The following is a 57,671-nucleotide window of genomic DNA, read 5'->3' as shown; positions in this document are numbered from 1 at the left end:
AACTTAATTCAAATTTATGCACATAAGCTATGCCCAAAATACCTATCATACAAGCACTTAAAAGACAAACCGCCATCCAAGCAATACCTATAAAAGTGGCCATAGGAATATCTTTAGTAGAACGAATCGACATAAAACGCACTAAAATATGTGGTTGACCAAAATAACCCAAACCCCAAGCAAGTGCAGATATAATGCTTATAACTCCTACTCCTTCGCCCATAGATAAAGCTTGTGGCTTTATTTCTCTTACTATATTCACCGCTTCACCAAAGCCACCTAAATGATAAAGCATAACCAAAGGTACAATAATTAAAGCCATCATCATTAAAAGCCCTTGTATCATATCCGTCCAACAAACCGCCTTGTATCCGCCTAAAAAAGTATAAGCAACAATAATAATCGTTCCAGTAGTTAAAGCATAATCATATCTGATACCAAAAGTACTTTCAAAAAGTTTTGCTCCACTTACAAGCCCTGATGAAACATAAAAGGTAAAAAATATCAAAATTACCACCGCACATACGATGCGTAGTATATGTTTATCATCATCAAAACGAGTTTCAAAATAATCAGGAATAGTCAAAGAATTTGCAATCACACTGGTATAAATTCTAAGTCTTTTTGCCACAAAAATCCAATTTAAACTAGCTCCTATAGTAAGCCCAATTGCAATATAAGAATCTATAAAGCCACTTACATATAAAGCTCCTGGTAATCCCATTAAAAGCCAACCACTCATATCAGAAGCCCCTGCGCTAAGCGCAGATATCACAGGCCCCATAGTACGCCCACCTAGAAAATAATCCTCTGAATTTTTATTTTGTTTATAAAAATAAAAACCTATATAAAGCATTAACAAGGCATAAACTACAAACATCACTGCTATTGGGGTATTAATTTGAACTACTTCCATCAATCTCTCCTTGATCATTAAGATATTGCTCTAATGCCTAAATTTCCATAGCGATGAAAAGATATACTTAAAGCTTTTTCATTAAAATAATTTAAAAGTTCAAAACGACCATTTAACAATGGCTTTTCTCTTATGATGATTTTAGCAAGCTTTGCAGCCTCTTTATAAATCTCATCATTTACATCTGGTTTTGCTAAATAACGCACTCTTTCATATTCTTTAATACTCTTGATAAAATTTTCTTTATTTTCTTTTAAAAATAATACTTTTACTCCTATGCTTTGAACAATTCGTTCTATCATACTAATATCTTGCTCATCATAACTGATACTTAGATCAATATTTACAATATTTGCACCTAAAATCACCCCTAAAACATCTTTTAAGCTTTCATTTCCACAAAGTCTTAAAACCATATTCTTTATTTTAGTATAAGAAAAAAGATTATCTTCTCCACGTATATTGACATAATCTTTTGAAACACTAAACTCATTTTTATAATGATAAGCATAAGATTGAGACATTTTAATTAAATCGTTCATAAAATCTTGTGCTTCTTTTAAATCTATTTGTGCTAATTTTTTTGAAAATTTATCTTCAATTAAATGATCATCAAAATCTTCTTGCTTAATCTCTAAAAATTGAGTGATATAATTATAAATTCCCACTTTTCTACCCAAACCTATGGCTGATTTTTTAACCCCTCCAAAAGGTTGACGCAGTACTATAGCCCCTGTGGTTGGTTTGTTGATATAAATATTTCCTGCTTCTATGTGAGTGTGAAAATACTCCCATTCTCTTTCATCTAAGCTTTCAAAACCTGCAGTTAAACCATAACCTGTGGAATTTACTATATCAATAGCTTCTTTTAAGTCTTTAGCCTTCATCACGCTTAAAATCGGTACAAAAAGTTCATTCATATGAGTAAAATCACCCTTTTTAGTGCCATATTTTATACCTGGAGTCATCAAATAAGGATTATTCTCTAAAAACTTAGGTTTTAATGCCCATTCTTCATAAGGTTGTAATTCATCTAAGGCCTTTTGAACTTTAGAACTTGGCTTATCAGCTAAAGTACCCAATTTATTTTTAAATTCAAAAGGATTACCCACTGCCATAGAACTTGCAGCATCTACTAAAGTCTTTTTAAATTCTTCATCATGATAAACTTCTTCTTCTAAAACTAGCAAAGAAGTAGCTGAACATTTTTGACCGCTATTGCTAAAAGCAGAATGAATGATATTTTTAATCGCACTATCACGATCAGCAAATTTAGAAACTATAGTCGCATTCTTTCCGCCCGTTTCAGCACTTAAAAGCAAGGTTGGATTAGCTTTTAACATAGCATAAGCAGTATCCTCCCCTCCTGTAAGAATTGAAAATTTAATCGCTTCATCAACAAGTAAATATTTAGAAATATCACTTCCTTTTGAAGGTAAGAAAATCAAAGCGTCTTTTGGAATACCTGCATCCCAAAAACACTTACAAAGCATATAACCTGTTAGAGTTGAAAGTGAAGAAGGTTTGTAAATCACCACATTACCTGCAGCTAGTGGTGCAGCTATGGTGCCCACTGAAATCCCTATAGGAAAATTCCAAGGAGCTATGGTAACCCCTATGCCCTTAGGTGTGAATTTAACTTTTGGATTTTGTTTTTTAAGCTCTTCTAAAGAGTGCGGATAAAACTCTATAAAATCAATAGCCTCACTTACTTCAGGATCGATCTCTAAAAAGGTTTTGCCCACTTCTAAAGCTGCCAAACCTATCAAATCCCCTCTTCTTTCTCTCATAAGTTTTGCACTTTTAGCTAAAATTTGATAAATTTCATCATGACTTTTTTGTGTAAATTTGGAATTTTTAGCTACTTCTAAAGCTTGTTTGATTTCTTTTTCTCCGGCTAAATAAGCCTTTCCTATCACTCTATCTTCAATCTTATCTTTAACTTCTAAAACATTTAAATTTTCTGCTTTAAAATCAAGCTCACCTATAACAGGATAAACATCATAATCTTTTAAATTTTCATATTTAGCTTTAATTTCTTTAGCCCATGCTCTATTTTGCGCTAAAATAAAATCCGTATCACTTTCGTTGCTAAATTTTTTACTTTCATAAGAACTTATGATATTTGATTCTTTATTTCTATCTTGCTTACGATGTGTAGTATTATCAAGAGTTTTTATGCCTTCTAAAGATTTTAAAAAAAGTTCTTTTTGGATATTCCAGTTTTTATCTCCTACTTTAAGATTGAAAAAATAACGCATAAAATTATCTTCACTTGTATTTTCATCAAGGCGTCTTACAAGATAAGCAATGGCATTGTTAAAATGTGCTTCATCGCAAACTGGGGCATAAAGGATTAAATCATGCATTTTAGATAATTCATAAGAACATTGCAAACTCATACCTTCAAGCATTTCAAAAGTAAAAGAATCTAAAGCACCCGCTTCACTTATGCGTGTATAAGCATAAGCAATCTCAAAGATATTATGACTTGCAATTCCTATGTTGATGTATTTATAATTATCTCCTTCAAGAATAAAATCAAGCATTTTATTATAATTGCTATCAGTATCTATTTTTTTGTAAAAAGTAGGAAGCTCCCAGCCTTTTTGAGATGCAATAGTTTCTTCACTTTCCATATTAGCACCCTTAACAAAACGGATCTTAATAGGCTTCATACCTTTTAAAACCCTCTCTTTTGAAAAAGCAAAAAGTTTTTTAAGATACTCATAAGAATCAGGAATATAAGCTTGCAAAACAATCCCCGCTTTAATATCAAATTTAGCCACACTTTCCATAAAAGCTGCAACAGTAAGTTCTAAATCTCTAAATTCTTCCATATCAAGATTGATAAATTTAGATACACCTTGTTTTTTCTCTTCTTCTAAGGCTAAAGCATAAAGATAATCTAGTCTTTTTACTACCTCTTCTTTGGAATAATCAAAATCTATAATATTAATTTGTGAAAAAATCGTAGTAATTTTTATGGAAATATAAGTGATATAACTTGATTTTAAAGCCTCTTCATATTTTTGCATACGATATTTACTCTCAGCTTCACCTAAAACCTCTTCGCCGATTAAATTCACATTTAAGGTAATTTTATCTTGCTCTTTTCTTTTGTTAATGTGCGGTTCTAAAACACTAGGATTTGCATCTAGAACCATAGCTTTAGTATCTTCTCTTAAATGTTTGACAAAAAAAGGTACACTTAAATTAGGAGCAAATTTGCCAAAATTTAAAAAGCTAAAAAGTAGGAATTTTTCAAAAGTGCTAAAAAAATCCGCTATGCCATATTTACTCAAAGTATATTCTATAAGCTCAAAACTTGCATTTTTATCTTTACATCTAAAAGAACGATCTAAAAGTTCTATAAGCATAACTTTATTTTTGGGATTATTAAGAAGTTTTTGCATTTTAGCATGAAATTCTTTTTCAGAATTTGAAATATTGACTTCTATTTGTCCTTGCAATTCTTCAGCTAAGGCTAAAGCTTTTTGTATCATTTTATATCTCCTAAGATAAAATAAATTTTAATAGATAATATATAAATAAGATAAAAATAATATTTTAAATCATAGAAAATGTATAAAAAATGATAAAAAAAATTTTAATGGGTATATAAGTAACAAAAATTAAGAAATGATAATATCATTTTCTTGCTTATTTACAACCTTGGCAATAATTTTAGCTTGAATATTTTCATCTTCTAGTTTTTTTAAACATTCTAAGGATTCTTTTTCACTTATAGAAATCAAAAGTCCTCCTGAAGTTTGCGGATCACAAAGTAATAATTTTTCTTCATTTAAATCAGGGATAAGTTCTTTTATAAATTCTAAATTTTTATAAGCTCCAGCAGGAATTAAACCCATATTAAAATACTCTTTTACTCCATCTAAAAAAGGAAGTTCACTTTCAAAAATTTCAAAAGAAATATTTTTATTTAGCATTTCTTTTAAATGTCCTAAAAGTCCAAAACCTGTGACATCACTCATGGCACTTGGATGAAATTTAAGAACAATTTGACTGGCTTTATAATTTAACTCCATCATACTTTTAAGCATTATATCTAAATGTTTTTGATTTAACATTTGCGCCTTTAAGGCTGTGCTTAAAATTCCCGTTCCTAAAGGCTTGGTTAAAATGATACAATCTCCAACTTTAGAAGTATTATTAGCAATAAATTGACTAGGATGTATTTTTCCTGTAACACTAAGTCCAAAAAAAAGCTCAGTGCTTTCTATAGTATGACCACCCACAACTAAAGCATTGCATTCTTGAACCTTATCATTTGCGCCCTCTAAAAGCTCTTTTAAGATATTTAAATCATGATTACAAGTATCAAAACCTACTATATTTAAGGCATTAATCACCTCTGCACCCATAGCAAAAACATCGCTTAAAGCATTTGCTGCAGCAATAGCACCAAAATGATAAGCACTGTCTACTATAGGAGTGATAAAATCAAGCGTTTGCACCAAAGCTAAATCGGGACTGATTTGATATACGCTTGCATCTTCATTATTTCCGATATCACTAAGTAAAGCAGGGGTTTTTTGCATGAAATTTAAAATTGTTTTAAGACCACCCGGGCTTAATTTCGCTGCTCAGCCTGCTGCTTTAACAAAATGGGTTAAATTTTGATTTTTATATTGCAGTATTTTTCCTTTACAAAGTAATAATTTTTGCTTTACCAAAAAGCTCGTTTAAAATTTCATATGCGTTACCTATATTTCCTATTTTAAGCTCTTTGCTTTTATTAAAAAATTCTAGACAAGCTCCACAACTTATGATCTCGATACCTAAATTTTCAAGTTCTTTCATAGCTAAATGTGCTTTATGATTTTCATCAACATTGATTAAAACACTTTCATTTACGCAAAGAATTTTACTTGGGGCATGATCTAAATTTTTTAAGGTACTTAAAAATCCTACAAGTAAATTTTGTCCCAATTCACCCTCACCCACTTTGTCAGTTTTTAAAAATAAAACATTATAATCGTGAATATTTACTTCACTAGAATTAAAATTATTTTTTTGTACTTTGATGCAAAACTCTTGTGCATTTTCATCTACAACAGGGTTTAAATTTAAAGAGTTAAGAAATTTTACAACATTATTTTTTGAAATAATAGAATTTAAAACGATTTCTAAAATTTCATTTTCCTGAAGTTTTTCAAGAGCGTTTTTTGTTTCAACTATAGGCTGAGGACAAGAAAGATTGCGACAATCAATTTTCATTATTTTTCCTTAATATTAGCTTTGGAAAATAATATTATTTTATTACTTGTTTTGTGTTTAAAAATTTTAAATAATATAGAAAAAATTTAAAAGCTCAAAAATGAGCTTTTTTTAAAATCTTTTTTTATTCACATCTTCAAGAATTGCTGCAGCAATTTGATTGACTTCATTTGTTATATTATTGGTGACATTTGCAACTTCGACATTTTCCTTAGTTACAGTTTCAAGTTGCGCTATAGCATCGTTAATCTGTGTGATTCCTGCTGTTTGTTCTTTTACAGATTCTGCTACTTCATTTACGCTTTGAACAAGTATATTAATATTTGCCTCGATTTCAGATAAGGATTTTCCCGTTCTTTCCGCAAGCTGTCTTACCTCATCTGCAACAACTGCAAAACCACGCCCATGTTCTCCAGCACGTGCAGCTTCAATAGCTGCATTTAAAGCAAGAAGATTCGTTTGCTCAGCGATATCTTTAATCACATTGACAATATTTTTTATATCATCAGCTTGCGAAGCAACCTCAACTGTTTTTCCACTTACATTTTGCATAGAAGAATTAATCTCCTCTACAGCTGCAGCCGATTGTTCTAAAGAACTCGCTTGTGCATTAGAGCCATCAGCAAGTTTTTGCATAGAATTTTTTAACTCTTCTGACTGATTGGCTAAATCTTTAGCAAAATTGGAAGAAGCTACAAGCATCTTTTTAATTTCTTTACCTAAAATATTAGTTGTAATCTCAACTTCGCCTTTAGCATCAAATACTTCTGTGCTAAAATCAAGCGCTTTATAACTATCAAAAACTCTATTAATTTCATTCATATTAGAACCAATTTTACTTTGCAAAACATCAAGCATTCTATTAAGAACATTTTTAAGTTCTACTAATTGAGGATTTATAGGATTTTTAGTAATTCTTGCAGTTAAATTACCTTTTTCGATTTCTCTAGCAGTTTGCACTGATTCATCTACAGCATTTTGATCTTGTTCTAAAGATATTTGAATCTTTTCAATATTTTCATTTATGATTCTACCCATTGCCCCTAATTCATCATTAGCTCGAATTTTAATTAATTTGAGCTCAATTTTTTCATGATTTAAGAAACGGAAAAAAGATTCTAAAGAATTAAGAATAATTGGCAATCTTGTTGCAACAATTTTTCTTACACAATAATAAACCACTCCTAAAACAACAAAAATAAAAATCAAAGATGCACTGATAATAATTAATTGTAATTTTTTCAAAGGTTCAAAAACTGAATATTTAGGGGCTGTTACCAAAACTGTCCAAGAACTATCTTGCACTTTAAAACTATTAATCGCGGCATAAGAATCATCACCATCAAAAGCTATATAGTTAAAAACTCCATTTTTTCCTTCGCTCATAGCCTTATAAGTTTCTTGTGCACCTTTATTAGGATTGATATCTTTTAAATTTTTTAAAACCAAATTTTTATTAGGGTGAATCGCGACAAATCCATCGGAATTTAAAAGAACTCTTAATTCTCCATCATATTTTTGACTCTTAGGATCTAAAAGATAAGTAGCAATAGCCGAAAAATCCAAAGTCATACCGATAACACCTACAACTTGATTCTTTCGGTCAAATATAGGCATAGCAATATTTACAGCATCAAAATCTTGACCTTCTAAATTCATCCTAATAGGACGTCCTATATATACTTTATTTTCCCCATATTTTGCTTTTTTTAATATATCTTGCACAACTTGTAAATTAGCTATTTCATCACTAGCTTGTATTGCTTTTATCCCGCCTTTGCTATCTTTTTCTTCATCAACATAAAGCATAACAAATTTTCCACTTTGAGTATTGAAAAATTTACTCTCCTCTTTAAAATATTCTGGCGGATCGATAAGATACAAATAAGTAAAATTAGAATAAGCACTATTATCAAAAGTATTGGTTATAATATTTGTTATACTATCTATATCTAAATTTTCTTTTGAAGTTGATCTAAACATTTCTGTTAAAGTACCTGAAATACTTTTATTTAAAGCAATCATTTCCCCAAAAATTCCTTGAGTTTGGGTAGCATATTCTTTCGTGATAGAAGCTAGAATATCTTCTGTGTTTTTGGTAATATTTTGACTTACTTGTTTTGTGATTAATGAGATTAAAATAATAAGCCCAATAACAACAACAGTTGCTACAGAAAAAATAAGTTTTAAACCTATATTTAAAGATTTAAACATCTTAATAACTCCTAAAAAATAAAATTTTGGATTTTATATTTTAACATATTTTTTAAAAAAATACCATTAATTAATTATAAAAATATTATGTATTAGTATTTTTTGATAGAAGATTTATTTTTTTCCTTTTAAAAACAATTCTTTAAAGCGTTTATTAGCGTATTCTTCTATGTCCTTTTGCAAAATAGAGTAATTTTCCATTAATTCCAAAGCTCTAGGAGTAAGTTTTGTTCCTGATTCTTTAGAGCGTCCTTGTCGTGTGCTAACTAAAATTTCTTGAGAATTTTTTTGTAAGGCTTGTAAATGCATCCAAGCTTTTTTATAATTAATCCCCATAAGTTTAGAAGCATGCAATAAACTACCTGTTTGTCCGATAAGCTCTAAAAGTTCTGTTTTTCCTCGTCCAAAAAGCAAATCTCCATCCGCATTTTCAATCCAAGTTTTTGTTCTTACTATAAATTGCTTACCTTTTTTTTCTTTAAAACAACCAAGTTGACAATACTTTACATCAACCTTATAAGCTTTTAAAGCTGAACGCATACTTTTAAGTCCACAACCTTCTTTAGCAATATCTCTTGCATCTTTACAAAAAATTCTACGCTTTTCATCTAAACTAGGTTCTATTTTTTTAAGCACTTCAATCTTTGCTTTTTCAAAATCTAAATGTCCAAATTGCCCCAACTCGCAATTATCAATTCTCATGTGATTTTCATCGGCTAATTGTCCGATTTTTTCTATATTTACATTAAATTTCTTTGCAATTTTAAAAGCCGTACCACAATCTAATTTTTCATTACTATTTAACAATTCTCTCATGTATGAGATGATTTCTTTTTCTTGGTTTTTATCCATGAATTCTAAATTCTCCACTATAAATATTGATCTTATTTTCTCTAGCAAAACCACAAAGCGTTAAATCAAATTTTCTTGCTATCATAACTCCTAAACAAGTAGGAGCCGTGCGTGAAACAAGGACTGGAATTTTATGCATAACTGCTTTAGCTACCATTTCAGAACTTAGCCTTCCACTAACCATTAAAAAACATTGACTTAAATCAACCCCAGCTAAACATGCTTTTCCTAAAGCTTTATCTATGGTATTATGTTGAGCTATATCTTCACCTATAAAAAAAGTTTTCTCATTTACAAAAAGCTTAGCCGTATGCACACAGCCTGTTTTCTCATAAAGCTCACATTGAGTATAAAAAGTACTCATTTGTTTTAAAATTTCATCTTTGCTAAATTTTGCATCAGAACTAATTTTACTCGCTTCAATGGCTTCTAAATCGATATTTGCAGTATGTGCTCTACCACAACCACTTATAACTACGCCTTCAGCATTAAGCTTTGCTAAATTTTCTTTATCAATCTTTGCTTTGATATACACACTCATACCATCATCTTTTGTTTCTATGTTCTCAATATCGCTTACTTTTGCAATGATATTTTCGCTCATTAAATACCCTATTGCTAATGCCTGTTCATCTACAGGAGTTGCCATTAAAGCACCTACTTTTTCATCATTAATAAAAATTTCAAGCTTAATTTCACGCACTAAAGTATCATCGCATGTAAAAGATTCATCACCTTTATATTTTAAAATCTGAGTTGTAAATAATGGATCCATACCTTATCCTTTAAATATCTTTAAATAATATTATATCAAAAAAACATAAATAACAAATTTATATATGGAAAAATAGATTTTAGATTCAACTTGTAAAATAAAATTCGTTCTATTTATTTCAAAAAAGCTTAAAACTACCGCTATGCAATAACATAGCGGTTAAAGATTAAATTTTCACATTAGGATCATAAGAAAAATTAGGTTCAATTTGTTTTTTACTACTTAATTCTTTATACCAATAAGAATGTAAAATATAAACCTCTTCTTCCTCTTTATAACCACTAATCATAGAATGGATACTGCCTTTGATTGCAAATACTGCCATATAAATATGCACACCAAAAAATACTGCACACACTATACCCAAGAAATTATGCACTATAGCTGAAATTCTTAAAAGTTCAATTTGAGTTAAACCAAAAAGACCTTGAATTGCCGTGGAATTAAAATCAAGAAAATACATAAATCCACCTGTAATTATCATCAAAAATCCACCAAAAACAGCAATATAATACCAAGATTTTTGACCAAAATTAAACTTACCTGCAGGTACAGGACGTTTTACTTTGCTTAAATAACCACCTACTATCATCATCCATCTGATATCATAACTTGCAGGAAGCATTCTTTTAATCCAGCATAAAAACATAGGGATTATAGAGATGATAAATAAAACCGTTGCAAAAGCGTGTAAATTTTTACAAACTCTTACAAAAAGTCCACCTCCAAAAGTCGCCCCAAACATCATCACAAAACCAGTTGGCACTAAAATCACCCAAGAAATTGCCGCGATAAAATGAAAAAGTCTTTCAAATAATGTAAAAGCATAAATTTTCTTTCCATCGTGTGAAAATTGTTTAGGTCCTATAACCATATAATGCAAAGCAAATGCAGACAACACGGCAATAACAGCAATTAAAGCTATAGTAGCTATATATTCACCTTGCAAAGTTGTCCAAAGTTTGCCAAAAGTTTCATAATTTGAGATATTTGTAATACGATGAAAATCCCAAATTTGAGTATCTTGTCCCATTCTCTCACTACCATAAGCAAATAAACTTACTACGCTTAATAAAAGCGTTGCAAATACTTTTCTCATAAGCGTTCCTTTCCTGTGTAAGCAATCTTCCATTCCAAACTTTCCGAAGGATTTGGAATGCCATAATTTCTATTCATAAGTCTATTATGATAAATCTCTTCTATTTTAGAACTTTCGCCTACTAAAAGTGCTTTTGTTGAACACATCGCAGCACATACAGGAACTTTACCTTCTGCAATACGATTTTGACCATAAAGTTCTCTTTCTTTTTCTGAATTTGTTGCTTCAGGGCCACCTGCACACATAGTACATTTATCCATAATGCCTTTATTTCCAAAAACACTATCTTTTGGAAATTGTGGTGCGCCAAAAGGACAAGCATAAAGACAATATCCGCAACCTATGCAAATTTCTTTATCATGCAAAACAATACCATCAGCACGGATATAAAAACAATCCACAGGACAAACGATAGAACAAGGAGCATCATCACAATGCATACAAGAAATAGAAGTTGAAACTTCTTTTCCTTGAATTCCTTCATTTAAAGTAATCACACGGCGACGGCGAATGTGAATAGGAAGCTCATGTGCTTCATCACAAGCTACCGCACAACCATTACAATCAATACAACGCTCATTATCACAAAAGAATTTCAAGCGTTCTTTTTCCAAATTTGCAAAATTTACCTTACTCATTTTCCATCCTTACTGATTCTACAAAGCCCACCTTTAGTCTCTGGAATCTGACACATAATATCATAACCATAATTTGTTACCGTATTAGCACTTTCTCCGCTTGCATAAGGCTTAGTTCCTTCTGGGAAGTTATGTGTTAAATCCACACCTTGCATTACCCCTGTAAAATGGAAAGGTAAGAAAATCATATCTTTTGCTACACCTGGATTAACCTTCACTCTTACATGAATTTTAGTACCCTCTGGAGAATGCACCCAAATCATATCTCCTGCTTTAATGTCTTGCTCTTTTGCTAATTCAGGATTGATCTCACAAAACATTTCAGGTGTTAAACGCGTTAGATACATAGATGCTCTATTTTCCATACCCGCACCATTTAAATTCACAAGTCTTGCAGTAACAAGATTAAGCGGGAATTCTTTAGAATAATCCTTAGCTTGTTGCACAGAAACAAATTTAGTATCCACGCGATAAAGTGCTTTTTGATCTTCAAAACTTGGATATTTTTGTACCAAATCGTTTCTTGGAGAATGTAAAGGCTCACGGTGGAGTGGAATTTTATCTTTAAAAGTCCAAACTACAGCTCTAGCTTTAGCATTTCCATAAGGAACTATGCCTTTTTCTATACATTTAGTTGCTATGATATTGCTATCATCATAAGACCAAGTTGATCCCATTTTTTCTTTTTCTTGGGCACTTAAAGTAATGCCTAAAACTTTTTCTATATTATCCTTAGTAATTTGTGGATAACCTGTATCAATAGGCGAATTTAAAGGTGCATTTTTAGCAAGTAAACTCTCTCCTTCATACTCAAGTCCAAAATTGTTTCTAAAGCCCATACCACCTTTTGCTACTTCAATGTCGGTATTATAAAGTACAGGAGAACCTGGGTGTTTATCACTCCAACAAGGCCAAGGAAGCCCGTAATACTCGCCAGCAACTTCGTCTTTTCCTTCTAAAGTTACCTCATCAAATTTATCCCAGTATAAAGTATGCTTTTTAAGCCTTTCAGGACTCCAACCATTAAGCCCTATACTTCTAACTGCTTTTGCAATTTCTCTTGTTGCATTTTCAGGCCAAACGATCTCACCTTTTTCATCGCGTAAAGTCTTGGTAAAGTCTTCATAAAAGCCTAATTTTTTAGCAAGCTCAAATAAAATTTCTTGATCTTCCATGCTTTCATAAAGTGGATCTACAACTTTAAATCTCCATTGTCCGCTACGATTTGTTGCTGTTACACTTCCGCTTGTTTCAAACTGTGTTGCTGCAGGTAAAAGATAAATTCCATCTTTTCTTTCTGCGATAATCCCTGCTTCATTTACAAAAGGATCAGCCAAAACTAAAAGCTCTAAAGCTTCTAAACCTTCTTTAACCTTAGCTTGTTGTGCGGTTGAAGTGATACCATTTCCCATAACTACTAAAGCTTTTAAAGGCGTTCCTGCATTATCGATAGCATCATTGCCATCTTTTCCATTTAAAGCTGCTGCCCACCATCTAGCAAGTGAAAGTCCGGTTTTATGCATCCAATCTTTACTTACAAAATTTCCTAAAAGCCACTCATAATCTACGCCCCAAATTTTGGCATAGTATCTCCAAGTCGCTTCATTTAAAGGATAATAACCAGGTAAATTTTCGCTTAAACAAGCCATGTCCGAAGCACCTTGAACATTATCGTGTCCGCGTAAGATATTAACTCCGCCGCCAAATTTACCTATATTTCCAAGTACCATTTGTACAATAGGTGCTAAACGCGTATTTGAAGTTCCTACGGTATGTTGAGTTAAACCCATAGCCCAAATAAGCGTAGTTGGTTTATTTTTAGCTACTTCGTGAGTAATTTGCACTAAAAGTTCTTTAGAAATTCCTGTAACATTTTCTACTTCTTCAGCTGTCCATTTTGCTGCTTCTTCACGAATTTTATCGATTCCAAAAACTCTTTCATCGAGATATTTTGTATCTTCTAAACCTTCATCAAAGATAATTTTTAGCATTCCATACATGAAAGCAATGTCAGTTCCCGGACGAATTCTTGCATAAATATCTGCCTTAGCTGCACTTTTTGTAAATCTAGGATCTACAACAATAAGCTTTGCGCCTTTTTCTTTTGCTTTTAAGAAATGTCTAAAACCCACAGGGTGATTTACCGCTGGATTTGCCCCAATGATAATGATACATTTACTTCTTTGAATGTCTCCAAGATGGTTTGTCATAGCGCCATAACCAAATGTATTCGCCACACCGGCGACTGTTGCGCTGTGTCAAATTCTAGCTTGATGATCTACATTGTTCGTTCCAAAAAACGCTGCAAATTTACGCACATAATAAGCTTGTTCATTGCTCATTTTTGCAGAACCTAAAAACATAACACTTTCAGGATTTTCTTTACGATAAGCAGCTAGTTTTTCTCCAATCTCACTTAAAGCTTGCTCATAACTTATGCGTTTCCATTCTCCATTTTCTTTTTTCATAGGATATTTTAAACGCACATGTGAACGCACCATATCGATCATATCAGATCCCTTGCAGCAATGTCCACCTGAACTCACAGGATGATCTTGAGCAATTTCTTGACGCACCCAAACACCATTTTGCACTTCTGCAATAATCCCACAGCCTACAGAACAGGCTGTACAAACTGTTTTTACTTTTTTACTACCTTCGTACGCTTCTTTAAGCTCATCAGCACTCGCTTCTCTTAAAGTTTCACTTCTAGCAAGCAACGGTGTTGCTAGGCTTGAAAGTGCTGCCATTTTAAGAAAAGAACGACGCGTAAGCTTGATATTTTCACCTACACTTGACATTACTCAGCCTTTATATAATAATTTTCCCAATTAGCACTTCTTTGAAAAAGCACTTCTTTTTTCTTACTTTTACCTTTAACTAAATCTTTTCTTTCTTCATCTTTAGCTAGAGCTAAAGTCGTACTACCAAGCACTCCAGCAGCCCCTAAGGCAAAAGCGGATTTTTTAAGAAATTCCCTGCGATTTTTCACGAGTCCTCCTTTGTTTATTTGCTTCTCTTCTTAAAAATTCTGAACGCGATAGATCGTTTTGCACTTTTTTAGAATTTATTTTTACAGGTTTTTCTACTTCAAAGCAAAATCTTTCAAATTCCATAAAAGCCAATGCAATACTTGAAATTTCCTTGTATAAATTCGCATTTTTATTCATGAAAACATCACCTAAAAACTCATCGATGTTTTTATTGATCACTTTTTCAAAAAGTTCTTTGGCTAAATCATCTTCATTTTGCCTTAAAAATTCACTCATCAACAATAAACAAAATCCAACACTATCTTCACTTTCTTTAAAAAATTTTTCATTGCGTCTTATTTTACTTTTGACTAAAATTTGACGCACACAAAGTAAAGGATTTGAATTTTCAAAACCTTCTTCTATGTAAGAAAAAGTCGTTGGAATGCTATTTTTAAGACTTAAAAAAAGCAAATCATATTCTTTAAAAAATGCTTGTATAGAATTTTCATCATCTAAATGCTTGAGCAAGATATCAAAATTTGATTTTAAATTTTCATCAAATAAACATTCTTGCATTGTCTTTAAATACTCTTGTAATTTTGACAATCTTTCTTCAGAAAATGAAAAAACAAAAAGCTCTCCTAGACATTGATAATAAAGACTTCTAGCTAATCTTAATTTTTCCAAATCCATTAAAGCCTCCATGCATTCAAAATTTTCAAAAATAGCTTTAAATTTTGCTTGAATGAATATTATGCAAAATATACCTAATATTCATTTTAAAGCCGATTTTTAAATCGATTTATCTTAATACTATTTGATTTAAAAATCACTGAATTTCAATAAAATTCTATAAGGACTTAAAATCTTAAAAAATCATACCAAAGTATTAAAAATTAGATATTTAAGTTGATTTTATATTTGAAAAAATAAAATACTTTGTATAAAATTTATGTCTTTGATTTTTTCCAAGTAAAATTAACATTTTATGCAAATTATAAATAATACTAATTTCTTAAAGAATAATCCTTATAAGAAAATTCTCTTATCATTTGAAGTTCATTTTTATGGTCTAAAAGCATAAGATTTGGAAGTCTTATACCATTAAAAGTTGTGTTTTTCACAATGGTGTAATGAATTTGATCTAAAAAAACAATTTTATCGCCGATTTTAAGCTTTTTATCAAAGGCATATTCTCCCATTACATCACCTGCTAAACAAGTATTTCCAGTAAGCAAATAAGCAAATTCGTTTTCTTTTAAGTCTGAAATTTTTTCATTTTCTCTTGTGGCTAAAATTCTAGCATTTAAAACTTCACTTGTATAAGGCATGATGATAGTATCTGGCATATGCGCTTCGCTTGAAGTGTCTAAAATAGCAATTTGCTTTTCATTTTCTATGATATCTACTACACTAGCCACTAAATTTCCTGTTTGCCAACCTACCGCTTCACCTGGTTCAAGATAAACTTGCACGCTATATTTATCACTGAAATTTTTACACAAAGCAATAAGTTTTTCAACATCATAGCCTTTTTTAGTGATGTGATGTCCTCCTCCAAAATTCACCCATTTCATTTGCCCTATCCATTTGCCAAATTTCTCTTCAAAAACCTTTAAAACAGCTTCTAAAGCATCAGCACTTTCTTCGCAAAGTGCGTGAAAATGAAGTCCTTCTATAGCATTTAAATCCACATTTTCAAAATCTTTAGCACGAATTCCAAGTCTTGAGTATCTTCCACAAGGATTGTAAAGTTCTTTTGGAGCTAGAGAAAATTCAATATTACAACGAAGACCTAAGGAATTTTTTTGTGTTTTGCTTTGAAATTTATGAAATTGAGCTAAAGAATTAAACACTATATGATGAGATAAACTGGCTATTTCACCTATTTCATCTTCTTTAAAAGCAGGCGAATAAGTATGAATTTCTTTATCCATGTATTCTTTAGCAAATTTTGCTTCCCAAAGTCCGCTACAAGTACAACCTTTTAGGTATTCTCCAACAATTTTCATCGCTCCTGAAAAAGCAAAACCTTTTAAAGCTAAAAGCACTTTAGCACCACTTTTTTCGCCAACACTTGCTAAAAGCTCGCAATTTTTTCTTAATTTATCTTCTTCTAAAATATAAGCTGGGGTTTGAATTTTTTCATAAAACATTATTTTTCCTTGATTAAATTGCTAAAATCATAACAAAATTAAACCAAATTTTCAAAATAAATATTTACTAAAACTAAAAAAATAATGACTATAATACAAAAAATCAAGCAAAAGGAAAAACTAATGAATAGAAGAAATTTTTTAAAATTTAATGCACTTACTCTAGCAAGTATGGGTGTAGCCTATGCAAATCCTATGCACGATATGCACTCCATGCATAAAAATCATTCTATAAATCATGACTTAGATACTTCTTTTATAAACTTTGCTTCAAAAAATTTAAAGCTTTTAGATCCAAAACAATTCCCCCAAGGAGAAATTTTAAAAGCCTTACCTTTACTCAAAAATGAAAGTAAAGAAAAAAATATTTTTCGTGCTACCCTAGAAATCAAAGAAAATCATATAGAGCTTATCAAAGGTAAAAAAACCTTATTTTATACTTACAATGGTCTAGTACCTGCTCCAAAAATAGAAGTTTTTGAAGGAAATAAACTTGAAATTTTAGTCAAAAACAAACTCAAAGAAGCTACAACTATACATTGGCATGGCGTTCCTGTGCCACCTGATCAAGATGGAAGCCCACATGATCCTATCTTAGCAGGAGAAGAAAGAATATATCGTTTTGAAATTCCTCAAGATAGCGCAGGAACTTACTGGTATCATCCACACCCTCATTATACCACTTCTAAACAAGTTTTTATGGGTTTAGCAGGGGCTTTTGTGATCAAAGCAAAAAAAGATGCTTTAAGTCATTTAAAAGAAAAAGATTTGATGATTAGCGATTTGCGTCTTGATGAAAACGCTCAAATTCCAAACAACAACCTAAATGATTGGCTAAATGGTAGAGAAGGAGAATTTGTACTCATCAATGGACAATTTAAACCTAAAATCAAACTCGCCACAAACGAACGCATACGCATTTATAATGCTACTGCGGCAAGATATTTAAATTTACGCATACAAGGAGCTAAGTTTATACTTGTTGGTACTGATGGTGGACTTATAGAAAAAGCTATTTATAAAGAAGAACTTTTTTTAAGTCCTGCTTCTCGCGTAGAAGTTTTAATCGACGCTCCAAAAGATGGAGAATTTAAGCTAGAAAGTGCTTATTATGATAGGGATAAAATGATGGTAAAAGAAGAACCTAATACCCTATTTCTAGCCAATATTAACCTAAAAAAAGAAAATGTAGAACTTCCAAAAAATTTAAAAATTTTCAAACCTTCAGAAGAACCTAAGGAATTTAAAGAAATAATCATGAGTGAAGATCATATGCAAATGCATGGTATGATGGGAAAAAGTGAAAGCGAATTAAAAATCGCTCTTGCGTCTATGTTTTTAATCAATGGCAAAAGCTATGATTTAAAACGCATTGATTTAAGCTCCAAACTTGGAGTAGTTGAAGACTGGATAGTGATAAATAAATCTCACATGGATCATCCTTTCCACATACACGGCACGCAATTTGAACTCATCTCATCAAAACTCAATGGAAAAGTTCAAAAAGCTGAATTTAGAGCCTTAAGAGATACTATAAATGTGCGTCCTAATGAAGAGTTAAGACTTAGAATGAAACAAGATTTTAAAGGACTTAGAATGTATCATTGCCATATTTTAGAACATGAAGATTTAGGAATGATGGGAAATTTAGAAGTAAAGGAATAAAATGGTAAAAGTGGAATTTTTAGGCCCTATAAATAAAGAAAATTTAGAACTTGAAGTAAAAAATTTAAAAGAATTAAAAGAAATTTTGCAAAAAGATGAGAGTTTAAAAGAATGGCTAGAACTTTGTGCCGTATCTTTAAACGATGAAATCATTTTTGATGAAAACACTAAGTTAAAAGATGGTGATAAAATAGCACTTTTACCGCCAGTTTGTGGGGGTTAAATGAAACATTTTACACTCTATCAAGGTTCTTTAGATATTCCTAAAATTTATAGCCAATGGTATGAATTTGCCAAGAATAAAAACTGCGGTGCTTTGCTGACTTTTTGTGGTATTGTGCGTGAAGAAGGAGGCATTGAGGCACTTAGTTTTGATATTTATGAACCGCTTTTAAAAAAATGGTTTGATGAGTGGCAAAAAAGAGTAGATTTTGATGGTATTAGCTTGCTTTTTGCTCACTCTATAGGCGATGTGGCGGTTCATGAAAGCTCTTATTTTGCAGGAATTTTAAGCAAACAAAGAAAATTAGGACTTAAACTCCTTAATGAATTTGTTGAAGATTTTAAAGCAAGCGCACCCATTTGGAAGTATGATGTGATAAACAAAGAAAGAATTTATGCCAAAGAAAGATCAACCAAACTTTGCGGTGCAGGACTTTTAAAAGGATAAAAAATGTTAATGTCTTATGAAGAAAGTTTAAAAATTTTACACTCTCATATCAAAACTTATGAAAAGATTGAAAAAATAGCTCTTACAGAGTGTTTAGGACGCATTTTAGCTCAAGACATAAAAGCCCTTAAAAATCAGCCTGAATTTCCAACTTCGGCTATGGATGGTTATGCGATCAAATTTGAAGATCAAGATAAGCCTTTAAAAATTTTAGGCCTCACACCTGCAGGCACTATGCCACAATTTAGCGTGCAAAATGGTACTTGTGTAAAAACCTTTACAGGCTCACTCATGAGCGAAGGAAGCGATACTTTAGTCCCTGTTGAAAATGTACGCGTAGAAAATGATACTCTTTTTATAGAAAAAAAAGTTCCCCAAGCTTTTGCCGTGCGTGCGGTAGGAGAAAACTATAAAAAAGATGAAATTTTACTCAAAAAAGGCACAAGGTTAAATTATAGCGAAATAGCTCTTTTAGCTGAACTTGGATTTTTTCACATTGGTGTGTTTATAAAGCCTATTGTAGGGGTTTTAAGCAGTGGAAGTGAGATAAAAGATCTAGGAGAAGCCTTGGAAAATCCTGCTCAAATCCGCTCTTCAAATCATATCGCCATAGCTAATTTAGCTAAAAATTTAAATTGCGATACAAGGGTTTTTCCTCTTTTAAAAGATGATGAAAAAGCCACTTTTTCTACCCTTGAAAGTGCTTTGCAAAGTTGTGATATTTTAGTTACAACGGGCGGAGTTTCCATGGGGGATTTTGACTTTTTAAAAAAAGCTGTAAAAGAATATGAAATCATCATCGATAAAGCCGACATAAAACCAGGTAGACATATCAAAATAGCCAAGGCTAATGAAAAATTCATCATCGCCTTACCAGGTTTTCCTTACTCGGCTATGGTAATGTTTAATCTTTACGCAAGAGAGATTTTAAACTCTTGGTTACTTCAACCTAAAGACTATATTTGCAAGGCCTTTTTACAAGGAAGTTACAAGAAAAAAACACCTTATTTGGAATTTGTCGCTTGTAATGTGGAATTTAAAAATGGACGCATTTTAGCCAATCTTGAAGGTAAGAAAGAAGGCTCTAGTGCGATTATAAACAATCTTAACAATAAAGCTGCCCTTATGGTGGTACCAAAAGAATGTGAAATTTTAGAAAATGAAAGTTTAGTGGATATTATCTTTATGCCTTAAAATTATTTAAATAATTTTATTTCGATTTTAATCAACCCTAAATTTCAATAAGTTTCAAATTTACAACCTCCTTTTAGTGAAGTAATTAGCCCTAGCAGAGTTTCAATCCACTAGGGTTTTTTAGTCCCTTTTTAAATTTCTTTATGGTAAAATATTTTAAGTTATTTTTGCTTATAAACGATAGTTTTAGTCCCTTTTTAAATTTCTTTATGGTAAAATCTTAAGATAATTTTTTACCAACACCAAATTGTTTTAGTCCCTTTTTAAATTTCTTTATGGTAAAATAAAGTCTTGAAGTAACTTACTGCCTATCAAGTTTTAGTCCCTTTTTAAATTTCTTTATGGTAAAATACTAAAAATTTTATTAAAAACAACAGTGAAGTTTTAGTCCCTTTTTAAATTTCTTTATGGTAAAATCATAGTCCTTCACGATTTGAAAATACTTTAGTTTTAGTCCCTTTTTAAATTTCTTTATGGTAAAATAACTTCTGTTCCAACTAATTCTCGATATAGGTTTTAGTCCCTTTTTAAATTTCTTTATGGTAAAATTAAGAATACCTGCTGGAGTTTATAATTTAAGTTTTAGTCCCTTTTTAAATTTCTTTATGGTAAAATGCGGAATGGTAGGAGATATCGAGGTTAATAGTTTTAGTCCCTTTTTAAATTTCTTTATGGTAAAATTAGTTTTAAAGGCAGTGTTTATGAGTTAAAGTTTTAGTCCCTTTTTAAATTTCTTTATGGTAAAATTACAGGGACACTAATATAAAAGAATTAATTGTTTTAGTCCCTTTTTAAATTTCTTTATGGTAAAATATTGAAAAATATACAAAAGAAGCTTTATTAGTTTTAGTCCCTTTTTAAATTTCTTTATGGTAAAATAGATATTTACCAGATAATGAAAATTTCGGGGTTTTTTCATGAAAAATAGCAAAAATTATGCTATAATCTCATAAGAAATTTAAAAAGGGACTAAAATAAAGAGTTTGCGGGACTCTGCGGGGTTACAATCCCCTAAAACCGCTTTTAAAATTCAAATAAATTTTGCTGATGATATTTTTCTTGTTTTTTGTTTATTTGAATTTCTTCGTTATTTGAATTTTTATATTTAAATTCTCCATGACTATCTATATCAAAAAGCGTTAAATTGGTTTCGTTATTAACTTTTTCGTTAAAAACTATGCCACCAAGCAAAAGCTCCATTTTATCAAACTGCTTTTCAGTGATGATTAAAGCCCTTACATTTCCATAAGGTGGCAAAATCTTTTTTACATTTTCAATAGAACTTTTTGCAGAACTTAAACCCTTGCAAATACGCATATAAACGCTAAATTGCAACATAAAATAACCTAATTTTATAAGATTGTTTCTAAATTTACTTGCTAGTTTTTGCTCTTTTTTACTTTTAGTTGGCACATCAAACATCAAAAGCACACGCATAAATTTATCTTCAATCATCAAATTTTACTATCTTTAGCTCATCTTCATACAATAAAGCATTTTTAAAATTTGCCACATAATGATTTATCGCTCTGTTTAAAGGATAATTTTGCCCATCAAAATTGATTTTGCTTTGCAAATTGCCAATCAACGCTCTTTTGTCATCTTTGCTTAAAAACTCACTTTCACCCTTAAGCTTTAAAACACAATCATCAACACTAGCCCTAAACACTTCTATCAAATCATCGCAAAGCGCAAAAGAATTATAAATATTATCGTGCTTTATGCCAAGCCAAGGCAAAAGCCCACTTATACAAACTGCTCTAATAATACAAGCCCTAATGATTGCATAGCCATAATTTAAAGCAGAATTTTCAAAGCAAAGCTCATCTCTTGAAAAAGAAACACCAAACAAAGTTTTAAAATAAAGCGCCGCCGCAACAGCTTCGATATTTTTACTATCATTTAAGCTTACTTTTTTAGCCAAATTTATAAGCTCATTGCTTTGCTCTATTTTATTGTGTTTTTTCAAAACAAAGGCTTGATTTAGGATTTTGTTTTTAATGATTTTTTGCCATAAAATAGCCTTTTTTTGAGCACTTACATTTATTTGTTCTTTTGCGATTTTTGCACTTTGAAAATGCCCTAAAAAAGGAGTAAAAACACCATTTATACTATGAGTTTCATCGCAGGTTAGCAAGATGATTTTATGCTTTGCAAAAGCGTTAAAAAGTGCGGAACTAAGGCTTGCTTGTAAGCTTTCTAAAATGATGATATTTATATCTTTTAAAAACAATTTGGCTATATTTTCATCTTGCTTAATCACAAGATGATTTAGCTCTAAATTTAGCTTGGCATTAGAGCTAATAAGCAGTGTTTTAAAAGCTTCATCGTAACTCATTTTTTAAAATCTTCTCTTTGTCTAAACTCAGCCTTTGTCACTTCTCCAAGTGCTGAAACTATGTATTTTTCAAATACTTTTAGATTTTGAATTCCTATGCTTTTTGCGATTACTTCTTTTTCATTTGCATTTTTAAACAATATTTTTTGATTTTTGCTTAGCGTTTCAAATTTATTATCGTGTTTTGAAACAATCAAACTAACAGTAGAGCTTGTAAAAGCATTAAAATAAACAAGTTCTGGCTCTTGCATATCTTTAGTTTGAATTAAAATCAAACTATCTTTGTATAAAGAAAAGCAAAACTCATAATTTTCATCCATTAAAATCCAATCTTTTATAAGACCTGACTTTTTATCTTTACCTTGCACCACGGCTTTATTTGGTAATACTTTTAAAGCAAAATCCATAGTATAAATTGGCACAGCATAAAATTTATTTGTCTTTTTGTGTTTAAAAATATCCACTCTAAACATATCGCCATTTTTAACAATTTTACCATTTACTTTGCGGATTTTACCAAGCTCTAGGGCTTTTAAAACTCCTTCTTTTCCGCCGTATGATTGATAGAATTCTTCTTCTTTTCTAAATGTTTCTTCGTGTAAGGCTCCGCTTGGCTTTTTTCTCTCAGGTTTTGAGACAAAAATTTCATCAATTTTATCTAAAACCTTTTGCCTAAAACCACTAAAAGGCTCAAAAAACTTCCTTTTGTTTTTATAATCTAATTCACTAATTTTTTTTGCATAAAGTTCTGCACTGTTGCTTTCTTGCTCTTTTTTAAAATCTGAAAAAGCCTTTACGATAGAGTTGTTTGCATAAGCTATAATTACCGCATCGATGGCGTGATGAAGATGATTATTTCTATCTTTAGTGCTAAAGCCCCAAGTGTGTCTTAAAGCCGATGTTAGCATACCGCTTTTTGCTTCTACATGCACTTTTGAGCCTTTTTGTATGTCATTTAACTTTGTATTTTCATCATCGCTTAAAGGTAAAAAATCTAAATAATCTTTAGTATAGTTTAAAACAAGCCTTGCGATGTAGCGAGTATCGTTTAGATTTCTATCTTTAAAGTCTTTTTGCTCTTTGTCTTTATAGTTTTTATCTAAAATTCTTTTTTGCTTTTTAGTAGGCAAATTTTTTGCTAAAACTTCAATTTTCTGCCATTTTGTACTATCATTGCCAAAGGCTTCAAAGGGGGTTTTATTAAGCTTTTCTTGATTTTGCTTGGTAAAAACTAAAACCTTATTCATATAAGAATCATCAAAACTTCTAGAATAAGGGTAAATATGGTCAATTTCAAGCATTTTTTCATCTTGCAAATCGCTAAGTTTAATCTTTTCTCCACTATAAGCACAAAATTCTTTTTGTTCTTTAAATAATCTTAATTTTAAAATATTTTTATTATTTATTTTTAAGCCTAGTTTTTCACACTCAAGCTCGGCGTCTTTTTTGGCCTTGTAGTTTTCATTTTGCTCTTTTTCTATTTTAGCTCTTTGGCTGTGATTTTTACCTACTTCTCTTGCTAATTCAATGTTTATTTTATGCACTTTGCCGTATTTTTTAAGTAAAGCATTTAAGACCTTTCTGTATTCTTTAATCGCCCTTAAAACTACAGGATTAGTTACCTCATCTTTATAATAAGTTTCATTAAATGCGGGTAAAAAATCTTTTTTATCTTCATTGATTACTACTTTTAAATTAAGCTCATTACAAGCTTCATCGTATTTTTTACCTTCAAGCATTAAAGGAGTGATAAGTTTTAAGGCTTTAAAACTTATATTTAAATGGTCTTTAAATTCCAATTTGCTTAAACTATCAATTTGATTTTGATTTAAATCGTATTTTGCTAAAGCCTTTTTAAGCTTAATCTCATCTTTTATAAGGGTAATATCTTTTGCTATTTCATTTAAATCATCTTGGCTTAAACTATGATCACCTAGGGCTTTTATAAATTCTTTATATTTTTTAAACTCAATAAAATAAGTTCCTTTTTCTCCTTTAAATTCATAATCATCGCTTAAGCCCAAAAGCTTTTTTGTTTGTTTATAAGTTAGAGTGCCGTTTTTTAAAACTTCATTCAAAAGCGTGTTTAAATCATCTTTTGTATATAAAATTCCTTCAGTATTTTTAAGATTGTTTAAAAGATTGATAATTCTTGTAAGCGCTACAAACATAAAGGCTAAGGGCGAATTTTTTGGCGCTCTTTTTTCATCAGTAAAAAAACTACAATTTCCCACCAAATGAGAAAAATCTTTTAAAGCCCTTTTATAAAATGCTACACTAAGCACTTCTTCTTCAAATTTCTTTGAAAAAGAAAGGCCAAATTCTCTTTGTTTTTGAAAAATAAGCTTTAATTCATCTTTTAAAAAACTTTGCGCTATGCAGCGTTCATAACTTTCTTTTTTATTTCTAACATTTATAAATTCTTTGGAATTTTCTTTGAATTTTTGAAAATACTCTTTATAAAGATACTCTCCCACACTTTGATAATTTACTAGTTTTTCTTCATTTTGCTTGATAGCTTTTAAAATTTCACTCTTTTCTTCATTATCGCTATTTTTAATATCATCATAGCCACGCCTTTTTGCAATATGTAAAATCACTCTTGCAAAATCTTGCTTACTTAAAAGCTCGTTTAAAGCTCTAAATCTTAACTCATAAGGGCTAATTAAAGAGCCTTTATAAGCCTTAGCTAAACTTTCATCAAAGCTTTGATAATCTTCGTAATTTAACTTAAATTCATTTGCGATTAAATGTTTTAAGTGATTTAGCCTTGCTTTGCGTCTAACAAGGCGTTTTCTAGCACTTCTTGCAAGGCGTCTTGGCAAGGCTAAGGATTCTCCTGTTTTAGGATTTTCAGCCTTTGTAAAAATCCTAACTCCGCAATCTTTTAACTCATCATTTTCGCTAAATGCCCAGCCAATAGAGCTTATTCCTATATCAAATGCCAAAATTCTTGCCACACTAGATCCTTTTTAATATTTATGATTTGTTTATAATTATAATATAAAAATCATTTTTTATACAAACATAAACCTTTCAGTAACCAAACTATACATATTATTAATTTTATAATGCAAAAAATAAGTAAAATTTTAAATGAAAAATATTTATTAGTTAAATTTTAGCTAAAATAAAATAAAAGCTAATAATAACCTTAGGAGAAATCATGCCAATTTTTATGATATGTTCTACACTTTTAGCGGTAATTGTTGTTGCTTATTATATACTCAAAAAATACAATCCCATTTTTGTATTTTTTCTTTCAGGTATTATCTTGCTTATTTTTGCTTTTTACATCACAGGAACACCTATACAAAAAGCTCCGAGCAGAGAACATGCAAGCTTTTTGAATGTTTTACTTGATAGTTATGCTTTTATCACAGCGACTTTTAAAAGTCAGCTTTCTGGAGTAGGACTTATTATCATGAGTGTGGCAGGTTTTGCTGCTTATATGAAACATATCAATGCTTCGGCAAAACTTGCTTTTTTAGCAAATAAACCCTTAGGAAAAATCAAAAATAAATACTTGATTTTAAGTGGAACTTTTGTTGTTGGAATGGCTTTAAAAATCGTCATTTCTAGCTATGCTGGATTGCTTTTGCTTTTGTTAGCATGTATTTATCCTGTTTTAATCTCACTTAAAATCCGTCCTATTACAGCTGTATGTGTGCTTTCTTTAATTGCGCTTGATTATGGTCCAAAAGATGGAAATTCAATCAATATGGCAGATATGGTAGGACAAAGTGATAATGTCGTAGGGCTTTTTTTAAATTACCAAATTTATAGTGTGATTGCCTATGTTGTAGTTATTGCCATCTTGATTCCTTTTTATTTTGCTTGGATTGATAAAAGAGATAAAGAAAAAGGTGTTTTAAATGATGAAGTTGAAATTCCGCAAATCATTGATCCTAAATGCCCTACTTTTTACATACTCTTTCCTTGGTTACCTGTTGTATTTTTATTTACAGCGTATTTTTTTACTATCAAGCTTGATGTTGTAACAGCAAATTTTGTAAGCATTTCTTTAGTTTTTCTTGTTGAATTTGCAAGACACAGAAATGCTAGAAAATTAGGCGAAGATATAATGGTGATTTTAAAAGCTATGGCTGAAATTTTTATCTCAGTCGTAAGCATAATCATCGCTGCTGGAGTATTTGCTGAAGGCATTAAAGCACTTGGTGGAGTTAATATCCTTGCTAACGCGGTTTCAAATCTTGGAACAGGAAATTTTGCATGGTTTGGAATTCTTTTGAGTATAGCTATTTTAAGCTTTTTAGTTTATTTTGCCACAGTGATTATGGGAAGTGGAATTGCTGCTTTTAATGCTTTTGGCAAACTAGCTCCTGATATAGCTACAAAATTAGGCGTTGCACCTATTACTCTAGTTTTACCTATAGAAATTGCATCTTGTTTAGGTCGTGCAGCTTCACCAATAGCAGGCGGAATCATAGCTTTAGCTGGATTTGCAAAAGTAGCTCCAATGGATATTATAAAACGAACCACTCCTCTTTTACTTATCGCTATGCTTGTAAATGTACTCGTAGCCTTTTATCTAGCACAAACCAATCCTTTGCCAAAAGAACAAAACACTACAAAAATAGAACTTAAAATACAAAAAATAAAGCGTATTGACGCTTTATTTTCACTCTAAAACAATACCTTCATTAATGCAAATTTCGCCGATAATAAAGGCATCTGAATTTTCTAAAACCTTACTTACATTAGAAGGATCTACAACCATTACTAAACCCACTCCCATGTTAAAGCTTCTATACATTTCGCTTTCTTCTACAGCCTGTCCTATAGTATAAAAAATTTCAGGAGTTTTAAGATGATGTTTGCGTATAGTTGCACCCATACCACGAGGTAAAACGCGTGGTAAATTTTCTACTAAACCACCCCCTGTAATATGTGCTAGAGCACTGATATAAGGCTTTAGTGTAAGAAAATCACGTACATAAATCCTTGTAGGTTCTAACAAAATATCAATTAAATTTTTACCCTCTATCTTGTCATCAAATTTTAATTTTAAACTTTCAAAAAGTACTTTTCTAGCTAAAGAATAACCATTTGAATGAAGTCCTGAACTAGGAAGTGCCAATAAAATATCACCATTTTTAACAAATTTACTTCTATCAATCTCATCTTCTTCAGCCATACCCACTGCAAAACCCGCAAGATCAAAATCATCTTTTGCATACATTCCAGGCATTTCAGCAGTTTCTCCGCCAATTAATGCACAATTTGCCATCTTACATCCCTTGGCAATACCTGATACAACAGCCTTTGCTACTTCTACTTCGAGCTTGGCTGTAGCATAATAATCTAGGAAAAACAAAGGCGTAGCAAAATTACAAATCAAATCATTCACACACATTGCTACTAAATCTTGCCCTATAGCATCATATTTTTTAGCATCAATTGCCAAGCGAAGCTTAGTACCAACCCCATCTGTTGCACCTAAAATCACAGGCTTTTTAAAACCACTTGGCATTCTAAAAGCACCAGCAAAAGAACCAATTCCACCTACAACATTATCATTAAAAGTTTCTTTAACCAAAGGTTTTATAGCCTCTACAAAGGCATTTCCATTATCTATACTTACGCCTGCATCTTCATATGAAATTTTCATTTATTTTCCTTTAAGAAGTAAAAAGGTATTTTAACGAAAAAAGTTTTAATAAGGCATAAGATGAAAAATGCTTTTTTTGTAACCGCTTCAATTGCTTGTGGTAAAAGCACTTTTATAGAAATAGCGAATTCTTTAGGCTTTAAAAGCATTAGCGCAGATAAAATCACTCATAAAATTTTAGATGAAAATGCTTTAGAACTTGAAAAGATTTTTTCTCCCTTTAGTTTAAAAAATTTACTCACAAAAGAAAAGAAAATCGATAGAAAAATCCTTGGAGAAATTGTTTTTAACAATAAAGAAGCTAAAAAAATCTTAGAAAATTTCACTCATCCTAAAATTCGAGCTAAAATTTTAGAACAAATGCAAATTCTAGATAAGGAAAATAAAGCTTTTTTTGTAGAAATTCCTCTTTTTTTTGAAAGCGGTGCTTATGAAAATTTAGGCAAAGTCATAGTAATTTACACACCTAAAGAATTAAGCCTTAAAAGAATCATGCAAAGAGATAAGCTCAGCTTAGAAGCTGCAAAAGCAAGACTTGATTCTCAAATAGATATTGAAGAAAAACTTAAAAAAGCAGATTTTATCATTAAAAATACTAATTCTTATGCCGATTTTAGGCAAGAATGTGTTAAAGTAATACAAGAAATTTCTAAAGGAAAAATGTGAAATTTTATAAATATTGTGCAAGTGGGAATGATTTTGTCATAACAAATGCTGATAGAAAAGAAGATAGAAGTGCTTTAGCTAAAGAACTTTGTAATCGTTATGAGGGTATAGGTGCGGATGGCTTTATCGTGATATTGCCTCATGAAAAATACGACTTTGAATGGGAATTTTATAATAACGATGGCTCAAGGGCTGCTATGTGTGGCAATGGCTCAAGGGCTGCGGCACATTTTGCACATCATATTAACAAAATAAATCCTAACATGAGTTTTTTAACCGGTGCAGGAGTAATAAAAGCAAAGGTAAATCAAGATAAAGTTGAAGTATCTTTAGGCAAAATAAAAAGCGTACAAAATACTTTTGAAGAATTAGGAAAAACTTGGCAACTTTGCGACACTGGAGTTCCACATCTAGTGCATTTTTGTCAAAATTTAGATGAATTTGATACAATGCTTTGTCAAAAAATGAGACAAAAATATAATGCCAATGTAAATTTTGTAAAAATTTTAGATGAAAATTATTTAAAAGTTCGCACCTATGAACGCGGAGTTGAAGATGAAACCTTAGCTTGTGGCACAGGAATGGGGGCTTGTTTTTATCTGGCATTTTTAAATAAAAAAGTACAAAATAAAGTTAAAATAACTCCTAAAAGTGGTGAAGAGGTGGGGTTTGCATATAAAAATGAAGAATTGTTTTTTGAAGGAAAGGTAAAGTATTGTTTTGAAGCCAATTATAATTTTTCTTAGTTTTTTTCTAATCCCACTTTTTGCTGATGATCTAAAGAGTGGATTTGGAGAGGAATATTATAAACTTGATATAGATCAAAAAAGACAAATTTTTTTTATAAAAATGAATGAAATGTTTAATCAAAGCTTTAAAAAAATTGAGCAAGAAAAAGCTTTTATCGAAGCGTTTTTTAAAGATGCTTACAAAACAGGCTTTAGGACTTCAAACCAAACAAATCTTGAAAAACTTATCATGATAAAAAACAAATATCGCATTGAAAATCTTTATGATTTTACAGAATACAAAAAACGTATTCAAAAAATTCCAAAATCCATGGGTATAGCCCAAGCTTTAGTTGAAAGTGCTACAGGTACAAGTCGCTTCGCAAGAGAAGCAAACAATCTTTTTGGAGAATGGACTTGGGGTAAGAAAGGTTTAATTCCTGATTTAAGACATCCAGATAAAAAACACAAAATTAAGATTTTTGATAGTCTGCAAGATAGTGTTGACTCTTATGTTTTAAATTTAAATCGTCATTTTGCTTATGAAAAGTTTCGCGATGCAAGATCTAAATTTAAAAGCGAAGGCAAAGAGATAACAGGGCTAGAGGCTATTAAAACTTTAGATTCTTATTCTGAACGCAAGGGATATTATATCAATCTTATTACAAAAATCATCAAACGATACAACCTTGAAAAATACGATACGAACTCAAACAACACCTAAAATCCAAGTGAAAATTTATCAAAAGATATGACTTCAAATTTAACCCCTTGTTCAAAAAAACTATCCTCGCTTGAAAGAGTGATAAAAATCACATGAAAAATTCCAAGTTCTAAAGCCTTTGGTAAAATTTTCTTAGCACGTAGTTTAATCAAATCAATATCTAAAGTTGGACTTGAAATATAAGCAATTTTAGATATTTGGCTATAAAAGTTAAAGTATTTGTTATAAAAAAATTCTTCTTTAAATTTAAACAGCTCGCTTAAAACTAAATTTTCAAATAAATGTGAAAAATCCTTTGAAATACAAAGATTATTTCTTAGGCCAAAATCTTTAAAATAAATCTTTTGAAGTTTTTTTTCATCATGTTTTAAAGTATAGATCACATAAGTATTTTCTAATTTTTTTATAGCTTGATAAACACTATCTTTTGAAGTTTTTAATCTTTTTTTGAGTTCTATAAATATCTTAGAAATACTGATTTGCTGACCCAAATTTAAAGCTAAATACTTTAAAATTTCTAATTCTAAAAGAGTGAAGCTTTGTCTTAGAAGTATGTTTTTTTCTCCAAATTTACTGCGTCCACTTTGCAAAAAAAGACCTACTAAATTATTTATAGGTAAATTTTTCTTACTTACACTAATAAATTCTTCAAAATCAAAATAATCGAGTTCAAGCTCTTCAAACCCATTTATATTTAAATCTTTTATATTTGTACTTAAGATGATGGGAATTTTAATTTTTTCTAAATTAGGGATAAAATCCAAATTATAAAGGCAAAGAATTTTAATTTGTAAATTTTCATTCAGAAAATCAGCAAGTCTTTCTAAACTTTGTTTTTCAAAGCGTGTATCATATAAATCTAAAAACAAAATTTCACTTGCTTTAAATTGAGATAAAAAATTAAAAATAAGTGTTTTTTTACCACAAAATCGTGGGCCTTTTATGATAATATTTGGTTTTGAAATTTGATTTTTTCTTTCATAACTTACTTCAAATTTAGGGTGGTTTTCATAAAAAAAATTAAGTACTTTCAATTTTATCCTTTAAAAAAGGATATTATAACCTAGTTTGTATAATTGGGGCATAAAGCCCCTTAAATTACATTTTGCAAGTATCTTGTAAAGTAGCGCCTATCATCCAAAGACTTTTTTCATATTTTGCGATATTTTCTTGCGCAAAAGCAGCTGTTGTGGTATCACTTTCTTTTTCTGCTGCTTCATTGAGTTTTTTAAATTCTGCTAAAAGATATTCATAATCTTGTTTGATCAGTTCTATGACTTCAAGCGGAGTAAAGCAATCTTTTGCAACTTTTGGACTTTTTGCATTTTCCATTAAAACTTTTTGGCAAGTGATAGCTTTTTCACCAAGTTGTAAAACTCTTTCAGCACAACTATCAAAAAGTTCTGCCATTTCTTCATAAGCTTTTTCTGTGTATTCGTGTATAGAAAAAAATTGCAAACCTTTTACATTCCAGTGATAATTATGAAATTTAACCCATAGATGATGAGCATCTGCTTGCATTTGTAATAATTGTTTTGTAACTGACATGATTGACTCCTTTTTTTTTGATTTTTAAAATTATAACATAAAATTCTTAAATAATAATTATTATTAATTAATAGTTTTTATTATAATTTTAACTTAAAATCATTATACTCTTTTTTAATGAATTTTTATCAAGAATTCAATATATTTTTTAAGATTAATTTTCCAACTTCTACACCAGGTTGATCATAAGTATTAATTCCTAGCATAATACCACAAGTTGAAGTAAAAAGTTCATAATAATACATCAAATATCCCGCATGCCAAGCGTCAAGTTTTTCAAGTTCTATCACATCGACACTTAAATTTTCAGCAATTAAAGCATGCATAGTTGCATCACATTGGGCGTTTAAAAGTTCGTGAAGATTGACTTTGTTACTTAAAGAATCTAAAAATTTAAAATGAATATCAGGGATAATAGGCGCTTTTTGAGCGTCTTTGATTTTTAAAAAAGTTACAGTTTTATTTTTAGGTCCATCCATAATGAGTTGTAAAAAACTATGCTGATCTCTTGCTCCAATGAGTGCAATAGGAGTTAAACCTATGCGTTTGTAGCCTTGCTTTTTACCTAAACTTTCAGCAATAAGCTGGATATACCATTCATTAAAGCCTTTAAAAGCATCGCTATATGAAAAAAGTACATTGATATTGGCATTTTTGTGTGTGCAATAATGATAGGCTTTTTGTAAAATTTCATCTTTTTTATGAGTAAAAAAATCTTCAAAACAAGCTTTAGCTCCTTCTAAAAGAGCTTTGGCATTATAGCCACAAAAACAAAGTGGAACTATACCTACAGCTGAAAGTATGCTAAAACGACCTCCTACATTTGCAGGGATAAAAAAGCATTTAATACCTAAATTTTCACCTTCTTGATGAAGTTTTGAATCCTTATCGGTAATAAAAACAAAGTATTTTTTTAATTCTTGCATATCAAGTTTAAAATGTTCAATAAGAAGTTTAAAAAGCGATACAACTTCTATAGTGCTACCTGTTTTACTGATGATTAAAAACAAACTTTCTTCAAGCTTGATTTTCTCTAAAGTCTTATTAAAAGAATGTGAACTTGTGTTATCGAGTATAAAAAGCTCTCTTTGGTTGCTTTTTTCATTAAAAAGCATATCACGCAAGGCTTTTACACCACAACTTGAACCTCCCATTCCCACTAAAACAATATTTTTTATGTGTTCTTTGTCTTTGATAAAAGCCAAACTCTCATCAATCAGGCTTAAGCTTGTGTCAATAAGATGATAATACCCTATATCTCCACTTTTTACCTCATCATTAATACGATTTGCATAAGAGCTTATAGTGTGAATTTCACTTTGTTTAAAAAAAAGTGTATTGTTTAACATTTACTTTTCTCGTAAAAATAATTTGTCGCCTCTACAAAGCCTTCTACACTTCCACAATCAAAGCGTTTCCCTTGAAATTTATAAGCTAAAACCATACCATTGGTTGCTTGAGTTAAAAGCGCGTCGGTAAGTTGAATTTCGCCATTTTTTCCTGCTTTAGTATTTTCTAAAATTCCAAAAATATCAGGAGTTAAAATATATCTTCCTATGATAGCAAGATTACTTGGAGCTTCATCAGGACTTGGTTTTTCTATCATAGAATTAACCATGATAAGATTTTCTTCTACAAAATTTCCAGAAATTACTCCATAGTTTGAAACTTGTTCTTTTGGTACTTCCATCACAGCTATGATGGTGCAGCGATATTTTTCATAAATTTTTACCATTTGAGCCATAACATTTAAGCCTTCTTCATTGACACACAAATCATCAGCCAAAATTACGCCAAAAGCTTCATCGCCAACCAAAGGTTTACCTTTTAAAACCGCATCACCTAAGCCTTTCATCTGATTTTGTCTTGTAAAAGTAAAGGTGCAACGATTGATCAAAGAGCGAATTTCATCAAGCAAGTATTCTTTTTTTGTACCTGAAATTTGATGCTCAAGTTCATAAGAAATATCAAAATAATCCTCCAAAGCTCTTTTTCCACGCCCTGTGACAAAGCCCATATTTTCCATTCCTGCTTCCAAAGCTTCATCAACCCCATAATGGATCAAAGGCTTAGTTAAGATAGGTAACATCTCTTTAGGTAAAGTTTTTGTTGCAGGTAAAAATCTCGTCCCATAACCTGCCGCAGGGAAAATACAAGTTTGAAGCATAAAAATTTCCTTTTATTTTTTTATCATTATAGCTTATTTTTATGAATTTTTATGCAACAAGGCAAAGTTCTTTTTGCCTTGTTATTCAAACTCTGCCTTAGCTAATTTAACAATGATTTCTACTACTCCAGAATCTTCGAGCGTTGAAATATCCTGTTTGATTTCTTCACCTCTTGCTATAGTTCTTAAAATTCTTCTCATTATTTTACCACTTCTAGTTTTTGGCAAACCTGGAGTATAAAGAATTTTTTCTATTTTAGCTATAGGTCCTATTTCTACTCTTAAAATGTCATTAAGTTCTTTTAAAGTTTCTATAGCTCCGCCAAGATCACAACTGGATGCAGGACTTAAAACCACAAAAGCAAACAATGACTCGCCTTTAATCGCATCCAAAATACTCACTACAGCTGATTCTGCTACACTTGGATGTTTAGCAATAGCGCTTTCAATTTCAGCCGTTCCTATACGATGTCCTGCAACATTAACCACATCATCTGTTCTTCCTGTGATAGTTATATAACCATTTTTATCATAAAAAGCACCATCGCCACTAAAATATACAGCTTTTCCATCTTTTCTAGCTTGAGAAAAATAACTTTCTATATAGCGTTCATCATTACCCCAAATTCCACGAATCATCGAAGGCCAAGGTTTGGTTATACAAAGCAATCCATCTTCACCTTCATCTTTTTTATTGCCTTCTTCATCAATAACTTCTGCAAAAATTCCTGGCAAAGGCAAGGTAGCACAACCTGGTTTTAAAGGAGTAGCACCTGGTAAAGGCGTGATCATATGCCCACCTGTTTCTGTTTGCCACCAAGTATCGACTATAGGACTTTTAGTTCTCCCTATTTCATCATAAAACCACTTCCAAGCACTAGGATTGATAGGCTCTCCAACCGTTCCAAGCACTTCAAGCGTACTTAAATCATATTTTCTTGGCTCATCAGGTGCATCAGCATGAAGCATTCTTATGGCAGTTGGCGAAGTGTAGAATTTGCTTATTTGATACTCTTCTATCATTCTCCACCAACGCCCAGAATTTGGATAAGTAGGAGTTCCTTCATGCATTATAGTCGTTGCTCCACATGCTAAAGGCCCATAAACTACATAAGTATGTCCTGTAATCCAACCCACATCAGCACTACACCAATAATTATCATAATCTTTAATATCAAAAACCCATTCCATAGTCATTTGTGCCCAAAGTATATATCCTGCACTTGCATGCATAACTCCTTTTGGCTTACCTGTTGATCCTGAAGTGTAAAGCAAAAACAACAAATCCTCGCTATCCATGATTTCGGGTTCACACTTATAAGACTCATTTTTCACAAGTTCGTTATAAACATAATCCCTTCCTTTAATATATTCTATAGGTTCATTATTGCGTATAACTATAAGTACTTTTTCTACACTTTCGCACCCTTCACTTAAAGCCTTATCTACTGCAGGTTTTAACATATAAGGTTTGCCACGACGAAAAGCACCATCAGCTGTTACTACAAGTTTAGCTCCTGCATCTATAATCCTATCTCGCAAAGCTTCTGGAGAAAATCCTCCAAATACCACACTATGAATAGCCCCAATCCTTGCACAAGCTAACATTACTATAGCTGTTTCTGGAATCATAGGCATATAAATTACAACCCTATCGCCTTTTTTTACTCCGAATTTTTTAAGCAAATTGGCCGCCTTGCAAGTTTCATGCAATAATCTTCTATAAGTATAAACTTCATAATCCCCCATTTCACCTTCAAAAATCAAAGCAGCTTTATTGCGTCTTGTTTTCATATGACGATCAAGACATTGATAACTTACATTTAAAGTTCCACCTTCAAACCATTTATAAAATGGAGCTTTATCCTCATTTAACACTCTTGAAAAAGGCGAAAACCACTCGATCTTCTCAAGTGCTTGTCTTTTCCAAAAACCTTCAAAATCTTCCTTGGCTTCATCGCATAAATCATAGTATTCACATAAATTTTTTATACGAGCATTACGAGAAAATTCTTTACTTGGCTTAAAAAGCTCTTGATTATTTTGATTAAGCATAAAAACTCCTTTATGGTTATTTTTAAACATTATATAAGAGTTTATTTGTATTAAATACAAATTTAAAAAATAATTAAGATAAATTTTATAAAAAATGGGAATATTTGTAATATTTTATTTAAATTTTATAATGTATGTTAATTTAAGAAACATATTGCATCTTCATAAAAATAAAGACTGAGTTCTTCGTATAATTTTAAATCGAATTTTAAAAATTCTTGTTTTTCTAAGGCAAATTCTAAAATTTTATCCATACAACTTACCCTTATAAAAACATCACTTTTCCTGCTTCTAAGTGCTATAATATAACATTTTTCTAAAATAAACTCATAATTATTTTTTGGGATATTTTTAGAATTAAAAAAAGAAATTTTATAAGGATCAATAGCAATTTTACTTGGAGGTTTTTTAAAATCTTTATATTTTTTACAATTACTAAAATCTATAAAATTACAAAATTTCACACCTTGATTTTCTAGTTCAAAAACATTAGTATTTTCAAATTCTAAAATTTCTCCACTGTGTAAATAAAGTTTTTTTTGCGCCAAAGAATCTAAAAAATGTTTATCATGACTTGCGATTAAAAAACCTGTATTGAAATTTTCATGCATTTTAAGAATAGCTTTTTTAAATAAAAGCGTAGTATTTTTATCCAAAAAAGCACTCGGTTCATCAAGTAAATAATACTTCGCTCTTACGCTTAAAGCTATAGCAAAAGCTATTTTTTGACTTTGTCCTGATGAAAGTTCATTAGGATATTTACTTAAAAGACTTTCATCTAAATTTAAAAACATCAAACTTTCTTTTATACGTTCTTCGATATCTTCTTTAATCCCATAAGTTTTTAAAGTAAATAAAAAATTTGCCCTTACGCTACGATTTAACAAAATGGGCTCTGGAAAAAGCAAATAAATTTCACGCTTTTGTTTATTATTAAGTTTAAAATTTCCAAAATAAGAAATATTTTTTGAAAAATCTCCTTCTAAAAATTTTAATATTCTTAAAAATGTAGATTTTCCACTTCCATTCGTTCCCATTAAGATGCTAATTTTACTAGTATCAAGTTTTAAATTTTTAATTTTTAAAACTTCTTTGTTTTGATAGTTGAAAAAAAGATTAGAAATTTCTATCATTTTATGTTCTTTTGAGTTTATGTGTGACGAAATTTAAACAAAAGGCAATGAGGATTAAAACCAAAGCCAAAGCTATACCGCTAGCAAATTCGCCTTTGTTGGTTTCAAGAGAAATAGCCGTGGTTATGGTTCTAGTGTCGTATTTGATATTTCCACCTACTATCATCGCTACTCCTACTTCTGCTACAATGCGTCCATAAGCTAGTGCAACGACGCTAATCAAAGCAAAGCGTAATTCATAAATCATCATTAAAACAAGTTTTAAAGGACTTAGGTGAAAAGATTTTATAAGTAAAAAATGTTTTTTATTCATGTTTTCTATCAAATTTGAAAAAAGTGCGATCACTATAGGAAGCGCTAAGACAAACTGCCCTAAAATTAAAGCCTTTATAGTAAAAAGTAGTCCAAATTCCCCCAAAGGTCCTCGACTTGAAATCAGTGCATAAAGTATAAGTCCTACTGCAACTGTTGGAAAAGAGAGGCTAGTATCTATGATAAGTTTTATAAAGCGTTTGAATTTAAAATCAAAAAAGCCTAAGATAAATCCCAAAGGAAAACCTATAAGCAAAGCCGAAACTATAGAAATACTTGAGCTTAAAAGTGTAGTTTTTATAGCCGAAATTACACTTTCATCAGCATTGAAAAGTAAAAATAAAGCTTGCTTAAAACCATCAAAAATATAATCCAAAAATATCCTTTTTAAAATAAGTAATTTTAGCATAATTATGCTAAAATATTTTTTTATGTAAATTTATAAGGAGAAAAAATGAAAAAAATCATTTCTTTAGCCCTTGCTTTAGCTTTAAGTGCAAGTGCAGCAGAACTTAAAATGGCAACCACAACAAGCACTGACAATACAGGACTTTTAGATGCTCTAAAACCCCTTTATGAAAAAGAAAGTGGCAATACCTTAAAATGGGTTGCGGTAGGAACAGGTGCAGCTTTAAAAATGGGTGAAGATTGCAACGCTGATGTGCTTTTTGTGCATTCTCCAAAGGCTGAAAAAGAATTTATGAAAAAAGGCTTTGGCGTAGATAGAACTCCTGTGATGTATAATGATTTTATCATCATCGCAGATAAATCTTTAGCTTCTAAATTTAAAGGTAAAAATTTAAAAGAAAGCTTAGAACTTATCAAAAATGAAAAGCTTACTTTCATCTCAAGAGGCGATAAATCAGGCACTGATAATAAAGAAAAAAGCCTTTGGAAAAATCTTGGCGGTGTTCCTGAAAAACAAAGCTGGTATCAACAAAGCGGACAAGGTATGCTAGCAAGCATTAAAATCGCTGAAGAAAAAAAAGGTGTGATTTTAACTGATCGTGGTACCTATATCAAATATGAAGCCAATGAAAAAGGCAAACCAAACTTAGTAATCGTAAATGAAGGCGATGATAGTCTTAAAAATTTCTATTCTGTTATAGCAACAAATCCTAAGCATTGTAAAAATGTAAATTATACAGAAGCTAGCAAATTTATCAAATGGGTAACAAGTGATAAGACTTTAAATTTCATTGCTGATTTTAAACTTCTTGATAAACCTTTATTTGTAATTGATGCAAAAACAAGAAAAGACTAAAAATTAAGCAGGTTTTAACCTGCTTAAAATATCATTTTTTACTTATTGTAACTTTTTTATTTATTTTTCAAAACTTTTAGCTTATTTAAAATTCTTCTTTAGATATAATAAAATCAATAATTAAATATACAAGGTCAAATAATGTTCAAAGTGGATTTAAATAGTGATTTAGGGGAAAGTTTTGGCACCTATAAAATGGGGATGGATGAAGAAATTTTAAAATTTGTAAGCTCAGTAAATGTCGCTTGTGGCTTTCATGCGGGTGATCCTTGTGTGATGGATAAAACCTTAAATTTAGCCAAGCAAAATGGTGTTTGCATAGGAGCACACCCATCTTATCCTGATCTTTTGGGTTTTGGAAGACGCAATATGCAAATAAGCTTTGAAGAGGCTAAAAACTATGCCTTGTATCAACTAGGAGCTTTATTTGGCTTTGCTAAGGCAAAAGGTATGAAAATACAGCATTTTAAAGCCCATGGTGCACTTTATAATATGGCTGCTCTTGATGAAAATTTAGCCTTAGCACTTTGTGAGGCAGTGGCGAGTTTTGATGAAAATATTATTTTTCTAGGGCTTAGTAATTCTGCTATGAATGAAGCGGCTAAGAAAAAAGGTTTAAGATATGCTAATGAAGTTTTTGCAGATCGTGCTTATAATGATGATGGCACTTTAGTTTCAAGAAAATTAGAAGGAGCGTTAATACACGATGAAAATTTAGCCATCAAACGCGTGATAAAAATGATAAAAGAAAGCAAAGTTACAAGCATAAATGGCAAAGAAATTGATTTAAAAGCGGATAGTATTTGTGTTCATGGGGATAATGCAAAAGCTTTAGAATTTGTTAAAAAAATCAAAGAAAATTTAGAAAAAGAGCAAATTCAAATTTGTGCTTTGGAAAATTTTATATAGGTTTTAGCAATGTTTAGTGTGCATTTTAGCGGAAGCAAGGCTTTGCTTTTACGTTTCGAGCAAGAAATTTCACCTCAAATCAATGCCTGTGTTTTAAGTACAGAACAAAGGATACAAAAAGCCCTAAAAGAAGGTGAAATTTATGGGATTGATGAGTTAGTAAGTGCTTATGCAAGCTTGCTTATATATTTTAATCCTTGTATACTTTCTTTAAATTCTTTGCTTGATTTTTTAGAAAAAATTAAAAAGGATATTAAACTTACGGAGCAAAACTCAAGTCTTTGTATAGAAGTTCCACTTTGTTATGATGAAGAATTTGGACTGGATTTAGAATTTGTGTGCAAACACAATCAAATTTCAAAAGAAGAGCTTATATCTCTTCACACTAAGCCTTATTATCTTGTTTTTATGCTAGGTTTTATGGCAGGTTTTCCTTATCTTGGAGGTTTGGACGAAAGACTTTTTACCCCACGCCTTTCAAGCCCTAGAGCAAAAATAGAAGCTGGAAGTGTAGGCATAGCTGATAAGCAAACAGGAGTTTATCCTATATCAAGCCCAGGGGGTTGGCAAATCATTGCTAGAACACCTTTGGAATTTTTTGATAAAGAAGATGAAAAAAATCCCACTCTTTTAAAAGCGGGTATGTTTTTAAAATTTAAAGCCATTTCAAAAGATGAATTTTTCGATATCCAAGAGCAAGTTGCTAAAAAAGTCTATCAAAAGGAAATTTATGAGTATAAAAATCATTGAAGCGTCTATAAATTCAAGTTTGCAAGACTTTGGTAGAAAAAAATTTGCTAAATTTGGCATAGCAAGAAGTGGAGCTATGGATGAAGATGCTTTAAGAATGGCAAATATCTTACTTGGAAACAAACAAGATGAAGCAGGAGTTGAGCTTTGTTTAAAAGGTGGAAAATATAAATTTTTAGATGAGAATTATTTTGTTTTAAGTGGGGCTGAATTTGAAGCAAAGCTTAATAATCAAAAAATCAAAACTTATAAAGTATATAAAGCAAATAAAGGCGATATTTTAGAACTTGGTTTAGCAAAAATAGGTTTTCGTGGGTATTTATGCGTAGCGGGTGGCTTTGAAGTAAAAAGTTTTTTAAACTCTAAATCCAGCGATGCTAAAATGGGGGTTGGAATTTTTGAAGGAAGAGCTTTGCAAAAAGATGATATTTTAAATACTCATAATACTTTTATACCTTTTAATTTAGAAGCTAGAGAATGTGAAAATCCTCTTTTTAAAAGTCCTAAAGAGCCTATTATACGCGTTATTTTAGGAACAAATGAAGATGCTTTTACTCAAAAAGGCATAGATACTTTTTTAAATACTACTTATAAAGTAGGTTCAAAAAGCGATAGAATGGCAATTTACGCAGAATCTAGTGAAAGTATAGAGCATAAAAACTCAGCAGATATCATCTCAGATCCTGCGGTTTTTGGAAGCATACAAGTGCCAAAAAGTGGTATTCCTATCATTTTAATGGCAGGAAGACAAAGCACAGGAGGTTATACAAAAATAGCCACGGTTATAGAAAATGATCTAAGCTTACTCGCACAAGCTAAGTTAGGTTCTAACTTTAAATTTCAAAGCATTAGTATGCAAGAAGCTTTAGAGCTTTATAAACAAAGAGAAATAAATTTTAAAGCCATGGATCAAAAAATCAATCTTGATTTTGAAAATTTGATTTAAGCTTTTTTACCATAAATATTGATAAAATATATAGCACCTATAGCCAAGGCACAACCTAACAAGGTAAGTGCATTTGGCACCTCATCTAGTATAAAATAACTACAAATTAAAGCACTAGCAGGAGTGATTAAAACAAAAGAATTTGCCTTAACACTCCCTAAAATGTGAATCCCATAATAATAAATACTAGTACCTATAATAGTTGATAAAAAAGCCACGACAAACATACTGATCCAAAATTTAAATTCAAAATGAAAAATTTCATAACTTTTTACATCAAACAATACCCAAGAAAACATTAAAACAGAAATGAGATTAATATAAAAGTTAATCGCCAAAGGGTGAGCTCCTTTGGCTTTATGATTAAACACTGCTATCAAAGCCCAAATAAAAGAACAAGTTAAAAATAAAATATTAAATTTGCCAAATAAATCTTCTAAACTCCCTAAATTTAACAAACAAAATCCAGATAATAAACCTAAAAATAAGCCTAGAATTTCACTCTTTGTGATCTTGTGAGTTGATTTTTTATCTTTTTGAAATAATATTGCTATCATAAATATCAAATAAGAAAAAATAGGAATCATAGTTGTAACCAAAACACCGCCTTTTCCAGCTAAACCATGCTTAATGGCAATAAAAAATACAAAAGTATAAAGCCCATTTAAAATTCCTGCTATCAGCACCCATTTTAAAATAGATTTTTCAAGCCTTAAAGGAATTCTTAAAAAGCCTAATACCATCAAAGAGCCTAGCAAAACAAAGAAAAAACGCCAAAAAGTAATCACAGAAGTATCAGCATAAGCTGATAAAATCTTAGAAGTAGGCCAAGATGAGCCCCATAAAAACATAGCTAAAACAAGCAAGATATACAAATACTTTGTTCGAGTCAATGTTACACCTTGAAATTTTTAAGTCAAATTTTTTTAAAAAATTTTTTTCAAGTGTAGTTCATACTCGTTTAGATATTTTTCCACTTGAGGATTTTTAATCACATCGTGGCAAATAAAAGTTGGTAAAGCACTCATTCCTAAAAACTGATTTGCTTTGTGTAAATGCAAATAAACACCATCAACCCCAACACCTTCAAAAAATTCATCTTTTTCACTAAAAGCTTCAGATGGAGCATTCCAAGTGAGAGAAAACATATATTTTTTTCCCTGTAAAAGCCCGCCTTTACCATAATTTTTAGTAGGATTTGTATGACTTCTTCCATCGCTTGCGTATAATCTTGTATGCCCTGCAGTAAATACTTCATCCATATATTTTTTAACTATCCAAGGCTCGCCCATCCACCAGCCAGGCATTTGATAAATCACTACATCAGAATTTAAAATCTTTTGAATTTCATTTTCTACATCATACCCACGATCAATATGAGTTTCATTTATATTATAATTTAATTCTTTAAGGGTTTCAACAGCAAGATTATGCAAAGTAAGATTAAGCTCACCCTTAGAATGACCGAAATTCTTTCCGCCATTAAGTAAAAGTATATTTTTCATTTTTATCCTTTTTTAAATTTTATGATACAATTATAACTTAGCATAATATCATTTTCAATACAGAAAATAAAGTAAGATACTATACTAAAGGAATGTTAAATGACTAAAGAGAATTCTCAGTGCAATTTCGAAGAATGCGGATTTAACTATACTCTAGCATTAATTAATGGAAAATATAAAATGAGTATTTTATACTGCTTATTTCGCTATGAAATCGTGCGTTATAATGAACTCAAACGCTTTTTAAGCTCCATATCTTTTAAAACTTTAACCAATACCTTAAGAGAACTAGAAAACGATGGTTTAATCATCAGAAAAGAATACGCTCAAATTCCACCCAAGGTAGAATATAGCTTATCCAAACGCGGACAAAGTTTAATTCCTATTTTACAAGCTATGTGCAAATGGGGCGAGAAAGACAAAAAGGAAAAAAATGCTTGAATTAATTGGCGAACTTTCTTTGCAAAATTATATGGGAGAATGGCTTGAAATGGCTAGAAAACCAGCCTTTTTTCAAAAATCTTGCCTAAATTCAAAGGCAAAATACGAGCTTAAATACAAAAATGGCGTTCCTTATGTAGAAATTGAGAATTTTTGCAGTAAAGAAAATGAAATTTCAAGTATAAAAGGCAAGGCAAAAATCGTTTCAAATAGGCAATTAGCAGTGAGATTTAACATCTTTATGAACCTGTTTAATAAGGTAAATTATGAAATCATTTTTGTTGATAGCGAGTATAAAGTTGCCATTGTGGGTAGTCCTGATAAAAAATATCTTTGGATCTTAGCAAGAAATATAATTGATGAAAAAAGTATAAAAGAGCTTTTAAACATCGCTAGGCAAAGGGGATTTGACATTAGCGATGTGGTTTTTAATAAGTATTAAATTATTCTTTTGTCATATCAATGACATAGCGAAATTTAGCCTTTCCTGAGGTTAGATTTTCATAAGCTTTATCGATTTCTTGCGGTGTGATAAGCTCGGTTTCTGGATAAATTTCGTGTTTTAAAGAAAAATCAAGCATTTCTTGAGTTTCAGCAATACCGCCAATTAGCGAGCCATAAACCTTTTTACCTGCCTTATGTACAAGCTCGTTTATGCCTATATTTACCTTATCTTCCACAGGTGGTAAGCCAACTATAGCCATTTCGCCACCAAATTTAAGTAAATCCAAATAAATTGCAGGATTATAAGGCGTTGGAATGGTTGAGATGATTAAATCAAAACGTTCTTTTACGGCGTTTTTATCAGCGCTTGTGTAAAATGAGCTTACACCCATAGCCAAAGCGTCGGCTTTTTTGTTTTCATTTCTAGCAAAAACGCTAACCTTTGCACCCATTTTAACAGCGTATTTTACAGCCATCATACCAAGTCCGCCAAAGCCTGCTATAGCAACGCTTGAGCCTTCTTTTATCTTAGAAAATTTTAAAGGAGAGTAAGTAGTAATGCCCGCACAAAGCAAAGGCGCAACCTTATGCATCGGTGCATTTTTTGGTACACAAATGGCAAATTTTTCACTTACAACTATGTTGTTTGAGTAGCCTCCATAAGTGTTTTCATTGCCGTGAAATACATCGCAACTATTGTAAGTAAAGATGGTTTTGCCATTTTCGCAAAACTGCTCTTGTGAGCGTTTGCAAGCATCGCACTCACCACATGAATTTACCATACAACCAACCCCTGCGTAATCTCCTACTTTAAATTTACTCACATTTTTACCCACAGCGATAACTTCTCCTGCTATCTCATGCCCAGGCACGCAAGGATAAGTAGCTTTTCCCCACTCGCTTCTTGCGGTGTGAATATCGCTATGACAAATGCCTGCATATAGGATTTTAATCAAAATATCATTATCGCCAATGGCGTGGCGGCTAAATTCAAAGGGTGTAAATTTCGCATCTTTACTAAGCATTGCATAGCCTTTACTTGCGATGCGATTGTTTTCTAAAATTTTGTATTGCATTTTTGCTCCTTTTTTGATTTTTTATAATTATAAAACATTAGAGTAGCTATAAGTCAAGAGTGAAAATAATTTTTTAAAAATTAGAATAAATACTTGATGTGTTAAAATTTTTTGATTTTTTAACGTATTTTTTTATAATGTTAAAAATCTTTAGAAATTTTAAAATATAAAAGAATTTATACCGCCAAAGCTACTTCTAAATATAGAGAAAATGTGTGATAAAGGAGCAATTTTAAATGAATGAAATATATAAAATAAAACAAATTTTTATAGCGAAGATTTCTTAGAGCTTTTATTTTATTATCCTTAAACAAGGATAGAATTTTAATAAAATATTAAAATATCTTAAAATTTATGAAAATTTAATATTTTTAAAGTATATCAAAATGGATAAAAATCATTATTATATAAATATAAAACTTTTAAGATTTTTTAAAAAGGAATTTTTAGATGCAAAGCGAAAAAAGAATTTTAGAAAAAATTAAAAATATTGCTTTTATTTATAAACAAATTCGTCTTATAACACTTGAAGGTTCAAGAGTAAATAAGAAAGCTAAAAAGGATAAATATCAAGATTATGATATTTCATTTTTTCTAAAATCTAAAAATTTGAGAAAATTATTAAACCTAAACAAAAGCAAAGATATCAAAAAAGCAAAATTACCTAAATTTATTAAAAATTTTGGAAAAATTTTATTTTATCAAGCGCCTGAAAGCTTTGAATTCTATAAAGCTGATTTGCCTAAAAATTGGGTGAGTTTTTTGGTAATTTTTAAAAATGGAGTGAGAATAGACTTTAAATTTATCCCCTTAAAATCATTGAAACATTATTATAAATTTGAACCTTTAAGCAAAGCGCTTATAGATAAAGATCAAAGATTTAAGAAAACTCAAAATGAGAATGTTTTTTGCATTAAGAAACCAACAGAAAAAGATTTTGATGAAATATGCAATGAGTTTTATTTTACTTTTACAAAATTAGAAAAAGCTCTTTTAAGAAAACAATTTATAATGTCAAATTATTTGTTAAATTCTATGCGTGAAACACTTTTTGATATGCTTAGTTTTAAAGTCGGACTTAAATTTGGTTTTGAAATTTGGCTAGGTAAACAAAATACTGATATTCTAAATTTTTTAAAGCAAAAAGAAATAAAAATTATCTTAAATTCTTTTAATACTACTTCACTTGAACAAATTGAAAAAACAAGAAAAAAGCTTGAAAATTTATTTCACAGAAACACCAAATTTGTAGCAAAAAAGAATGACTTTAAGCTTTTTTCTTATCGAAAAAATGTAAAAAAATATTGCAAAATTTTAAGAAAATTGTAAAGATATTTTATTCTTCTTTAATAAAAACTACTTTTATTTCGCATTTTTATAGTCTTTAAGTTTTTTTAAACTGATATATTTAAAAATAAGTGCAATTTATACTAAAGTAAAATATTTTAACTTATGCTTTGCACTTTAACTTTCCTTTTTTATCAAAAATCTTTATCTAAAACATATTTTTTATCTATTAGAAATGACTTTTTTAGTTTCTTATTTTCTTCTTTTTTGCTTTGTATATAATATACATCTTTTGCATCTGAAAGAATATATAAATCTTTTACTTTTAAACCTTCTTCATTTTCAATAAAGCTGATATTATTATCTAATAATTTATTTTTTACAATTTTATTTTTACTTAGTGTCATTTCTTCTACCTTAAAATTGCCTATTTTCAAATAAGAAGTGATATTTTCATTTAAAAACATAATAGATAAAAATAAGATAATAGTGTTAATCAAAACAAAAATTTAAAACTTTTAAAGTCTTTAAAACACAATTGAAGACTAAAAAATATAAAAATAATTAAATGACCAATACCCAGATAAATACAATTAACTTCTTGAGATTTGATGATGATAAAAATACTAACAATGATCATAGATACATACATAATAAATATTAATATGGTTTGTAGCATAAAAGTTTCTATTTTATTTAATGAAATTCTATATTCTCTCCCAAAAAAATATAATGCACCATTTGCAACTATAAATACAATAACAATAGATATTAATAATAATATATTAGGTTTCTGTAATGTGATAAAAGTGATAATGGATGAAGCAACATAAATTATAAAAGGGATTCTTTTTGGTATTTTAAAATATTGTTTATATAGTTCTCTTGAAAAAGAAAATATTCCCATGTAGAAAAAACTAAAAATTCCTCCAAATAAAACTCCTGTAATCGCCAAAGCAGTTGCCTTTTGGCTATCCAAAAAAAGGAATGGTTTTTGTTTGCAAAGAATGTAGAATGAGTATAAAAATAATTATGGAAAATCCAGCCAAAATTGCAACTTGAAATAAATCTTTTGAAGTTTGCAAAATTGATTTTGAAAGTTTAATAAAATCTTTTTTATCTTTTCTTATTTCATAACGTTCCTCATATTTTTTAAATTCAACTTTAGAATTAAACTCAAGCTCTTTTAACTCTGGTTTGGAAATATTTATCATATATAAATCAAAATAAAAATAAATTTCATCTTCTAAATCATCAAATTCTTGGGGATTATTTTTAAATTTTTCATATTCTAAATTTTCAAAAAATAAAATTTCTTTTTTTATCAATTTTTCTAATTTTATATTTATTTCTTTTATATTTTTACAATTTGTAATTTCATAATTGCTTCTTTCCTTTTCAAGTTTTTTTATCAATTCTTGACATTCTTGTAATCTTTTTTCTTTTATATTTAATAAAGTTTTAAATTCCATTTTTTAATCCTTTCATTCAATAAAAATGCAACATAAATTTTTAACATAAAAAATTATAAAGTCAAGCTATCTAACACAGCAATTGCATTTAAAGCCCTTGGATAACCGATATAAGGAATAAGAGCTGCAATGATATTTAGCAAATCTTTTCTACTTTGTCCCATGTTAAGATTACCTTGTATATGGGCTTTTACTTGATTATCTAGCCCACCAAGTGAGATAAGATATACAAGGGTTAAAAGCTCCCTAGTTTTTAGATCAAGTCCTGTGCGTGTATAGTAGTCTCCAAAACAATTCGCACTCAAAAAATCATTTATAAAAGCTTTATCTTCTAGGGTAGATTCTATCATTTTAGTGATATTGGCTTCACCAAAAATAGCATTTTGTATTTCCCTGCCTTTTATTTTGCGATTTTCTTGCGTAGTGGTGTCTTGTGAAGTCAAAGATAAGGCAATATTTAGTTTTTTAAATGCTTTATTACAAAGACTTAAAAAATCACATACTCTAGCAAAACCCACATAAGGCGTAGCTTGATAAATCACTTCTTTGATGACAATAGGACTTATATCGTTCTTGAGCACCTTTAAGTAAAGCTTTAAACTCTATTTTTCCACCTATTGCTAAAGTAGAAGCAAGGGTGATTAAAAAATATTTTTGTGTATCCAAATTTGCTTTTACAAAACTCTCGCCAAAAGTAAAATTTATGTGATTGATAAAATGCTCTTTATCACTTGCAAAAAGTTGATCCTTTTTTGCTCCTCCTAAGAGTTTTTCAAAAATTTCTCTTGCTTTTTGTCTTAATTGCATGGTTTTATCCTTGGTGGTTTTTAAAGTTTGTGAAAAAAGAGCATTTAAAATACTTCAAAAACATAAAAGTTTTTATAAAAATTTTGTGTTTTATTTACAAATTTCTTTTACTCTCTTGCTTCTTTTAAGGCATTTTCATATTCTTCATCGCTTACAAGCTCAAGCCATTCTACATTTTTACCCTCTTTCTCGCCTGTAAGTGCTATGTGTGCTCCACTACTTGTATTAGTCGCACCATGAAAATGTTTTACTCCTATAGGACAGCTTATCACATCGCCTTTTTTAGCAATAAATGCTTTTTGCCCTGGAACTTTTGTGATGATTTCGCCCTCTGTTACGATTAAGGTTTGTCCTTGAGGATGTGTATGCCATGCACTTCTAGCACTAGCTTCAAATTCAACCAAAGCTCCACTAAAATTTCTCCACTCATTTGATTTAAACATCATAGAAACTTTTACATTTTTGCTAAAAAATTTACTATCGCCTTTAAAACTTCCATGAATTCCTTTACTTTCAAGTTCTTGCATTTACACTCCTTTAACAAAACTACATAAAATCATTATAAGAAATAAACCAAACTTTCTATTTCCCAACTCTAAGAGCAGCTTCACCGGCATAGCGATCCCCTTTGATTTTTATTTTATCCAAGATACTCTTTAAATGATTTAATTCTTCTTGAGTAAAATCAATATTAACAGCGTTAATGTTTTCTTCTAACCTTTGCAAATTTGTTGTTCCAAAAATAGGCACAATAAATGTTTTTTGTGCTAAAACCCAAGCAAGAGCAATTTGTGCTAAAGTAGCATTTTTAGCTTTTGCTATATCTTCTAATGCATAAACTAAATCCAAATTAGCTTTTAAATTCTCGCTTTTAAAACGTGGAACTTGCGATCTAAAATCATTATTTTCAAAAGTAGAATTTGCATTAAATTTACCTGCTAAAAATCCTTTTCCTAAAGGAGAAAAAGGAACAAAACCTATATTTAATTCTTCCAAAACTTTTAAAAGTTCTTTTTCTGGTTCTCTCCACCATAAAGAATACTCACTTTGAACCGCACTAAGCGGAAATACTGCATGAGCTTTTTTAATGCTTTGCACTCCTGCTTCACTCATACCCCAAGCTTTAATTTTTCCTTCTTTATAAAACTCGCTCATTAAGTTAGCAACTTCTTCAACTGGAACATTTGTATCAACTCTGTGTTGATAATAAAGATCAATACAATCCGTTTGCAAACGCTTCAAACTACCTTCTAAACTTTGTCTGATTTTATTAAGCGTGCTATCAACAATTTGCTTAGCACCCTCAATTCTAACACCAAATTTTGTTGCTAATATTACTTCATTTCTAAAAGGTTTTATTGCTTTACCTACTAATTCTTCATTAACAAAAGGACCATAAACTTCGGCTGTATCAAAAAAATCAATACCAAGATCCTTTGCCCTATGAATGAGTGTTATCATCTCTTTTTCATCTTTAGCTTCTCCATAACCAAAGCTCATTCCCATACAACCAAGTCCTAAGACACTTACTTCCAAATTTCTTAATTTTCCTTTTTGCATTTGTTTTTCCTTTTTATAAAATTAAATTTACAAAATTATATAAGCTATCATCTAGTGTAAGTCAAGTATTTTTTAGATACATTTTCTTATAAATAATACTCACAACAAAAAGTACCAAAATCCAGATTAAAAACTCCATTTTTAGCCCAAAAACTTTTACCATAGGTGTTGTAACGATAGGACAGATAAATTGCCCAAAAAATATACAACTTGCCAAGCCACTATAAGCTCTAGCACGAGAATTTGACTTTGTAAGTTTAAAAAGATAGGCACTATTATTTGTAACAATTAGCCCACCAACCATTCCAAAAATAAATAAGCTAATAACACAAACAGTAAAATCTTCTATTAAAAATACAAGCAAAAATCCAAAAGCCTCCAAAATAAGCCCTAACACATAAATTTGTTTGATATTTAAAAATTTCACAATGTCCTTATAAAGATAACAAAAGATTCCATAACTTATAGTTGGCACAGCCATAGCAAAACCTATGTATTTAGCATTAAGTCCTAAACTTTCTATGTAATGTGGAAAATTAATACCAGCTAAATAATAAATTAACATAATAAAAAATCCCATAAAATAAATAGGTAAAAAAGGCTTGTAATTTATCTTTTCTAAGGGCTTTTCTTGTATATATTTTTTAGCACTTCGTGGCTCAAATAAATAAAAAAGACAAAAAATAAAAATAAAAATCCCACTACCATAAACCAAAAACACATAACGCCAAGAAAAACTCGCCAAATATCCACTAATAATAGTAAGCATTGCACCACCCATTGCTAAAATAAAGCCTTGTAAACTCAAAGCCTTATCACGTCTATCTCCTATGCTATAATAATCTCCAAGTAAGGTGCTTGCTGCTGTTGTAATGAAAGCTGTAGCTATACCAAAAAATGCCCTACTAATTAACAAAGCATAAATACTATCTAAAAAGCACCCGCTAACTCCAGATATAATCCATAAAATCATCGCAGGATAAAGAAATTTTAACTTACCAAATCTATCTATTAAATTTCCTGCTATAGGTGAAAAAATCATCACAAAAAGTGCAGGAATAGTAACCACAAGACCACTTAAAAGCTCTATATTTGAAACATTTTTAAAGTATTCATTCATAGCAGGTAATGCAGGAGCTATCACAATAGTGCCTAAAACAGTCATCATCGCTGCCGAAAAAAGTACGAGTTTAAACATAAGCCTTTCGCTTAAGTGAATAATTTTTTTATCAAGCTTTGAATGTTGCATAATTTTTTCTTTGTAAGAAATTTATAATTTTTTCTTTGTCTAGCTTTTCAAAAGCATTATTTTGGGATATTAAATTTTCATTATATTGTTTTAAGTTTCTTGTGGTTTTTTCTTTAAGTTTAAATTCATATTCTAAGCCTTGCAAAATAGTCGCTTTAGTTAGATTTTTTATCTCATTTATAGAATTTCCAAAACCCCATCTAGCATTAGTAATAATAGGAGTTAGGAATTTATTTTCAAAATCATGGTTTTTTAAAAAACTTTTTATAGGAGCACTTAGAGACAATCCCCAAAGAGGCGAGGCAATAAAAATATGAGTGTATGCACTTAAATTTAGCGAATAAGGTGCAAGTTTGACAAAGATTTTCTCTCGCTTTTGTTTTTGAGCTAAAGTCACCATTTCATCGTAATTTGTAGGGTAAATTTCTGCACTCTCAAGCCTTAAAATATCACATTTTAAAACGCTTTGTATAAATAAAACTAAAATGTGAGTATTTAGTGTCCTTGTATAATAAACAAGTAAAATTCTTTTATTCTGTGCCAAGCTAAAACTTGGTGCACTTGCTAAAATTCCTATCTTGAGAAGATATTTTAAAAACTCTCTTTTATTCATTATAAATATTTCTCATAAAATTTTTGCAATTTTGTTAGAGTTGCATTTACAGAATCTTTTTTGTAATAACTTTGTATATGTGTGGTATCTTTTAGCACGAAAAGTTCTTTATTTTGAGTTCCTATTGCCTTATCAAACGCTTCTTTACTCATATAAGCTGTATCTGCTTTATCACCTACAAGCATAAGCAAAGGCTGAGTAATAAGCTCAATTTGATCAGTTGCATCAAAACTCATAAGATCCATTAAAGAACTTGTTGTATAAATAAAACTAGAATTAGGATGTGCATGAGTATCTCCATAATAAATCATACCCTCACGATAAAGATCTGTAGGAATTTTATCAAGCTCTTCTTTATTTAATTTTTTAGGAGCAAAACCTGTATAGCTTATTTTACCACTTGTAGCTTCTAATTCTCTTGCTTTACTTGCGTTTAATAATTTTTCTTGAATCTTATCAAGCTCACTATTTAAAAAACCATTACGACGAACAAGTCCTGTATTAAAAACACTTAAAGTTGCTACTGCTTTTAATCTTTTATCTTTTTGCGCTGCTTTTAATGTGTAGCCACCTCCTCCGCAAATTCCTAAAATTCCTATTCTTTCCTTATCTACCCCTTTAAAAGTATCTAAAAAATCAATCGCTTTAGAGATATCTTCAACTCTGCTTGATGGAACATCTTTATTGCGTGGAAAACCTTGGCTTTCTCCTTGATAAAAAGCATCAAAAGCTAAAGTAATATAACCAAGCTCTGCTAATTTTTGTGCAAAAAGCCCTGCAACTTGCTCTTTTACCCCACCATTTGGATGGGCTACAACAATAGCTGGATATTTTAATTTTACACTAAAATTTGCAGGTAAATAAAGATTGGCTACACTTTTATTATTGTCTAATCCATAGCTTACCTTCTTAATATTTACTTGACCTTTTTGATTTGCAACTATGGCATTCTCATAAACCAAACCGAAAGGATTTTTACTGATATTCCTCAATGCTTCTTTACTAGGATTTAATTTTTTATCATCAAAGTCTTGAACTTTTTCATTTGCAGATAAATTAGATTTTAAACTAAGACTACTTAATGCTATTGCACCTGCTGTAACTTTAAAAAAATTTCTTCTTTTCATTTTTATTTCCTTTATCAAAAATATAATTTCAATCCAACTTTAAAAAATTTAACGTTTTAATTGATACATTTGTTTAACAATATTGGGATCTTGATGATTAAAAAACAAACTCTCTTTATTGTCAAGTTTAGATATTTCTAGCATATCTTGCTCATCTAAACTGAAATCAAAAATATTAAAATTTTCAAACATTCTTGCTTTTTGAGTGGTTTTTGGAATAACAATAATATTTCTTTGTATCAACCATCTTAAAATTACTTGTGCATTTGTTTTTTGATATTTTAAACCAATATTTGCAATTGTTTCATTGTTAAAAATATTATTCTTGCCTTCTCCAAATGGTGCCCAAGATTGCATTTGCACATTAAGCTCTTGCATAAGTTTTTGTGCTTGAAATTGCGCATGAAAAGGATTGCACTCTACTTGATTTATAGCTGGCTTTATCTCATTTCCAAAAACAAAATCTACAAGCCTATCTGGATAAAAATTGCTTACACCAATAGCTTTTATTCTACCTTCTTTATAAAGCTTGCTCATTGCCCTATACGCTCCATATATATCTGAATAGGGTTGATGAATAAGATATAAATCTATATAATCAAGTTTTAATTTTTTAAGAGAATAATCAAATGCTTTTAAAGCTTTTGTTTCATTTGCATCGCTAAGCCATAATTTAGTAGTTATAAAAATCTCCTCTCTCTTGATTCCATTCTTTAAAGCATTGATTATACCTTGTCCAACTGCTTCTTCATTACCATAGCTTTGTGCTGTATCAATCAATCTATATCCTATATTAATTGCATTTTCAACACACTCTTGACATTTTTTTAAGTTGTCAATTTGATATACACCATAGCCTATTACTGGTATTTTTATTCCATTATTTAAAGTAATCTTAAAATCATGCATTCTAACTCCTGTTCTTACAAAAATTAATACTCTAAAATATAAAAACACTTAAGCATCAAAAGCGAGTTTGTACTCACTCTTATAAATTTTATCTCTTAAACTAAAAATTTAACTTATTTTTGAGTTTGTTTTAATTTATAGTCAGTGCTTTTTTATAAATATTTAAATCAAGACCATCAACACTTACATTAAAAATAGCGTAAGGCTTAATACTTATACAACCTAAATACTCAAAACCATAATAAATAGGTCTTAAAAGATCTTCTAAAGTAGCACCGTGATGTCCATCATAACTTTACTCAGCACCACCCAAAGTTGTAATAACTTGAAAAAATTTACCTTTTAAAAGCCCTTTTTTACTATATAAAATTGCACTTAAAACTCTATCTTGCCACTCTTTAAGCAAACTTGGGGTGCTAAACCAAAAAAGTGGGAATTGAAAGATAATTTTATCTGCTTCCTTTAGCAAAGCAAGTTCTTTATCAACATCAATCTTGCCATCATTATAACTTGTACTAAGATTGTGAATTTTTAAACTATCTATATCTTTTATGCTTTCTAATAAAGTACGATTTACTTTTGAATCTTTCCAAAAAGTATGAGCAAAAACAATTAAAGTTTTCATTTTATCTCCTTTTAGTATAAAATATAAGGTTATTAAATTTTAAAATTAAAATCTTAATTTCATTTTTTCTACCCTCCTTCTTAATAAAATCATTACAATTCCTAAAATCAACAAAAAATAGTACTTACAACAATAAAGCGTGTATTACTCAAAGATATAACCACTCCACAAATAGCACTTCCACTACTCAACCCTATGTTAGCTACACTTATAAAAAGTCCATTGCTAAAATCAGGAGCTTTTGGAAAAGGATGGTTTATTATAAAGTGTGTACCATTATTCATTATTCCGCCTAAAATTCCCAATATAAAAGCAAAGTAAAATGTGCATTTTCACAAGAGTTTTTCCTGCTATATAATTACCTATAATGTTTGAAAAACCATAAATAGCCAATACAACACTAATGAAAGTAAAATTCATCTTTGCTGCACTATACAAAAAATCAGAAAAATAAGAATAAAATCCCAAAATTCCAGTATTTATACAGATAACACAAAGAATGCTAATCCACAAAAGTGGGTATCTTAAGATAAGCAGTTGCTTAGTTATTTTAACAGGATTTACCCTTTTAAAATCAGGCACAAATAACAAAGTTGCTAAAAAAGATAAACTATTTAAAATACAAAAAAATAACATCGCCACTTCAAAACTAAAATTTCCACCAAAATAACTAGTCATAGGCACATCCAAAACCATCCCTGCACTCACTGCTGTAAAAATCTTAGCCGTAGCTTTTGGGACTTCTTGTTTATCTTCAACTAAATTAGCAACCATACTAAAACAAGAGCTATATAAATAGGATGAAAAAAAGCAGGAATAATTCTAAAAATGAGCAATTGCCAAAATTCATTTACAAAAGCACTCGCAAAAGAAAAAAATGTAAAAACTAAAAGACAAATAAGCATTAATTTTTTAAGATTGAAATTTGCACAAAGCAAAGGGACTATAGGTGCACAAAAAGTTATCACGAGCGCAAAAACACCTACGCTCCAACCCGCATCAGAAATACTCACATGAAAATTTTCAGATACTACAGGAATAATCCCCATCATTCCAAGCTCTGTACTTAAAATTCCAAATACACCTAAGCAAAATACTAAAATAATTTGAGAATTAGGTATTTTATCCCTATTTAAAGTTAGCATTTTATCCTTTCAATTTTTAAATTTTTAAAAGTATAAAACCTAACATCTAGTGTAAGTCAAGAATAAAATTAAATATTTTTAAATTTTTACTCGTTTTTTTCGTTTAATATAATCTTTACTTAAAGGATTTAGCTCATCTTTATTTTCCATAACCATTTTTTCATAATAATCTATTTTAAAATCAAGTTTTTTTATAATATTCTCCAATTTTTTCATATCCTTTAGTGTTTTTTCTTTTAATTTTAAAATAATCTCTAATCTCTCTTTTGCCGTATCTTTACCCTTAGCACATAAAAAAATATATCTTTTAAGATCTTCAATACTCATACCAATTTGTCTATAACAATCCACCCAAATCACCCATTCTAAATCTTTTTCACTAAAATAACGCACTCCATTTTTATCTTTTTCCACAAAGGGAAATAAACCTTTATCTAGCCAAAACCTAAGTGTTCTACTAGAAACTCCTGTTTTTCTTTCTATCTCTATGATCGTATAAGCCATTCTAATCCTTTATAAATATAAATTTCATACAATTCAATTTTTAACTAAATATTTTATTATTTTATATTAATGCTACTTTTTAGAAAAATACATATAATTTTCAATTAATATAATTAAATTTTTAAATTTTCAAGATAAAAGTCAAACAATATTTTATATTTTTTGATAAAATAATACTACATTTAATTTTAAATTAAAAATAAATACAAAAAAAGGAAAAAAATGAATAGTATAAAAATCAAACTTTCTCTCATTGCAAATTTAATTGCAATTTTTGCTTTAATTGTTCTAAGTATTGTGAGTTTTTATTTTACAAAAACCTCATTACATGAAGCTACCCTTAAAAACCAAACCGACTTGCTTAAGGTCACACAATCTACCGTCGAAGATTTCCGTTCTACAAATCAATCTTTTACTAGAGCTTTAGAAAAAGATATCACAAATTTACCTTATCAATCCTTAATCACTGAAGAAAATATTATTAACAATGTTGGTCCGATATTAAAATATTATCGTCATAGCACAAATGCACTAAATGTTTATTTAGGTTTAACTAATGGAAAAGTTTTACTTAGTCAAAAATCTAATGATGCAAAAATGCCTGAGTTGCGTGATGATTTAGATATAAAGACAAAAAATTGGTACCAAGAAGCTTTAAAAACAAATGATATTTTTGTTACACCAGCATATTTAGATGCAAATTTAAAACAATATGTAATAACGTATTCTAAAGCTATCTATAAAGATGGTAAAATTATAGGGGTATTAGGTATCGATATACCATCAGAAAATTTACAAGAGTTAGTTGCAGCAACTCCTGGAAATACACTTTTATTTGATAGAGAAAATAAAATATTTGCAGCAACTAATAAAGAATTATTAAATCCATCCATTGATCATTCTCCTATTTTAAATGCGTATAAAACACATGGAAACTATAACTTTTTTTCTTATGAATTAGATGGCCAAGAAAGACTTGGAACTTGTACTAAAGTCTTTACCTATACAGCTTGTATTAGTGAAAGTGCTGATATTATAAATAAACCTATTCATAAAGCCGCATTTATTCAAGCCATTGTTGTCATTATTGTAGTAGTATTTAGCGTAATCCTCCTTTATTTCATCGTATCAAAATACCTCTCTCCACTTACAACTATTCAAACAGGTTTAAATTCATTCTTTGACTTCATCAACCATAAAACAAAAAATGTTTCTACTATAGAAGTAAAAAGCAATGATGAATTTGGACAAATCTCAAGTGCTATCAACGAAAACATCCTTGCTACTAAAAAAGGTTTAGAACAAGACAATCAAGCCGTTAAAGAATCAGTTCAAACCGT

The 57,671-nt window shown here is 30.1% G+C and carries 55 protein-coding genes, 2 pseudogenes and 1 CRISPR repeat array (1 of these 58 running past the window's edge); of the genes and pseudogenes, 16 read left to right on the top strand and 41 right to left on the bottom strand.

Annotated elements, in window-relative coordinates:
- The 13 genes from putP to nspC all read right to left on the bottom strand — a co-directional run.
- Positions 1-916: the 5' portion of a sodium/proline symporter PutP gene (gene putP / locus ELQ09_RS00280; RefSeq protein WP_208357092.1), read on the bottom strand. Its footprint begins 554 nt before the window's first position; only the first 916 of its 1,470 coding nucleotides appear in the window; the start codon lies at positions 914-916; its stop codon lies off the left edge, out of view.
- Positions 917-933: 17 nt separating this feature from the next.
- The gene (locus tag ELQ09_RS00275) at positions 934-4,422 is read right to left on the bottom strand and encodes a proline dehydrogenase family protein (protein ID WP_134224847.1); all 3,489 of its coding nucleotides are present in this window, start codon (positions 4,420-4,422) and stop codon (positions 934-936) included.
- A 129-nt stretch (positions 4,423-4,551) separates the two neighbouring features.
- A complete protein-coding gene (gene selD, locus ELQ09_RS00270) occupies positions 4,552-5,574 on the bottom strand; it encodes a selenide, water dikinase SelD (RefSeq protein ID WP_079461991.1) in 1,023 nt (340 codons plus the stop codon).
- Between the two features lie 10 nt (positions 5,575-5,584).
- Positions 5,585-6,157, bottom strand: coding sequence for a sulfurtransferase-like selenium metabolism protein YedF (gene yedF, locus ELQ09_RS00265; RefSeq protein WP_052785480.1), 573 nt, complete (start codon positions 6,155-6,157; stop codon positions 5,585-5,587).
- Between the two features lie 111 nt (positions 6,158-6,268).
- Positions 6,269-8,371 carry an aspartate chemotaxis receptor CcaA gene (ccaA, locus tag ELQ09_RS00260; RefSeq protein ID WP_070316795.1) on the bottom strand — a complete coding sequence of 701 codons (2,103 nt, stop codon included), beginning with the start codon at positions 8,369-8,371 and terminating at the stop codon, positions 6,269-6,271.
- Between the two features lie 114 nt (positions 8,372-8,485).
- Positions 8,486-9,223, bottom strand: a complete 738-nt coding sequence (locus ELQ09_RS00255; RefSeq protein WP_134263680.1) for a winged helix-turn-helix domain-containing protein — start codon at positions 9,221-9,223, stop codon at positions 8,486-8,488.
- Complete coding sequence (fdhD, locus tag ELQ09_RS00250) at positions 9,216-9,998, bottom strand: formate dehydrogenase accessory sulfurtransferase FdhD (protein ID WP_070241095.1); 783 nt, start codon at positions 9,996-9,998, stop codon at positions 9,216-9,218. The genes ELQ09_RS00255 and fdhD overlap by 8 nt, the downstream gene beginning before the upstream one ends.
- 166 nt (positions 9,999-10,164) lie before the next feature.
- On the bottom strand, positions 10,165-11,097 hold the full coding sequence (locus tag ELQ09_RS00245) for a formate dehydrogenase subunit gamma (protein ID WP_070241097.1): 933 nt from the start codon (positions 11,095-11,097) through the stop codon (positions 10,165-10,167).
- A complete protein-coding gene (fdh3B, locus tag ELQ09_RS00240) occupies positions 11,094-11,735 on the bottom strand; it encodes a formate dehydrogenase FDH3 subunit beta (RefSeq protein ID WP_002851264.1) in 642 nt (213 codons plus the stop codon). Before fdh3B ends, ELQ09_RS00245 begins: the two co-directional genes overlap by 4 nt.
- A complete protein-coding gene (locus ELQ09_RS00235; RefSeq protein WP_079742596.1) occupies positions 11,732-14,536 on the bottom strand; it encodes a formate dehydrogenase subunit alpha in 2,805 nt (934 codons plus the stop codon). Before ELQ09_RS00235 ends, fdh3B begins: the two co-directional genes overlap by 4 nt.
- Positions 14,536-14,727 carry a twin-arginine translocation signal domain-containing protein gene (locus ELQ09_RS00225; RefSeq protein WP_002851537.1) on the bottom strand — a complete coding sequence of 64 codons (192 nt, stop codon included), beginning with the start codon at positions 14,725-14,727 and terminating at the stop codon, positions 14,536-14,538. Before ELQ09_RS00225 ends, ELQ09_RS00235 begins: the two co-directional genes overlap by 1 nt.
- A complete protein-coding gene (locus ELQ09_RS00220) occupies positions 14,702-15,415 on the bottom strand; it encodes a molecular chaperone TorD family protein (protein WP_079860164.1) in 714 nt (237 codons plus the stop codon). The genes ELQ09_RS00225 and ELQ09_RS00220 overlap by 26 nt, the downstream gene beginning before the upstream one ends.
- Before the next feature lie 302 nt (positions 15,416-15,717).
- Positions 15,718-16,866: a carboxynorspermidine decarboxylase gene (gene nspC, locus ELQ09_RS00215; protein ID WP_134263679.1), complete on the bottom strand. Its 1,149-nt coding sequence runs from the start codon at positions 16,864-16,866 to the stop codon at positions 15,718-15,720.
- A 123-nt stretch (positions 16,867-16,989) separates the two neighbouring features.
- Here nspC and cueO point away from each other — a divergent pair, with 123 nt between their 5' ends.
- The 4 genes from cueO to ELQ09_RS00195 are packed head-to-tail and all read left to right on the top strand — an operon-like array spanning position 16,990 to position 20,395.
- Positions 16,990-18,531, top strand: a complete 1,542-nt coding sequence (gene cueO, locus ELQ09_RS00210) for a multicopper oxidase CueO (RefSeq protein ID WP_134225819.1) — start codon at positions 16,990-16,992, stop codon at positions 18,529-18,531.
- A 1-nt stretch (position 18,532) separates the two neighbouring features.
- Positions 18,533-18,754 (top strand): MoaD/ThiS family protein, encoded by a 222-nt coding sequence (locus tag ELQ09_RS00205; protein WP_002779488.1) that lies wholly within the window; start codon positions 18,533-18,535, stop codon positions 18,752-18,754.
- Positions 18,755-19,201, top strand: coding sequence for a molybdenum cofactor biosynthesis protein MoaE (locus ELQ09_RS00200; RefSeq protein WP_002932396.1), 447 nt, complete (start codon positions 18,755-18,757; stop codon positions 19,199-19,201).
- Between the two features lie 3 nt (positions 19,202-19,204).
- A complete protein-coding gene (locus ELQ09_RS00195; protein ID WP_087721427.1) occupies positions 19,205-20,395 on the top strand; it encodes a molybdopterin molybdotransferase MoeA in 1,191 nt (396 codons plus the stop codon).
- Positions 20,396-20,512: 117 nt separating this feature from the next.
- Positions 20,513-21,274: a CRISPR direct-repeat array (repeat unit 36 nt; unit sequence GTTTTAGTCCCTTTTTAAATTTCTTTATGGTAAAAT).
- Between the two features lie 144 nt (positions 21,275-21,418).
- Here the strand turns inward: ELQ09_RS00195 and cas2 are convergent.
- The 3 genes from cas2 to cas9 are packed head-to-tail and all read right to left on the bottom strand — an operon-like array spanning position 21,419 to position 25,693.
- The gene (cas2, locus tag ELQ09_RS00190; protein WP_002797817.1) at positions 21,419-21,850 is read right to left on the bottom strand and encodes a CRISPR-associated endonuclease Cas2; all 432 of its coding nucleotides are present in this window, start codon (positions 21,848-21,850) and stop codon (positions 21,419-21,421) included.
- The gene (gene cas1, locus ELQ09_RS00185) at positions 21,843-22,733 is read right to left on the bottom strand and encodes a type II CRISPR-associated endonuclease Cas1 (RefSeq protein ID WP_057042706.1); all 891 of its coding nucleotides are present in this window, start codon (positions 22,731-22,733) and stop codon (positions 21,843-21,845) included. The genes cas2 and cas1 overlap by 8 nt, the downstream gene beginning before the upstream one ends.
- A complete protein-coding gene (gene cas9 / locus ELQ09_RS00180) occupies positions 22,730-25,693 on the bottom strand; it encodes a type II CRISPR RNA-guided endonuclease Cas9 (protein WP_057042707.1) in 2,964 nt (987 codons plus the stop codon). Before cas9 ends, cas1 begins: the two co-directional genes overlap by 4 nt.
- A gap of 206 nt (positions 25,694-25,899) precedes the next feature.
- Here cas9 and dcuC point away from each other — a divergent pair, with 206 nt between their 5' ends.
- Positions 25,900-27,384 (top strand): C4-dicarboxylate transporter DcuC, encoded by a 1,485-nt coding sequence (gene dcuC / locus ELQ09_RS00175; RefSeq protein WP_134263678.1) that lies wholly within the window; start codon positions 25,900-25,902, stop codon positions 27,382-27,384.
- Here the strand turns inward: dcuC and purM are convergent.
- The gene (gene purM, locus ELQ09_RS00170) at positions 27,376-28,365 is read right to left on the bottom strand and encodes a phosphoribosylformylglycinamidine cyclo-ligase (RefSeq protein WP_057042709.1); all 990 of its coding nucleotides are present in this window, start codon (positions 28,363-28,365) and stop codon (positions 27,376-27,378) included. The genes dcuC and purM overlap by 9 nt on opposite strands.
- A gap of 60 nt (positions 28,366-28,425) precedes the next feature.
- Here purM and coaE point away from each other — a divergent pair, with 60 nt between their 5' ends.
- From coaE to ELQ09_RS00155, 3 genes are read left to right on the top strand one after another with little or no spacing between them, the layout of a single operon-like run.
- Positions 28,426-29,031: a dephospho-CoA kinase gene (gene coaE / locus ELQ09_RS00165; protein ID WP_057042710.1), complete on the top strand. Its 606-nt coding sequence runs from the start codon at positions 28,426-28,428 to the stop codon at positions 29,029-29,031.
- Positions 29,028-29,777 (top strand): diaminopimelate epimerase, encoded by a 750-nt coding sequence (gene dapF / locus ELQ09_RS00160; RefSeq protein ID WP_134263677.1) that lies wholly within the window; start codon positions 29,028-29,030, stop codon positions 29,775-29,777. The genes coaE and dapF overlap by 4 nt, the downstream gene beginning before the upstream one ends.
- Entirely contained in the window at positions 29,752-30,483 is a 732-nt protein-coding gene (locus tag ELQ09_RS00155) for a glucosaminidase domain-containing protein (RefSeq protein WP_057042712.1), read from the top strand. The genes dapF and ELQ09_RS00155 overlap by 26 nt, the downstream gene beginning before the upstream one ends.
- Here ELQ09_RS00155 and ELQ09_RS00150 read toward each other — a convergent pair.
- The 7 genes from ELQ09_RS00150 to tupB form a co-directional block, all read right to left on the bottom strand.
- Positions 30,480-31,517, bottom strand: a complete 1,038-nt coding sequence (locus ELQ09_RS00150; RefSeq protein WP_002892926.1) for an ATP-binding protein — start codon at positions 31,515-31,517, stop codon at positions 30,480-30,482. The two genes, ELQ09_RS00155 and ELQ09_RS00150, sit on opposite strands and share 4 nt — an antisense overlap.
- 64 nt (positions 31,518-31,581) lie before the next feature.
- Positions 31,582-32,031, bottom strand: coding sequence for a Dps family protein (locus tag ELQ09_RS00145; RefSeq protein WP_057042713.1), 450 nt, complete (start codon positions 32,029-32,031; stop codon positions 31,582-31,584).
- 128 nt (positions 32,032-32,159) lie between these two features.
- On the bottom strand, positions 32,160-33,380 hold the full coding sequence (locus ELQ09_RS00140) for a glucose-6-phosphate isomerase (RefSeq protein ID WP_052799596.1): 1,221 nt from the start codon (positions 33,378-33,380) through the stop codon (positions 32,160-32,162).
- Entirely contained in the window at positions 33,374-34,198 is an 825-nt protein-coding gene (gene galU / locus ELQ09_RS00135) for a UTP--glucose-1-phosphate uridylyltransferase GalU (RefSeq protein ID WP_002871129.1), read from the bottom strand. Before galU ends, ELQ09_RS00140 begins: the two co-directional genes overlap by 7 nt.
- Positions 34,199-34,279: 81 nt before the next feature.
- Positions 34,280-36,253: an acetate--CoA ligase gene (gene acs, locus ELQ09_RS00130; protein WP_002877298.1), complete on the bottom strand. Its 1,974-nt coding sequence runs from the start codon at positions 36,251-36,253 to the stop codon at positions 34,280-34,282.
- A 137-nt stretch (positions 36,254-36,390) separates the two neighbouring features.
- Positions 36,391-37,386, bottom strand: a complete 996-nt coding sequence (gene tupC, locus ELQ09_RS00125; protein ID WP_044780401.1) for a tungstate ABC transporter ATP-binding protein TupC — start codon at positions 37,384-37,386, stop codon at positions 36,391-36,393.
- Between the two features lies 1 nt (position 37,387).
- Positions 37,388-38,074, bottom strand: a complete 687-nt coding sequence (gene tupB, locus ELQ09_RS00120; RefSeq protein ID WP_208357084.1) for a tungstate ABC transporter permease TupB — start codon at positions 38,072-38,074, stop codon at positions 37,388-37,390.
- A 78-nt stretch (positions 38,075-38,152) separates the two neighbouring features.
- Between tupB and tupA the strand changes: the two genes are divergently transcribed.
- The 4 genes from tupA to ELQ09_RS00100 all read left to right on the top strand — a co-directional run bounded on the left by tupA (position 38,153) and on the right by ELQ09_RS00100 (position 41,567).
- The gene (gene tupA, locus ELQ09_RS00115; RefSeq protein WP_002882425.1) at positions 38,153-38,962 is read left to right on the top strand and encodes a tungstate ABC transporter substrate-binding protein TupA; all 810 of its coding nucleotides are present in this window, start codon (positions 38,153-38,155) and stop codon (positions 38,960-38,962) included.
- A 141-nt stretch (positions 38,963-39,103) separates the two neighbouring features.
- Entirely contained in the window at positions 39,104-39,871 is a 768-nt protein-coding gene (locus ELQ09_RS00110; RefSeq protein WP_096702785.1) for a LamB/YcsF family protein, read from the top strand.
- 9 nt (positions 39,872-39,880) lie between these two features.
- Positions 39,881-40,621 carry a 5-oxoprolinase subunit PxpB gene (pxpB, locus tag ELQ09_RS00105; protein WP_070316790.1) on the top strand — a complete coding sequence of 247 codons (741 nt, stop codon included), beginning with the start codon at positions 39,881-39,883 and terminating at the stop codon, positions 40,619-40,621.
- A complete protein-coding gene (locus ELQ09_RS00100) occupies positions 40,602-41,567 on the top strand; it encodes a biotin-dependent carboxyltransferase family protein (protein WP_134263675.1) in 966 nt (321 codons plus the stop codon). The genes pxpB and ELQ09_RS00100 overlap by 20 nt, the downstream gene beginning before the upstream one ends.
- Here ELQ09_RS00100 and ELQ09_RS00095 read toward each other — a convergent pair.
- A complete protein-coding gene (locus tag ELQ09_RS00095) occupies positions 41,564-42,460 on the bottom strand; it encodes a DMT family transporter (RefSeq protein ID WP_002921812.1) in 897 nt (298 codons plus the stop codon). The genes ELQ09_RS00100 and ELQ09_RS00095 overlap by 4 nt on opposite strands.
- Before the next feature lie 33 nt (positions 42,461-42,493).
- A complete protein-coding gene (locus ELQ09_RS00090) occupies positions 42,494-43,072 on the bottom strand; it encodes an NAD(P)H-dependent oxidoreductase (protein ID WP_070316788.1) in 579 nt (192 codons plus the stop codon).
- A 99-nt stretch (positions 43,073-43,171) separates the two neighbouring features.
- Between ELQ09_RS00090 and ELQ09_RS00085 the strand changes: the two genes are divergently transcribed.
- Positions 43,172-43,513: a helix-turn-helix domain-containing protein gene (locus ELQ09_RS00085; protein ID WP_002867086.1), complete on the top strand. Its 342-nt coding sequence runs from the start codon at positions 43,172-43,174 to the stop codon at positions 43,511-43,513.
- Complete coding sequence (locus ELQ09_RS00080; protein WP_070316787.1) at positions 43,506-43,955, top strand: lipocalin family protein; 450 nt, start codon at positions 43,506-43,508, stop codon at positions 43,953-43,955. Before ELQ09_RS00085 ends, ELQ09_RS00080 begins: the two co-directional genes overlap by 8 nt.
- A gap of 1 nt (position 43,956) precedes the next feature.
- Here the strand turns inward: ELQ09_RS00080 and ELQ09_RS00075 are convergent, their stop codons facing one another.
- Positions 43,957-45,033 (bottom strand): NAD(P)-dependent alcohol dehydrogenase, encoded by a 1,077-nt coding sequence (locus tag ELQ09_RS00075; protein ID WP_088303958.1) that lies wholly within the window; start codon positions 45,031-45,033, stop codon positions 43,957-43,959.
- Between the two features lie 450 nt (positions 45,034-45,483).
- Between ELQ09_RS00075 and ELQ09_RS00070 the strand changes: the two genes are divergently transcribed.
- Entirely contained in the window at positions 45,484-46,362 is an 879-nt protein-coding gene (locus ELQ09_RS00070) for an aminoglycoside 6-adenylyltransferase (RefSeq protein WP_134240014.1), read from the top strand.
- Positions 46,363-46,514: 152 nt separating this feature from the next.
- Here ELQ09_RS00070 and ELQ09_RS08350 read toward each other — a convergent pair whose 3' ends face one another.
- The 14 genes and pseudogenes from ELQ09_RS08350 to ELQ09_RS00010 form a co-directional block, all read right to left on the bottom strand.
- Positions 46,515-46,727: a hypothetical protein gene (locus tag ELQ09_RS08350; RefSeq protein WP_240692757.1), complete on the bottom strand. Its 213-nt coding sequence runs from the start codon at positions 46,725-46,727 to the stop codon at positions 46,515-46,517.
- Between the two features lie 89 nt (positions 46,728-46,816).
- The gene (locus ELQ09_RS08345) at positions 46,817-47,275 is read right to left on the bottom strand and encodes a hypothetical protein (protein WP_240692756.1); all 459 of its coding nucleotides are present in this window, start codon (positions 47,273-47,275) and stop codon (positions 46,817-46,819) included.
- A 16-nt stretch (positions 47,276-47,291) separates the two neighbouring features.
- Positions 47,292-47,792: a hypothetical protein gene (locus ELQ09_RS08340; RefSeq protein ID WP_240692755.1), complete on the bottom strand. Its 501-nt coding sequence runs from the start codon at positions 47,790-47,792 to the stop codon at positions 47,292-47,294.
- Between the two features lie 53 nt (positions 47,793-47,845).
- Positions 47,846-48,599 (bottom strand): annotated as a pseudogene (locus ELQ09_RS00060) (carboxymuconolactone decarboxylase family protein).
- Positions 48,600-48,706: 107 nt separating this feature from the next.
- Entirely contained in the window at positions 48,707-49,126 is a 420-nt protein-coding gene (locus ELQ09_RS00050) for a cupin domain-containing protein (RefSeq protein WP_070247970.1), read from the bottom strand.
- 55 nt (positions 49,127-49,181) lie between these two features.
- Positions 49,182-50,159, bottom strand: coding sequence for an aldo/keto reductase (locus ELQ09_RS00045; protein WP_134224853.1), 978 nt, complete (start codon positions 50,157-50,159; stop codon positions 49,182-49,184).
- A gap of 61 nt (positions 50,160-50,220) precedes the next feature.
- Positions 50,221-51,408 carry an MFS transporter gene (locus ELQ09_RS00040; protein WP_134224854.1) on the bottom strand — a complete coding sequence of 396 codons (1,188 nt, stop codon included), beginning with the start codon at positions 51,406-51,408 and terminating at the stop codon, positions 50,221-50,223.
- The gene (locus tag ELQ09_RS00035) at positions 51,389-52,021 is read right to left on the bottom strand and encodes a hypothetical protein (RefSeq protein WP_134224855.1); all 633 of its coding nucleotides are present in this window, start codon (positions 52,019-52,021) and stop codon (positions 51,389-51,391) included. Before ELQ09_RS00035 ends, ELQ09_RS00040 begins: the two co-directional genes overlap by 20 nt.
- The gene (locus ELQ09_RS00030; RefSeq protein ID WP_134224856.1) at positions 52,021-53,148 is read right to left on the bottom strand and encodes an alpha/beta hydrolase; all 1,128 of its coding nucleotides are present in this window, start codon (positions 53,146-53,148) and stop codon (positions 52,021-52,023) included. Before ELQ09_RS00030 ends, ELQ09_RS00035 begins: the two co-directional genes overlap by 1 nt.
- A gap of 48 nt (positions 53,149-53,196) precedes the next feature.
- Positions 53,197-54,057: an aldo/keto reductase gene (locus tag ELQ09_RS00025; RefSeq protein ID WP_126265552.1), complete on the bottom strand. Its 861-nt coding sequence runs from the start codon at positions 54,055-54,057 to the stop codon at positions 53,197-53,199.
- Positions 54,058-54,352: 295 nt separating this feature from the next.
- Positions 54,353-54,682 (bottom strand): NAD(P)H-dependent oxidoreductase, encoded by a 330-nt coding sequence (locus ELQ09_RS00020; protein ID WP_240692751.1) that lies wholly within the window; start codon positions 54,680-54,682, stop codon positions 54,353-54,355.
- A 107-nt stretch (positions 54,683-54,789) separates the two neighbouring features.
- A complete protein-coding gene (locus tag ELQ09_RS08330) occupies positions 54,790-54,966 on the bottom strand; it encodes a hypothetical protein (RefSeq protein WP_240692750.1) in 177 nt (58 codons plus the stop codon).
- Positions 54,959-55,731: pseudogene (locus ELQ09_RS00015) on the bottom strand (MFS transporter). The gene ELQ09_RS08330 and the pseudogene ELQ09_RS00015 overlap by 8 nt, the downstream one beginning before the upstream one ends.
- A gap of 174 nt (positions 55,732-55,905) precedes the next feature.
- Positions 55,906-56,331, bottom strand: a complete 426-nt coding sequence (locus ELQ09_RS00010) for a MerR family transcriptional regulator (protein WP_134224857.1) — start codon at positions 56,329-56,331, stop codon at positions 55,906-55,908.
- A 222-nt stretch (positions 56,332-56,553) separates the two neighbouring features.
- Here ELQ09_RS00010 and ELQ09_RS00005 point away from each other — a divergent pair.
- A partial coding sequence (locus ELQ09_RS00005) for a cache domain-containing protein (protein WP_208336087.1) occupies positions 56,554-57,671 on the top strand: 1,118 nt, incomplete at its 3' end.

The organism is Campylobacter sp. CH186 (assembly GCF_004378925.1).
Classification (GTDB): domain Bacteria; phylum Campylobacterota; class Campylobacteria; order Campylobacterales; family Campylobacteraceae; genus Campylobacter_D; species Campylobacter_D jejuni.
This window is presented reverse-complemented; position numbering and strand designations above follow the sequence as displayed.

Excerpts from the sequence above, each read along its gene's own strand:
- cas1 (WP_057042706.1), bottom strand. The coding sequence starts at position 22,733 with ATGAGTTACGATGAAGCTTTTAAAACACTGCTTATTAGCTCTAATGCC.
- coaE (WP_057042710.1), top strand. The coding sequence starts at position 28,426 with ATGAAAAATGCTTTTTTTGTAACCGCTTCAATTGCTTGTGGTAAAAGC.
- pxpB (WP_070316790.1), top strand. The coding sequence starts at position 39,881 with ATGTTTAGTGTGCATTTTAGCGGAAGCAAGGCTTTGCTTTTACGTTTC.
- fdh3B (WP_002851264.1), bottom strand. The coding sequence starts at position 11,735 with ATGAGTAAGGTAAATTTTGCAAATTTGGAAAAAGAACGCTTGAAATTC.
- ELQ09_RS00110 (WP_096702785.1), top strand. The coding sequence starts at position 39,104 with ATGTTCAAAGTGGATTTAAATAGTGATTTAGGGGAAAGTTTTGGCACC.
- ELQ09_RS08350 (WP_240692757.1), bottom strand. The coding sequence starts at position 46,727 with ATGACACTAAGTAAAAATAAAATTGTAAAAAATAAATTATTAGATAAT.
- ELQ09_RS00010 (WP_134224857.1), bottom strand. The coding sequence starts at position 56,331 with ATGGCTTATACGATCATAGAGATAGAAAGAAAAACAGGAGTTTCTAGT.
- ELQ09_RS00245 (WP_070241097.1), bottom strand. The coding sequence starts at position 11,097 with ATGAGAAAAGTATTTGCAACGCTTTTATTAAGCGTAGTAAGTTTATTT.
- tupC (WP_044780401.1), bottom strand. The coding sequence starts at position 37,386 with ATGATAGAAATTTCTAATCTTTTTTTCAACTATCAAAACAAAGAAGTT.
- ELQ09_RS00220 (WP_079860164.1), bottom strand. The coding sequence starts at position 15,415 with ATGGAGGCTTTAATGGATTTGGAAAAATTAAGATTAGCTAGAAGTCTT.
- ELQ09_RS08340 (WP_240692755.1), bottom strand. The coding sequence starts at position 47,792 with ATGGAATTTAAAACTTTATTAAATATAAAAGAAAAAAGATTACAAGAA.
- ELQ09_RS00075 (WP_088303958.1), bottom strand. The coding sequence starts at position 45,033 with ATGCAATACAAAATTTTAGAAAACAATCGCATCGCAAGTAAAGGCTAT.
- acs (WP_002877298.1), bottom strand. The coding sequence starts at position 36,253 with ATGCTTAATCAAAATAATCAAGAGCTTTTTAAGCCAAGTAAAGAATTT.
- cueO (WP_134225819.1), top strand. The coding sequence starts at position 16,990 with ATGAATAGAAGAAATTTTTTAAAATTTAATGCACTTACTCTAGCAAGT.
- ELQ09_RS00090 (WP_070316788.1), bottom strand. The coding sequence starts at position 43,072 with ATGAAAAATATACTTTTACTTAATGGCGGAAAGAATTTCGGTCATTCT.
- ELQ09_RS00030 (WP_134224856.1), bottom strand. The coding sequence starts at position 53,148 with ATGAAAAGAAGAAATTTTTTTAAAGTTACAGCAGGTGCAATAGCATTA.
- ELQ09_RS00255 (WP_134263680.1), bottom strand. The coding sequence starts at position 9,223 with ATGGATAAAAACCAAGAAAAAGAAATCATCTCATACATGAGAGAATTG.
- ELQ09_RS00195 (WP_087721427.1), top strand. The coding sequence starts at position 19,205 with ATGTTAATGTCTTATGAAGAAAGTTTAAAAATTTTACACTCTCATATC.
- ELQ09_RS00205 (WP_002779488.1), top strand. The coding sequence starts at position 18,533 with ATGGTAAAAGTGGAATTTTTAGGCCCTATAAATAAAGAAAATTTAGAA.
- dcuC (WP_134263678.1), top strand. The coding sequence starts at position 25,900 with ATGCCAATTTTTATGATATGTTCTACACTTTTAGCGGTAATTGTTGTT.
- ELQ09_RS00020 (WP_240692751.1), bottom strand. The coding sequence starts at position 54,682 with ATGAAAACTTTAATTGTTTTTGCTCATACTTTTTGGAAAGATTCAAAA.
- ELQ09_RS08330 (WP_240692750.1), bottom strand. The coding sequence starts at position 54,966 with ATGAATAATGGTACACACTTTATAATAAACCATCCTTTTCCAAAAGCT.
- tupA (WP_002882425.1), top strand. The coding sequence starts at position 38,153 with ATGAAAAAAATCATTTCTTTAGCCCTTGCTTTAGCTTTAAGTGCAAGT.
- ELQ09_RS00100 (WP_134263675.1), top strand. The coding sequence starts at position 40,602 with ATGAGTATAAAAATCATTGAAGCGTCTATAAATTCAAGTTTGCAAGAC.
- ELQ09_RS00140 (WP_052799596.1), bottom strand. The coding sequence starts at position 33,380 with ATGTTAAACAATACACTTTTTTTTAAACAAAGTGAAATTCACACTATA.
- ELQ09_RS00275 (WP_134224847.1), bottom strand. The coding sequence starts at position 4,422 with ATGATACAAAAAGCTTTAGCCTTAGCTGAAGAATTGCAAGGACAAATA.
- ELQ09_RS00200 (WP_002932396.1), top strand. The coding sequence starts at position 18,755 with ATGAAACATTTTACACTCTATCAAGGTTCTTTAGATATTCCTAAAATT.
- galU (WP_002871129.1), bottom strand. The coding sequence starts at position 34,198 with ATGCTTCAAACTTGTATTTTCCCTGCGGCAGGTTATGGGACGAGATTT.
- ELQ09_RS00025 (WP_126265552.1), bottom strand. The coding sequence starts at position 54,057 with ATGCATGATTTTAAGATTACTTTAAATAATGGAATAAAAATACCAGTA.
- ELQ09_RS00145 (WP_057042713.1), bottom strand. The coding sequence starts at position 32,031 with ATGTCAGTTACAAAACAATTATTACAAATGCAAGCAGATGCTCATCAT.
- ELQ09_RS00035 (WP_134224855.1), bottom strand. The coding sequence starts at position 52,021 with ATGAATAAAAGAGAGTTTTTAAAATATCTTCTCAAGATAGGAATTTTA.
- purM (WP_057042709.1), bottom strand. The coding sequence starts at position 28,365 with ATGAAAATTTCATATGAAGATGCAGGCGTAAGTATAGATAATGGAAAT.
- fdhD (WP_070241095.1), bottom strand. The coding sequence starts at position 9,998 with ATGGATCCATTATTTACAACTCAGATTTTAAAATATAAAGGTGATGAA.
- yedF (WP_052785480.1), bottom strand. The coding sequence starts at position 6,157 with ATGAAAATTGATTGTCGCAATCTTTCTTGTCCTCAGCCTATAGTTGAA.
- ELQ09_RS00050 (WP_070247970.1), bottom strand. The coding sequence starts at position 49,126 with ATGCAAGAACTTGAAAGTAAAGGAATTCATGGAAGTTTTAAAGGCGAT.
- ELQ09_RS00070 (WP_134240014.1), top strand. The coding sequence starts at position 45,484 with ATGCAAAGCGAAAAAAGAATTTTAGAAAAAATTAAAAATATTGCTTTT.
- ccaA (WP_070316795.1), bottom strand. The coding sequence starts at position 8,371 with ATGTTTAAATCTTTAAATATAGGTTTAAAACTTATTTTTTCTGTAGCA.
- cas2 (WP_002797817.1), bottom strand. The coding sequence starts at position 21,850 with ATGATTGAAGATAAATTTATGCGTGTGCTTTTGATGTTTGATGTGCCA.
- ELQ09_RS00045 (WP_134224853.1), bottom strand. The coding sequence starts at position 50,159 with ATGCAAAAAGGAAAATTAAGAAATTTGGAAGTAAGTGTCTTAGGACTT.
- nspC (WP_134263679.1), bottom strand. The coding sequence starts at position 16,866 with ATGTTTTATGAAAAAATTCAAACCCCAGCTTATATTTTAGAAGAAGAT.
- ELQ09_RS00040 (WP_134224854.1), bottom strand. The coding sequence starts at position 51,408 with ATGCAACATTCAAAGCTTGATAAAAAAATTATTCACTTAAGCGAAAGG.
- ELQ09_RS00085 (WP_002867086.1), top strand. The coding sequence starts at position 43,172 with ATGACTAAAGAGAATTCTCAGTGCAATTTCGAAGAATGCGGATTTAAC.
- ELQ09_RS00080 (WP_070316787.1), top strand. The coding sequence starts at position 43,506 with ATGCTTGAATTAATTGGCGAACTTTCTTTGCAAAATTATATGGGAGAA.